Annotated in this window: 51 protein-coding genes and 4 tRNA genes (2 of these 55 only partly in view); 39 read left to right on the forward strand and 16 right to left on the reverse strand. The window is 70.6% G+C overall.

The features are described from left to right. The 4 genes from ACFYOV_RS11810 to ACFYOV_RS11825 all read right to left on the reverse strand — a co-directional run. Positions 1-495, reverse strand: partial view of a 2-oxoacid:acceptor oxidoreductase subunit alpha gene (locus ACFYOV_RS11810; RefSeq protein ID WP_389086005.1) — the start only. The gene continues 1,434 nt to the left of window position 1, outside the view; the window shows 495 of its 1,929 coding nt (coding positions 1-495); its start codon is at positions 493-495; its stop codon lies off the left edge, out of view. 233 nt (positions 496-728) lie between these two features. After that, positions 729-1,388, reverse strand: a complete 660-nt coding sequence (locus ACFYOV_RS11815) for a LuxR C-terminal-related transcriptional regulator (protein ID WP_389087058.1) — start codon at positions 1,386-1,388, stop codon at positions 729-731. 220 nt (positions 1,389-1,608) lie between these two features. After that, positions 1,609-2,976, reverse strand: coding sequence for a sensor histidine kinase (locus tag ACFYOV_RS11820; RefSeq protein WP_389086007.1), 1,368 nt, complete (start codon positions 2,974-2,976; stop codon positions 1,609-1,611). A gap of 385 nt (positions 2,977-3,361) precedes the next feature. Further along, complete coding sequence (locus ACFYOV_RS11825) at positions 3,362-4,615, reverse strand: sensor histidine kinase (RefSeq protein WP_389086010.1); 1,254 nt, start codon at positions 4,613-4,615, stop codon at positions 3,362-3,364. A 200-nt stretch (positions 4,616-4,815) separates the two neighbouring features. On the opposite strand from ACFYOV_RS11825, the gene ACFYOV_RS11830 reads away from it, so the two are divergent. From ACFYOV_RS11830 to ACFYOV_RS11890, 13 genes are all read left to right on the forward strand, one after another. Next, positions 4,816-5,247 carry an NADH-quinone oxidoreductase subunit A gene (locus ACFYOV_RS11830; RefSeq protein ID WP_389086012.1) on the forward strand — a complete coding sequence of 144 codons (432 nt, stop codon included), beginning with the start codon at positions 4,816-4,818 and terminating at the stop codon, positions 5,245-5,247. Further along, positions 5,238-5,900, forward strand: coding sequence for an NADH-quinone oxidoreductase subunit B (locus ACFYOV_RS11835; protein ID WP_389086015.1), 663 nt, complete (start codon positions 5,238-5,240; stop codon positions 5,898-5,900). Before ACFYOV_RS11830 ends, ACFYOV_RS11835 begins: the two co-directional genes overlap by 10 nt. Further along, the gene (locus ACFYOV_RS11840; RefSeq protein ID WP_389086017.1) at positions 5,897-7,342 is read left to right on the forward strand and encodes an NADH-quinone oxidoreductase subunit C; all 1,446 of its coding nucleotides are present in this window, start codon (positions 5,897-5,899) and stop codon (positions 7,340-7,342) included. Before ACFYOV_RS11835 ends, ACFYOV_RS11840 begins: the two co-directional genes overlap by 4 nt. After that, entirely contained in the window at positions 7,339-8,307 is a 969-nt protein-coding gene (locus ACFYOV_RS11845) for an NADH-quinone oxidoreductase subunit H (protein ID WP_389086020.1), read from the forward strand. Before ACFYOV_RS11840 ends, ACFYOV_RS11845 begins: the two co-directional genes overlap by 4 nt. Positions 8,308-8,309: 2 nt before the next feature. Continuing rightward, a complete protein-coding gene (locus ACFYOV_RS11850) occupies positions 8,310-9,146 on the forward strand; it encodes a NuoI/complex I 23 kDa subunit family protein (RefSeq protein WP_389086022.1) in 837 nt (278 codons plus the stop codon). Beyond that, on the forward strand, positions 9,143-9,859 hold the full coding sequence (locus ACFYOV_RS11855) for an NADH-quinone oxidoreductase subunit J (protein WP_389086025.1): 717 nt from the start codon (positions 9,143-9,145) through the stop codon (positions 9,857-9,859). Before ACFYOV_RS11850 ends, ACFYOV_RS11855 begins: the two co-directional genes overlap by 4 nt. Continuing rightward, the gene (gene nuoK, locus ACFYOV_RS11860) at positions 9,859-10,266 is read left to right on the forward strand and encodes an NADH-quinone oxidoreductase subunit NuoK (protein WP_389086027.1); all 408 of its coding nucleotides are present in this window, start codon (positions 9,859-9,861) and stop codon (positions 10,264-10,266) included. The genes ACFYOV_RS11855 and nuoK overlap by 1 nt, the downstream gene beginning before the upstream one ends. After that, a complete protein-coding gene (locus ACFYOV_RS11865; protein WP_389086030.1) occupies positions 10,263-12,257 on the forward strand; it encodes an NADH-quinone oxidoreductase subunit L in 1,995 nt (664 codons plus the stop codon). Before nuoK ends, ACFYOV_RS11865 begins: the two co-directional genes overlap by 4 nt. 6 nt (positions 12,258-12,263) lie before the next feature. After that, positions 12,264-13,838, forward strand: coding sequence for a NuoM family protein (locus tag ACFYOV_RS11870; RefSeq protein WP_389086032.1), 1,575 nt, complete (start codon positions 12,264-12,266; stop codon positions 13,836-13,838). Beyond that, complete coding sequence (locus ACFYOV_RS11875; protein WP_389086035.1) at positions 13,835-15,334, forward strand: NADH-quinone oxidoreductase subunit N; 1,500 nt, start codon at positions 13,835-13,837, stop codon at positions 15,332-15,334. Before ACFYOV_RS11870 ends, ACFYOV_RS11875 begins: the two co-directional genes overlap by 4 nt. A gap of 248 nt (positions 15,335-15,582) precedes the next feature. Then, entirely contained in the window at positions 15,583-16,446 is an 864-nt protein-coding gene (gene htpX / locus ACFYOV_RS11880; RefSeq protein ID WP_389086037.1) for a zinc metalloprotease HtpX, read from the forward strand. Continuing rightward, entirely contained in the window at positions 16,443-16,838 is a 396-nt protein-coding gene (locus tag ACFYOV_RS11885) for a YccF domain-containing protein (protein ID WP_389086039.1), read from the forward strand. The genes htpX and ACFYOV_RS11885 overlap by 4 nt, the downstream gene beginning before the upstream one ends. 184 nt (positions 16,839-17,022) lie before the next feature. Next, on the forward strand, positions 17,023-17,589 hold the full coding sequence (locus ACFYOV_RS11890; protein ID WP_389086041.1) for an SMI1/KNR4 family protein: 567 nt from the start codon (positions 17,023-17,025) through the stop codon (positions 17,587-17,589). 72 nt (positions 17,590-17,661) lie between these two features. On the opposite strand, the gene ACFYOV_RS11895 is transcribed toward ACFYOV_RS11890, so the two are convergent. Continuing rightward, complete coding sequence (locus tag ACFYOV_RS11895) at positions 17,662-18,909, reverse strand: APC family permease (RefSeq protein ID WP_389086044.1); 1,248 nt, start codon at positions 18,907-18,909, stop codon at positions 17,662-17,664. Positions 18,910-19,046: 137 nt separating this feature from the next. Further along, entirely contained in the window at positions 19,047-19,535 is a 489-nt protein-coding gene (locus ACFYOV_RS11900; protein WP_389086046.1) for a YajQ family cyclic di-GMP-binding protein, read from the reverse strand. A gap of 233 nt (positions 19,536-19,768) precedes the next feature. On the opposite strand from ACFYOV_RS11900, the gene ACFYOV_RS11905 reads away from it, so the two are divergent. Together ACFYOV_RS11905 and ACFYOV_RS11910 are read left to right on the forward strand one after the other, a co-directional pair. After that, positions 19,769-19,850: transfer RNA gene (locus ACFYOV_RS11905), tRNA-Tyr, on the forward strand. 91 nt (positions 19,851-19,941) lie between these two features. Beyond that, entirely contained in the window at positions 19,942-20,154 is a 213-nt protein-coding gene (locus tag ACFYOV_RS11910) for a hypothetical protein (protein WP_389086049.1), read from the forward strand. 152 nt (positions 20,155-20,306) lie between these two features. Here ACFYOV_RS11910 and ACFYOV_RS11915 read toward each other — a convergent pair whose 3' ends face one another. Then, positions 20,307-20,963, reverse strand: a complete 657-nt coding sequence (locus ACFYOV_RS11915) for an NAD(P)H-binding protein (protein WP_389086051.1) — start codon at positions 20,961-20,963, stop codon at positions 20,307-20,309. A 235-nt stretch (positions 20,964-21,198) separates the two neighbouring features. Further along, positions 21,199-22,467 carry an amidohydrolase family protein gene (locus ACFYOV_RS11920; RefSeq protein WP_389086053.1) on the reverse strand — a complete coding sequence of 423 codons (1,269 nt, stop codon included), beginning with the start codon at positions 22,465-22,467 and terminating at the stop codon, positions 21,199-21,201. A 498-nt stretch (positions 22,468-22,965) separates the two neighbouring features. Here ACFYOV_RS11920 and ACFYOV_RS11925 point away from each other — a divergent pair. The 9 genes from ACFYOV_RS11925 (at position 22,966) to ACFYOV_RS11965 (ending at position 28,557) form a co-directional block, all read left to right on the forward strand. Beyond that, positions 22,966-23,038: transfer RNA gene (locus tag ACFYOV_RS11925), tRNA-Thr, on the forward strand. A gap of 46 nt (positions 23,039-23,084) precedes the next feature. Beyond that, positions 23,085-23,157, forward strand: a tRNA-Met gene (locus ACFYOV_RS11930). Between the two features lie 88 nt (positions 23,158-23,245). Then, positions 23,246-23,410, forward strand: a complete 165-nt coding sequence (gene rpmG, locus ACFYOV_RS11935) for a 50S ribosomal protein L33 (RefSeq protein ID WP_003948671.1) — start codon at positions 23,246-23,248, stop codon at positions 23,408-23,410. Positions 23,411-23,532: 122 nt separating this feature from the next. Beyond that, the gene (locus ACFYOV_RS11940) at positions 23,533-23,985 is read left to right on the forward strand and encodes a MaoC family dehydratase N-terminal domain-containing protein (protein WP_389086056.1); all 453 of its coding nucleotides are present in this window, start codon (positions 23,533-23,535) and stop codon (positions 23,983-23,985) included. Between the two features lie 8 nt (positions 23,986-23,993). After that, complete coding sequence (locus ACFYOV_RS11945; protein ID WP_389087060.1) at positions 23,994-24,422, forward strand: MaoC family dehydratase; 429 nt, start codon at positions 23,994-23,996, stop codon at positions 24,420-24,422. 308 nt (positions 24,423-24,730) lie between these two features. Next, on the forward strand, positions 24,731-25,300 hold the full coding sequence (locus ACFYOV_RS11950) for a TetR/AcrR family transcriptional regulator (protein ID WP_389086058.1): 570 nt from the start codon (positions 24,731-24,733) through the stop codon (positions 25,298-25,300). A gap of 110 nt (positions 25,301-25,410) precedes the next feature. After that, the gene (locus ACFYOV_RS11955) at positions 25,411-26,853 is read left to right on the forward strand and encodes an MFS transporter (RefSeq protein WP_389086060.1); all 1,443 of its coding nucleotides are present in this window, start codon (positions 25,411-25,413) and stop codon (positions 26,851-26,853) included. A gap of 155 nt (positions 26,854-27,008) precedes the next feature. Further along, positions 27,009-27,389: a DUF3291 domain-containing protein gene (locus tag ACFYOV_RS11960; protein ID WP_389086062.1), complete on the forward strand. Its 381-nt coding sequence runs from the start codon at positions 27,009-27,011 to the stop codon at positions 27,387-27,389. Between the two features lie 112 nt (positions 27,390-27,501). Next, a complete protein-coding gene (locus ACFYOV_RS11965; protein WP_389086064.1) occupies positions 27,502-28,557 on the forward strand; it encodes a UDP-N-acetylmuramate dehydrogenase in 1,056 nt (351 codons plus the stop codon). Positions 28,558-28,719: 162 nt separating this feature from the next. Here ACFYOV_RS11965 and ACFYOV_RS11970 read toward each other — a convergent pair whose 3' ends face one another. Both ACFYOV_RS11970 and ACFYOV_RS11975 read right to left on the reverse strand, forming a co-directional pair. Continuing rightward, the gene (locus ACFYOV_RS11970; protein ID WP_389086067.1) at positions 28,720-29,760 is read right to left on the reverse strand and encodes an adenosine deaminase; all 1,041 of its coding nucleotides are present in this window, start codon (positions 29,758-29,760) and stop codon (positions 28,720-28,722) included. A gap of 135 nt (positions 29,761-29,895) precedes the next feature. Continuing rightward, a complete protein-coding gene (locus ACFYOV_RS11975) occupies positions 29,896-31,122 on the reverse strand; it encodes a pyridoxal phosphate-dependent aminotransferase (protein ID WP_389086069.1) in 1,227 nt (408 codons plus the stop codon). 274 nt (positions 31,123-31,396) lie between these two features. On the opposite strand from ACFYOV_RS11975, the gene ACFYOV_RS11980 reads away from it, so the two are divergent. The 12 genes from ACFYOV_RS11980 to ACFYOV_RS12035 all read left to right on the forward strand — a co-directional run bounded on the left by ACFYOV_RS11980 (position 31,397) and on the right by ACFYOV_RS12035 (position 46,453). Beyond that, positions 31,397-31,469 (forward strand) — tRNA-Trp (locus ACFYOV_RS11980). Positions 31,470-31,577: 108 nt separating this feature from the next. Then, on the forward strand, positions 31,578-31,862 hold the full coding sequence (gene secE, locus ACFYOV_RS11985; protein ID WP_389086072.1) for a preprotein translocase subunit SecE: 285 nt from the start codon (positions 31,578-31,580) through the stop codon (positions 31,860-31,862). Positions 31,863-31,943: 81 nt separating this feature from the next. Next, positions 31,944-32,837 carry a transcription termination/antitermination protein NusG gene (gene nusG, locus ACFYOV_RS11990; RefSeq protein ID WP_389086074.1) on the forward strand — a complete coding sequence of 298 codons (894 nt, stop codon included), beginning with the start codon at positions 31,944-31,946 and terminating at the stop codon, positions 32,835-32,837. A 181-nt stretch (positions 32,838-33,018) separates the two neighbouring features. After that, entirely contained in the window at positions 33,019-33,453 is a 435-nt protein-coding gene (rplK, locus tag ACFYOV_RS11995; protein WP_389086077.1) for a 50S ribosomal protein L11, read from the forward strand. A gap of 80 nt (positions 33,454-33,533) precedes the next feature. Then, positions 33,534-34,259 carry a 50S ribosomal protein L1 gene (rplA, locus tag ACFYOV_RS12000; protein ID WP_389086079.1) on the forward strand — a complete coding sequence of 242 codons (726 nt, stop codon included), beginning with the start codon at positions 33,534-33,536 and terminating at the stop codon, positions 34,257-34,259. A gap of 141 nt (positions 34,260-34,400) precedes the next feature. Then, positions 34,401-35,303, forward strand: coding sequence for a hypothetical protein (locus tag ACFYOV_RS12005; protein WP_389086082.1), 903 nt, complete (start codon positions 34,401-34,403; stop codon positions 35,301-35,303). 161 nt (positions 35,304-35,464) lie between these two features. Continuing rightward, entirely contained in the window at positions 35,465-36,304 is an 840-nt protein-coding gene (locus ACFYOV_RS12010; protein ID WP_389086084.1) for a DUF1396 domain-containing protein, read from the forward strand. A 307-nt stretch (positions 36,305-36,611) separates the two neighbouring features. Then, positions 36,612-37,142: a 50S ribosomal protein L10 gene (rplJ, locus tag ACFYOV_RS12015; protein ID WP_389086086.1), complete on the forward strand. Its 531-nt coding sequence runs from the start codon at positions 36,612-36,614 to the stop codon at positions 37,140-37,142. Between the two features lie 114 nt (positions 37,143-37,256). Beyond that, positions 37,257-37,643: a 50S ribosomal protein L7/L12 gene (rplL, locus tag ACFYOV_RS12020; protein ID WP_389086089.1), complete on the forward strand. Its 387-nt coding sequence runs from the start codon at positions 37,257-37,259 to the stop codon at positions 37,641-37,643. Positions 37,644-38,222: 579 nt separating this feature from the next. Further along, entirely contained in the window at positions 38,223-41,708 is a 3,486-nt protein-coding gene (gene rpoB, locus ACFYOV_RS12025; RefSeq protein ID WP_389086091.1) for a DNA-directed RNA polymerase subunit beta, read from the forward strand. 97 nt (positions 41,709-41,805) lie between these two features. Beyond that, entirely contained in the window at positions 41,806-45,705 is a 3,900-nt protein-coding gene (locus tag ACFYOV_RS12030; protein ID WP_389086095.1) for a DNA-directed RNA polymerase subunit beta', read from the forward strand. 217 nt (positions 45,706-45,922) lie between these two features. Next, positions 45,923-46,453 carry a DUF1707 and DUF4190 domain-containing protein gene (locus ACFYOV_RS12035; protein ID WP_389086097.1) on the forward strand — a complete coding sequence of 177 codons (531 nt, stop codon included), beginning with the start codon at positions 45,923-45,925 and terminating at the stop codon, positions 46,451-46,453. Between the two features lie 10 nt (positions 46,454-46,463). On the opposite strand, the gene ACFYOV_RS12040 is transcribed toward ACFYOV_RS12035, so the two are convergent. From ACFYOV_RS12040 to ACFYOV_RS12065, 6 genes are all read right to left on the reverse strand, one after another. After that, positions 46,464-47,660 carry a M48 family metalloprotease gene (locus ACFYOV_RS12040; RefSeq protein ID WP_389086100.1) on the reverse strand — a complete coding sequence of 399 codons (1,197 nt, stop codon included), beginning with the start codon at positions 47,658-47,660 and terminating at the stop codon, positions 46,464-46,466. Between the two features lie 44 nt (positions 47,661-47,704). Next, positions 47,705-48,244, reverse strand: coding sequence for a Pycsar system effector family protein (locus ACFYOV_RS12045; protein ID WP_389086102.1), 540 nt, complete (start codon positions 48,242-48,244; stop codon positions 47,705-47,707). Beyond that, entirely contained in the window at positions 48,241-49,893 is a 1,653-nt protein-coding gene (locus ACFYOV_RS12050) for a hypothetical protein (RefSeq protein ID WP_389086104.1), read from the reverse strand. The genes ACFYOV_RS12045 and ACFYOV_RS12050 overlap by 4 nt, the downstream gene beginning before the upstream one ends. Positions 49,894-49,930: 37 nt before the next feature. Further along, on the reverse strand, positions 49,931-52,150 hold the full coding sequence (locus ACFYOV_RS12055; RefSeq protein ID WP_389086106.1) for a hypothetical protein: 2,220 nt from the start codon (positions 52,148-52,150) through the stop codon (positions 49,931-49,933). Next, a complete protein-coding gene (locus tag ACFYOV_RS12060) occupies positions 52,147-52,974 on the reverse strand; it encodes a hypothetical protein (protein WP_389086108.1) in 828 nt (275 codons plus the stop codon). The genes ACFYOV_RS12055 and ACFYOV_RS12060 overlap by 4 nt, the downstream gene beginning before the upstream one ends. A 170-nt stretch (positions 52,975-53,144) precedes the next feature. Further along, positions 53,145-53,945, reverse strand: a complete 801-nt coding sequence (locus tag ACFYOV_RS12065) for a Crp/Fnr family transcriptional regulator (RefSeq protein WP_389086111.1) — start codon at positions 53,943-53,945, stop codon at positions 53,145-53,147. A gap of 447 nt (positions 53,946-54,392) precedes the next feature. Between ACFYOV_RS12065 and rpsL the strand changes: the two genes are divergently transcribed. The 3 genes in view from rpsL to fusA are tightly spaced (at most 39 nt apart) and all read left to right on the forward strand, a layout consistent with a single transcriptional unit that may run on beyond the window. Beyond that, positions 54,393-54,764: a 30S ribosomal protein S12 gene (gene rpsL, locus ACFYOV_RS12070; protein WP_003948652.1), complete on the forward strand. Its 372-nt coding sequence runs from the start codon at positions 54,393-54,395 to the stop codon at positions 54,762-54,764. 2 nt (positions 54,765-54,766) lie between these two features. Beyond that, entirely contained in the window at positions 54,767-55,237 is a 471-nt protein-coding gene (gene rpsG / locus ACFYOV_RS12075; protein ID WP_003998848.1) for a 30S ribosomal protein S7, read from the forward strand. Positions 55,238-55,276: 39 nt separating this feature from the next. Continuing rightward, positions 55,277-57,190, forward strand: partial view of an elongation factor G gene (gene fusA, locus ACFYOV_RS12080; RefSeq protein ID WP_389086114.1) — the 5' portion only. It continues 213 nt past the right edge of the window; only the first 1,914 of its 2,127 coding nucleotides appear in the window; it begins with the start codon at positions 55,277-55,279; its stop codon lies off the right edge, out of view.

A 57,190-nucleotide genomic window follows, 5' to 3' on the forward strand; every position in this document is an offset into this window, starting at 1 on the left:
CAGCGGCACCGGGTGGAGGCTGTAGCCGTCGAGTGAGCCGTCCTCCAGCGGGTTGCTGTCGTAGCCGACCTTCTGCATCGCGCGCTTGGTGAACTCGTCCGTGTTGACGATGATCTCCGCGCCCCGCGGCAGGTCGCCGACGTTCGCCTTCAGCGCGGCCGGGTTCATCGCCACCAGCACGTTGGGGGCGTCCCCGGGGGTGAGGATGTCGTGATCGGCGAAGTGGAGCTGGAAGGACGAGACACCGGGCAGGGTGCCGGCGGGAGCGCGGATCTCGGCCGGGAAGTTCGGCAGCGTCGACAGGTCGTTGCCGAAGGACGCGGTCTCCGAGGTGAAGCGGTCGCCGGTGAGCTGCATACCGTCGCCCGAGTCCCCCGCGAACCTGATGATCACCCGGTCCAGACGGCGGACGTGCTTGTCCGCCGTCGCTTGGCGCTGCTCTCCCACGACGGCTCCGTCGGCCTGCTCCGCTGGGCTGCTGACCTGGCTGGTCACTGAACTGGACCTCCCTCGAGGCGGCTGTCCGGGACGGCCTTCGCGCAGGCCCTCCCTGGATCAACCCTACGTCCGTAAGGGTGCCCTTCCTTGGGTGATTCGCATGTTGGACACGACTTCGAGACGTCCGGGCGCCCGATCCGCCCCGAAATCACCCCGGAACCGCCCTGGATTACCCCTGGTTACGGGCTCCCCGGCCTTTCCTTCGAAGACGCCGCCGTCACCGCCGCGGTTCAGGAGTTGAGATAGGTGAGCACGGCCAGCACCCGCCGGTGATCGCCCTCGCTGGGGGACAGCCCCAGCTTCAGGAAGATGTTGCTGACGTGCTTCTCCACGGCTCCGTCGCTCACCACCAGCTGCCGGGCGATCGCCGAGTTCGTCCGGCCCTCGGCCATCAGCCCCAGGACCTCCCGCTCGCGCGGGGTGAGTCCCGCGAGCACGTCCTGCTTGCGGCTGCGCCCGAGCAGCTGCGCGACCACCTCCGGGTCCAGGGCCGTACCGCCCTGGGCCACGCGTACCACCGCGTCCACGAACTCACGTACTTCGGCTACCCGGTCCTTGAGCAGATAGCCGACGCCGCGGCTGGAACCGGCGAGCAGTTCGGTGGCGTAGCGCTCCTCCACGTACTGCGACAGCACCAGCACGCCGAGCCCCGGGTGGGCCTTGCGCAGCTGCACCGCGGCCCGCACACCCTCGTCGGTGTGCGTCGGCGGCATCCGTACGTCGGCCACCACCACGTCCGGGAGCTCACCCTGGCCGTCCAGCCCGGTGATGGTCTTGATCAGCGCCTCGCCGTCACCGACCCCGGCCACGACCTCGTGCCCCCGGTCGGTCAGCAGCCGGGTCAGTCCCTCCCGCAGCAGCACCGAATCCTCGGCGATGACCACGCGCACCCTGTCCTCCACGATCTCGGACCCCCACAGCCCCGTCCGGACCCGCCCTCCTGGCGGGTCCGGTCATCGGGTCCAGCATTCCAGCATCCGGTCGGGGATGCCGCGGGGCAGCGTGATCAGGTGCCGGGTGCAACGGGTCGTACCGGGCTGCGACCGGTCGTCGGCGCCGCGACCGGTTGGCGTCCTCCGCCCGGTCGGTCCGGTACTCACCGGACGGGCCCTACGGCATCCGCGCCGTCCGCCAGGGCAGCTCCGCCGTGATCCGGGTCGGGCCCCCGGGCGGGGAGTCCACCACCAGGACGCCGTCCACCGCGTCCAGCCGTTCCGCCAGGCCGGCCAGGCCCGAGCCCCGGGACCCGTCGGCCCCGCCGACGCCGTCGTCCACGACCTGGAGCATCAGCCGGTTCCCCGCCCGCCACACCTCCACCGCCGCCCGGGTGGCGCGCGCGTGCTTGCTGACGTTCTGGAGCAGCTCCGAGACGCTGAAGTAGGCGATGCCCTCGATCGCCGGGGCGGGCCGCTCCGCCAGGTCCACCTCCACCTGCACCGGGACCGTGCAGCGCGAGGCGACGGCGGACAGTGCCGCGTCCAGGCCGCGGTCGGTGAGCACGGCCGGATGGATGCCCCGTGCCAGGTCCCGCAGCTCCTGGAGCGCCGTCTTCACCTCGCCGTGCGCCTCGTCCACCATCCGCGCCGCGGCCCGCGGATCTTCCTTCACCTTCTCCTTCGCCAGTCCCAGGTCCATCGCCAGCGCCACCAGCCGGGCCTGCGCCCCGTCGTGCAGGTCCCGCTCGATGCGCCGCAGGTCCGCCGCCGCCGTGTCGACCACGACACCCCGGTCCGACTCCAGCTCCACCACCCGCGTCGCCAGCCGCGACGGCCCGAGCAGGCCGTGCACCATCACCCGGTCCACCGTCGTCAGCGCCCGAACGATCCACGGCGTGGCGATGGTGAACAGCAGCCCCACCAGGGCCGTCACCGTGATCTCGAAGGGGTTGTCCACGTAGATCTGGTGCTGCTCGTCGCCGTACAGCTGGATCCCGCCCTGACCGCCGTACAGCGGGAACACCCAGAACCACAGCGGATACGTCAGCAGCGACCAGCCGACCGACCAGAAGGTCACCACGACGGGGAAGGAGAACACCGCCCACGGCAGCCGGAGCACCGCGTACAGCAGCGACCGCCACGAGGCGCCGCTCTTCAGCACCGCCCCGATCCACGCCGTGAACCCCTGCCGCCCCTGTGTGCGCAACGGCTCCGGCTCACCCACCTCCAGCCCCAGCAGCCCCCGGGCCCGCGCCCGCTCCACCGCCCCGGCACCACGGCACCCGGCCAGCGCCGCCGCCAGCACCGGCACGCCGAGGAACGTCACCAGGAGACCGGCCCCCAGCGCCACCATGGTGACCGCGTACACGAACAGCAGGATGCCGATCGGCAGGCTCAGCAGCACGTACGCCAGCTCCCGCCAGGTGCGCCCCTCCACCGGCGCCCGCAGCGCTGCCGGCAGCCGGTGCCGCCCCTCCCCGGCGCCGCCGGCGTAGCGGGATCCGCTGCCGAGCCCGTAACCCTGCTCGTACTCCGTGGCCATCGGCGTCGTCCTTCTCCTCGTCGGGCCGCCGCGCCGTCGCGTGGCTGTCGCCCGGCTCTGGCTGTGGCTGTGCTGTCGTACCTCCAGCGTGCTGTGCCGCGGGCGGGCGAACCATGGAGTCCGTCGCAGTCTCGGACGGGGGTTATCCCCACCTCTGCCGGGGGTGCGGCCGTTCTGAGCCAGCCCCTCGGTGGCCTGGGGCAACGCGGCTCCGGCTCGTCGGGCGGGGCGGAAGCGGCTTCTGGGCGGCAGACGCGGCTGCCGGCTTCCGGGCTCGGCGTACGTCGTCGGTACGGGCTGCCCGGTGTACGTCACGCGTACGCCGACGGGCGCCGGGCGGCCGGGCGTCCCAGCTCGTCCCGGCGAACGCCGCGCGCCCGGCGGCTCAGGCGAGCGCGCCCGAGCGGTCCCGCCACGGCAGTTCCGCCGTCACCGTCGTCGGACCTCCCTCCGGCGAGTCCACGACGAACAGACCGTCGACCGCGCCCAGCCGTTCGGAGAGCCCCCGCATGCCCGTACCGCCGTCCAGGCTCGCGCCCCCGCGCCCGTCGTCCCGCACCTGGATCAGCAGCCGGCCGTCCGCCCGCCACACGTCGACCGAGGCCGACCGTGCCGCACTGTGCTTGCTGACGTTCTGGAGCAGTTCCGAGACCGTGAAGTAGGCGATGCCCTCGATGGCCGCCGCAGGACGCTCGACGAGGTCCACCGTCACCTTCACCGGCACCGTGCAGCGTGAGGCGACCGAGGACAGTGCCGCGTCCAGGCCCCGGTCGGTGAGCACGGCCGGATGGATGCCCCGCGCCAGGTCCCGCAGCTCCTGCAGCGCCAGCTTGACCTCGCCGTGCGCCTCCTCGACCATCGCCGCCGCGACGTCGGGATCCTCCAGCAGCTTCTCCTTGGCCAGCCCCAGCCCCATGGCGAGATTCACCAGCCGGGCCTGTGCACCGTCGTGCAGATCCCGCTCGATGCGCCGCAGATCGGCGGCGGCCGTGTCGACCACCACACCCCGGTCCGACTCCAGCTCGGCGATGCGCCGCTCCAACTCGTCCGAGGGACACAGCAGCCCCCGCACCATCGCCCGGTCCGCGTTCGCCAGCCCCCGCGCGACGAACGGCAGCACCGGCCACAGCACGAACAGCGAGGTCAGCGTCACGGTGAAGGTGACCACGCCCCACGGCAGCCGGATCAGCTCGTACAGGACCGTGCGCCAGCCCACCGGGTCCTTCACCGCCAGCCACAGCCTCGGCCAGAACCCCCCACGGCGCCACGGCAGCGGAGTCGGCTCCTCCACCCGCACTCCGAGCAGCGCCCTGGCCCGCGCCCGCTCCAGCCGGCCCAGCTGCCGCGCGCCCAGCAGCCCCGCCGCGAGCAGCGGGAACCCGACCACTGTGACCGTGAGCCCGAGACCGGTGAACAGCATGACCACGACATAGGTGAAGCCGACCAGGGAGACCGGGAGGTTCGCCAGCAGATGGGCGATCTCCTTCCACGTGTGCCGGTCGTAGGCGAGGCGGGCCGGCGGCGGACGGTCGCCGGGAACGTCCGCGGCAGCGACGCCGGGCCTGCCCGAGGAGGTGCCCGAAGTGGTGCCCAGGGTGGTGCCCGGGGGCGTGTCGTGGGCCGGGAAGCGTTCGGTCATGGGGATCAGCGTGCCCTTCGACGGGCAGCGGCGCCATGAGGTGGACCGCCATGGCGGACTGAGGAAAACCCCACCCCTGCATGCCGAGCGGTGACGGGCTGCTTACCGTCTCTTTATCAGGGCCTAGACTCCCGTGCGTACAGATCTTTCCGGCAGCACGGAACGGACCAGGGACACCAGCCAGGGAGTGAGGGGCGGACGTGCGGAAACCGACCGGCGTCGATACGACCGCCGTCGCGGCGGACGTCGCGGCGGACGCTGCGGCAGAGTACTTCCAGTCCTACTCGGTCGTCGGACTGCTGGCCGTCGTCGGCGTGCTGTTCGTCGCGGTGGCCTTCGGCGCGGGACGCCTGCTGCGGCCCGTGGTCCCCACGCCCGAGAAACTTCTGACGTACGAGTGCGGAGTCGACCCCGTCGGCGAAGGCTGGGCCCACACCCAGGTCCGCTACTACGTCTACGCCTTCCTCTACGTGATCTTCGCCGTCGACTCGATCTTCCTCTTCCCCTGGGCGACCGTCTTCGCCGCCGACGGCTACGGCGCGACCACCCTCGTGGAGATGTTCATCTTCCTCGGCTTCCTCGCCGTGGGCCTGCTGTACGCATACAAGAAGGGCGTCCTGACATGGACGTGACCCCGTCGACCCCCGAACCGGTCCTGCTTCCGGAACCGAAGCGGCTGGGCGCGCTCTCCCGCCTCGCGCCCGAGCCGATGAAGGTGATCCTCAACTGGGGCCGCCGCTACTCGCTCTGGGTCTTCAACTTCGGCCTCGCCTGCTGCGCGATCGAGTTCATCGCCGCGTCGATGGCCCGGCACGACTTCATCCGCCTCGGCGTCATCCCGTTCGCACCGGGGCCCCGGCAGGCCGACCTGATGGTGGTCTCCGGCACGGTCACCGACAAGATGGCGCCCGCGGTGAAGCGCCTCTACGAGCAGATGCCCGAGCCGAAGTACGTCATCTCCTTCGGCGCGTGCAGCAACTGCGGAGGCCCGTACTGGGACTCCTACTCGGTCACCAAGGGCGTCGACCAGATCATCCCGGTCGACGTCTACGTCCCCGGCTGCCCGCCCCGGCCGGAGGCGCTGCTCCAGGGCATCCTGAAGCTCCAGGAGAAGATCGCCCGCGAGTCGCTGGGGGAGCGGTACGGATCCGGCCCGGGTGCGCACGCGTCCGTGGCGGCGCTGCAGAGCGGGCTGGTGAGTCCGCCGACGGCGGGCGGATCCGCTGCCGGCGCATCCGCTGCCGGCGGAGCCGGGGACGGGTCCGACGCGGGGGAGGGCCGATGACCGCGGTCGGCTGGCTGCCCGCCGAGGTGGAGGAACTGTTCGGTCCGGACGCCACGGCCGAGGAGTCGTACGACGTTCTGACCGTCGACGTACCCCCCACGGCCTGGATCCCCGCCCTGGAGGCCGCGCGCGACCGCCTGGGCTGCACCTACTTCGACTGGCTGAGCGCCGTCGACGAACCCGGCACGGGCTTTCGCGTCACCGCGCACGTCGCGGCCCTGTCCCCGGTGCGGCGCCTGCTGCTGCGCACGACCGTCCCGCACGAGGCGCCTGCGCTGCCGTCCGCCGTGGACGTGTACGCGGGCGCCGCCTGGCACGAACGCGAGACGCACGAGATGTTCGGCGTCGACTTCACGGGCCACCCCGCGCTGGACCACCTCCTCCTTCCGGAGGGCTTCGAGGGCCACCCCCTGCGCAAGGACTTCGTCCTCGCGGCCCGCGTCGCCAAGGCCTGGCCCGGTGCCAAGGAACCCGGCGAGTCCGAACACGGAGGCCCCAAGCGCCGCCAGATGCTGCCCCCCGGCGTCCCCGACCCGAACGAATGGGGCCCCCTGAAGGGCCAGCTTCCCCCGGCCCCCGCCCGCCCGGCCCGAGGAGCGGGCCGAGCGGCGGGCGCGGCCCGTACGGCGGCGGGCGCCGGCGCGGCCCGCACGGCGGGCGACCGCCCGGTGCGCCGCACCCGCACCGCCGCGGAGGGGTCGGCGAGCCAAACCCCTTCGACCACCGGGCCCACGGAGACCGAAGGGGCGACCACGCCCCGCCGCACCCGTACGGCGGCGGAGGGCTCGGCGAGCCAGACCCCCGCCATCGAGCCGGCAGCCCCGCGGCCCGCGTCGAGCGCGCCCTCGTCCACCGATGCCGCGTCCACCGATGCCGCGTCGACCGATGCCGCGTTGGCTGGGTCCCCCGTGAGCCCGCGCCGTGCTCGGAGCGCGAGCCAGGGCTCGGCGTCGCAGCGGGCCGATACCACGGGGGCCGCCGCGGGCCCGCGGCGGCAGCGCAGCACGGCGGAAGGGTCGGCGAGCCAACGGCCCACGCCGGACTCGCCGACCGCGCCGCCGCCCCCCGAGGCACCGGACGGCACATCCGTCCCGGCGCCCGCCGGACGCCCGCCCCGCAGGCCCGCAGCCGCTCCGCGCAGCCCCGACGCCCCCTGGCACCACGCCCGCCCGGCCTTCGAGGAACCGGAGCCCGAACCGTCGGCCGAGGCCGCGACCGGGCCCGAACCCCGGGGCACGACGCGACCCGCGACCGGCCGTGCATCCGGAGCCCAGGACGCCGCGGCGGCTGACAGCGCCGACGACACCCACCGCGCCGCCGACGACGACAGTGCCCACCGCGCCGACGACGCCGACAGTGCCCACAGCGCCGACGACGACGGAGCCCGCAGCGCCGACCCCGCACCCGAGAACCTCGAAGATCCCGCAGGAGGCCCGCAGTGAACGACGTGCTCGACGTCACCCTGCGACTCCTGATCGTCTTCGTGGTCTTCCTCACCCTCCCTCTGATCATCGGTCAGACCGAGCACAAGGTGATGGCCCACATGCAGGGCCGCCTCGGCCCCATGTACGCCGGCGGCTTCCACGGCTGGGCCCAGCTCATCGCCGACGGCGTGAAGTTCGCGCAGAAGGAGGACGTCGTCCCCGCGGGCGCGGACCGCCGTATCTTCCAGCTCGCCCCCGCCGTCGCCCTCCTGCCCTACCTCCTCGTCCTGCTCGCCATCCCCATCGGCCCCGGCGAGGGCGCCGTCGGCCAGGTACTGGACGCCGGTGTGTTCTTCGTCCTCGCCGTCATGGGCGTCGGCGTCCTCGGCTCGCTCATGGCCGGCTGGGCCTCCGCCAACAAGTTCTCCCTCCTCGGCGGCCTGCGCACCGCCGCCCAGCTCCTCGCCTACGAACTGCCGATGCTGCTCACCGCCGCCTCGGTGGCCATGGCGGCCGGCACGGTCTCCCTCGTCGGCATCCTGAACGCCTTCGAGTGGTGGTGGCTGCCGTGGCAGATCACCGGCGCACTGGTCTTCTTCGTCGCGGGCCTCGCCGAACTGCAGCGCCCGCCCTTCGACATGCCCGTCGCCGACTCGGAGATCATCTTCGGTGCCTACACCGAGTACACCGGCCTGCGCTTCGCTCTCTTCCTCCTGGCCGAGTACGCCGGGATCGTCGTCCTGTGCGGTCTGACCACCGTCCTCTTCCTGGGCGGCTGGCACGGTCCCTGGGGCGCCGACGGACTCGGCTGGGTGTGGACCCTGCTGAAGACCGCGGTCCTCGCCTTCCTGGTCATCTGGCTCCGCGTCACCTATCCCCGGCTGCGCGAGGACCAGCTCCAGAAGCTCTCCTGGACCCTCCTCGTCCCCCTCTCCCTCGCCCAGATCGCCCTCACCGGCATCGTCAAGGTGGTGATCCAGTAGCCATGGCCGAGTCCGTACCGCCCACCCGGCCCCGCATCCCCGGCTCCGGCCTGGCCAAGGGCCTGGCCGTCACCCTGCGGACGATGACGAAGAAGTCCGTCACCGACCAGTACCCGGACGTCCAGCCCGGCCTCCCGCCCCGCACCCGCGGCGTGATCGGCCTGTTCGAGGAGAACTGCACGGTCTGCATGCTGTGCGCCCGCGAGTGCCCGGACTGGTGTATCTACATCGACTCCCACAAGGAGACGCTCCCGGCGGCGACCCCCGGCGGCCGCGAACGCAGCCGCAACGTCCTCGACCGGTTCGCCATCGACTTCTCCCTGTGCATGTACTGCGGTATCTGCATCGAGGTGTGTCCTTTCGACGCGCTGTTCTGGTCCCCGGAGTTCGAGTACGCCGAGACCGACATCCGCGACCTCACCCACGAGCGCGACAAGCTCCGCGAGTGGATGTGGACCGTCCCGGCCCCGCCCGCCCTCGACCCCGGCGCGGAGGAACCGAAGGAACTCGTCGCCGCCCGCAAGACGGCGGAGAAGCTGGCGGCCCAGCAGGCCGCCCCAGGGGAAACCGCCGCGGAACCCGCCGCACCGTCCGCCGCACCCCGTGCCCGCACCGCCCCGGCGTCCGGCACCGTGCCGCACGCCGACGAGCAGACCAGCGCCGCCGAATCCCCCACCCGCCCGATGGGCGACTCCCAGCAGCAGACCGACCAGCCGACGGACCGTTCGGCGGACCGGTCGGCGGGCGGGCCCGCGGACCAGTCGCCCGGTCCGGCGTCGGGCGGGCCGGCGGACCAGCCACAGGACCGGCTGAGGCCGGAACAGGAGGGCAGGGAATGACCGTCGCAGCCACCGTGGGCGGCCTCGCGGTCGGCCCCCCGAACCTGGCCGGCGAGCCGTCCGGCTTCCTCTCCCCGACCGGTGTGGAGATCGCCTTCCTCCTCGTCGGCCTGGTCACCCTGGGCGCCGCCGTCGTCACCGTCACCACCCGGCAGCTGGTGCACGCCGCCCTGTGGCTGGTGGTGGCCCTCGGCGGCCTCGCCGTCGAGTACCTGCTGCTCACCGCCGAGTTCATCGCCTGGGTGCAGGTCCTCATCTACGTCGGTTCCGTCGTCGTCCTCCTCCTGTTCGGTCTGATGCTCACCCGGGCGCCGATCGGCCGCTCCCCGGACGCCGACTCCGGCAACCGGTGGGCCGCCCTCACCGTGGCCGTCGCCGCCGCGGGCGCCCTGGTGTGGGTGGTCGTGGACGCCTTCCGCACCACGTGGATCGACCTGGACGGCACGCCCGCCGGTTCCACCGACGTGACGGGCGCCAGCCTCTTCCAGCACTGGGTCCTGCCCTTCGAGGCCCTCTCCGTGCTCCTCCTCGCCGCCCTGGTCGGCGCGATCGTCCTGTCCCGCAAGGCGAAGGCCGACGCGACGGGCACGCCCGCGAACACCCCCACCCGTGCCGCCGGCACCCCCACCGGCCCTCGGCGCGGCACCCCGCGCGGCTCCGGCACCGACGCCGGCACCACGGACACCCGCCGCGACACGGAAGGGACCCGCTGATGCACCTCGCCTATCCCGCCGTGCTGTCCGCCCTCCTGTTCTGCACCGGCCTGTACGGAGTCCTCGCCCGGCGCAACGCGATCCTCGTCCTGATGTCGGTCGAGCTGATGCTCAACGCCGTCAACCTGAACCTGGTCGCCTTCGACGTCTGGCTCAGCAAGGCCGCCGAGGACACCTTGCACTCCGGTCAGGCCCTGACCCTGTTCACCATCGCCATCGCCGCCGCCGAGATCGGCATCGGCCTGGCGATCGTCCTCGCCGTCCACCGCAACCGGGGCACCGCGGACATCGACAGGCTCCGCGACACCGCCGAGGGCCACGAGCCGGACGGCCCCGACGGCGACGTATCCGACGGCGACGCCTCCGCGACCCGGGCGGCGGCCGAGAAGGCTGAGGCCACCGCGTGAGCACGACCACCCTCGCCGTCCTCGTCCCCCTCCTGCCGTTCCTGGGCGCTCTCACCGGCCTGCTCCTGGGCCGCACGGCCCCCGGATTCGTCCGTCCGCTCGCCGTCCTCCCGACCTTCGCCTCCCTCCTGCTCGCCGTACTGGTCGCCGCCCGCCAGAGCGGGGGCCAGGCCGTGGACTCCGCCACCGAGCTCACGCCGACCGGCTCCGTCCCGGTCGAGCTCGCCCTGCACATCGACGGCTTCGCCGCCCTCACCGCCGTGCTCGTCGGCGTCGTCGCCACCTGCGTGCAGATCTACTCCACCGGCTACCTGCGCGACGACTCGCGCTATCCGTCGTACGCCGCCCTCGTCTCCCTGTTCACCTCCGCGATGCTCCTCGTCGTCTATTCCGGCGACCTGATGGTGCTGCTGGTCGGCTGGGAGGTCATGGGCATCTGCTCCTACTTCCTCGTCGGCCACTACTGGGAGACCCCCGAGGCCCGCGCCGCCTCGCTCAAGGCCTTCCTCGTCACCAAGCTCGGCGACGTGCCGTTCCTCATCGGCCTGTTCGCCCTCGCCGGCGGCGCGGGGTCCTTCCGCATCACCCGGATCCTCGGCGCCGTCGCGAACGGCGGCATCGAGCACCCGACGCTGATCGCGCTGCTGCTCCTGGCCGGCGTGGCGGGCAAGTCGGCGCAGTTCCCGCTGCACACCTGGCTCCCCGACGCGATGGCGGGCCCGACCCCCGTCTCGGCGCTGATCCACGCCGCGACGATGGTCGCCGCCGGTGTCTACTTCGTCGCCCGTCTCCTTCCGCTCTTCGAGGCGTCCCGGGCCGCGATGGTCGTCCTCGCCGTCATGGCCGCGGTCACCATGACCGGCTCGGCGCTCGCCGCGCTCGCCCAGGACGACATCAAGCGCGTCCTCGCCTACTCGACGATCGGCCAGCTCGGCTACATGACCGGCGCCCTCGCGGTCGCCGACCGCGGCGCCGCCGTGTTCCACCTCCTGTCCCACGGCGCCTTCAAGGCGCTGCTGTTCCTCGCGGCCGGCGTGATCATCCATGCCGCCGGCACCAACTCCCTCGCCGCCATGTCCCGCATGAGCAACCTCCGTGACCGTGTCCCCGACGCCTACTGGACGATGACGGTGGCGCTCCTGGCGCTCGCCGCGATCCCGCCGTTCAGCGGCTTCTTCTCCAAGGAGGCCGTCCTCGGCGTCGCCGAGCACGTGGTCACCGGCCACACCGAGGGCGCCCCTGCCGCGGCGGGCTGGATCGTGCTCCTCGCCGGTTTGCTCACCGCCGTGCTCACCGCGGCCTACGCGACGCGCCTGTGGCTGCTGGCCTTCCGCGGCCACGGCACCGAGGCCCCGGACCACGGCAGGCAGCCCCTGGCCATGACCACGGTGCTGTGGGTGCTCGCGGTGCCCTCCCTCGCGGTGGGCGGCCTCGCCTTCCGCGCGCTGCCGGACTGGTTCGACGGGCACGACCTGACCCCGACCCTGACCACCTCCGTGCTCGGCACGGGCGTGGCGCTGGTCGGCGGCATCGTCACCTACGCCACATGGCGGCACACCACCGCGCTCGCCGGTCGTGTCCCCATGGGTGCCGTCGCCGCGCATCCCTCGGCGGACGCCGGTCAGGTCGAGGCCGAGGCCATCGCCACCCACGAACCCGCCTACGGAGACGTGGCCCACGCACCCGACCCGGCCGACCCGGGACGGCTGCTGCTCGGCCCGCTGCACCGCCACGCGGCCGTCGGCTTCCACCTCGACGCCGTGTACACGGCCCTCTTCGTCCGCCCGGTCCGGGCCGGCGCGAGTCTCGTCCGGTTCCTGGACCGCGAGGTCGTGGAGACCTACGTACGCGGTGCGGGAACACTGCCCCGCTGGCTCGGCGCCGCGGTGCGCCGGGCGCAGACCGGCAATGTGCAGACCTATGTGAGCGCGCTGCTCGCCGGCACCGTCGTCCTCGCGGTCGCCGCCGTCCTCGTCGCCACGGGAGCGTGAGCAGGCGTGATCGATATCAGCGAGTCCGTGATGCAGTTCCTTCTGGCGTTCCTCGTCGTCGGCCCGCTCCTCGGTGCGGCCGCCGCCCTCCTGCCGGCCCCGCCCGGACTGAAGGGGAAGTCACCCGAGCAGGCCGTGCTCCGGCACGGCGTGACCGTCACCGGGGCGATCCTCATCGCCGCGATCGTCCTGGCGCTCGGCTTCGACCACGACCAGCCGTCGAAGATGCAGGCCACGACCGATATCAGCTGGATCCCCGCACTCGACGTGCGCATCCACCTCGGCACCGACGGCATCTCCCTCCCCCTTCTGGTCCTGACCGCGCTGCTGACCTTCCTCTGCGCGCTCTACTCGTACTTCAAGCCACCCGCGGGCCCGTCCCCGCAGGCCTTCGTCGCCCTGCTGCTCGTCCTCGAGTCCGGCACCCTCGCGACCTTCGCCGTCCTCGACCTGATCCTGTTCTTCCTCGCCTTCGAGATGGTCCTCATCCCGATGTACTTCCTCATCGCCCGCTGGGGCGGCGAGGGCCGGGCCGAGGCCGCCTGGAAGTTCATCCTCTACACGCTGCTCGGCTCCGTGGTCATGCTGCTCGGCCTGCTCCTGATCGGTATCAAGGCGGGCACGTTCGACATGATGGCACTCGCCACTGACAACGGCCGGTCGCTGACCACGTCCGTGCAGGTCATCGCCGTGCTGGCGATCGGGATCGGGCTTGCGGTGAAGACGCCGATGTGGCCGCTGCACAGCTGGCTGCCCGACGCCCACACCGCCGCGCCGACCGTCGGCTCGGTCCTGCTGGCAGGTGTCCTGCTGAAGATGGGTACCTACGGATTCGTTCGGATTCTCCTCCCTGCCACGCCGGACGGCTTCCGCACCTACGCGCCCTACCTCGCCGCCTTCGCCGTCGTCGGCATCATCTACGGGTCCCTGGCCTGCCTGGCCCTCGCCAGGCAGGGCGCGAAGGGCGACCTCAAGCGCCTCATCGCCTACTCCTCCGTCGGCCACATGGGCTTCGTCCTCCTCGGCATCGCGACCATGACCCCGACGGGCGTCAACGGCGCCCTGTTCGCCAACATCGCCCACGGCCTGATCACCGGCCTGCTCTTCTTCCTGGTCGGCGCCCTGAAGGACCGCACCGGCAGCACCGACCTCGACACCCTCGCCGAGCAGACCGGCGCCGCTCTGTACGGCAGGGCACCGCGCCTCGGTGCCCTGCTCGCCTTCGGCGCCGTCGCCTCCCTCGGACTGCCCGGCCTCGCCGGGTTCTGGGGCGAGATGCTCGCGCTGTTCGGCGCGTTCGATCCCGCCGACGGCCTCAGCCGCCCCGCCTTCCTCACCTTCATGGCGATCGGCGCGTTCGGCACCCTGCTGACGGCCGCCTACCTGCTGATCGTGGTCCGCCGGGTCTGCATGGGCGCCGTATCGCAAGGAGCCCCGCAGCTCACCGACGTCCGGTCCTACGAGTTCGCGGCCTGGACCCCGCTCGTCGTCCTCACCGTCGTCGCCGGGCTGTGGCCGAAGGCCCTGCTCGGCCTCACCGACCCGGCCGTGCAGCAGCTCCTCGCAGGAGGCACCCGATGAGCTCCCTCGTCCAGTCCGTCGACTGGCTGGCGATCGCACCGCCCACCATCGCGGCGGTCGTCGGACTCGTCGTCCTCGTCGCGGACCTGTTCGTCGGCGAGGACAGGAAGCCGCTCCTCGGCTGGCTCTCGGTGGCCGGACTCGCCGCCGCCACGCTCATGCTGCTGCCCCTCCTGGACGCCGACCGCAGCACCTTCTGCCTGGTCGGCGACGCCGACGTGTGCAGCTACACCGCAGACCGCTTCACCCTCGTCATCCAGTTCCTGGTGCTCGGCGGGGCCCTCCTGGCGGCCCTGCTGTCGGTCACCGCGCTGAAGGACGAACACAAGCGGCTCCCCGAGGGCGAGTACTGGTTCCTGTTCCTGTCCTCCGCCGCCGGCGCCGCCCTCCTGCCCGCCTCCCGCGACCTCGCCACCCTGATCGTCGCCCTGGAGGTCGCCTCCCTTCCCGCCTTCGCCCTCGTCGGCCTCCGCCAGGGCGACCGGAAGTCCTCCGAGGCGGCCCTGAAGTTCTTCCTGTCCTCGGTCACCGCCACCGCAGTCGGCCTGATGGGCATCAGCCTGGTCTACGCCGCCACCGGCACCCTCCACCTCACCCTGGTCGCCGAGCGGATCCAGGACGTCGACGGGCAGCTCACCACCCTCGCCCAGACCGGCGTCGTCCTCACCCTCGTCGGCTTCGCCTTCAAGACCGCCGCCGTTCCCTTCCACTTCTGGGTGCCCGACACCTACGTGGGGGCCCCGCTGCCGATCGCCGCCTACCTGTCGGTCATCGGCAAGGCGGTCGGCTTCTCCGGCCTCATCCTGGTGACCGTCGTCGCCCTGCCGTCGTACGCCGGCGTCTGGGGACCGGCGCTCGCCGCGCTGGCCGCCCTCACCATGACCGTTGGCAACGTCGGGGCCCTCAGGCAGAACGCCACGCGCGCGTACAGCGCGGTACGCCTGCTCGCCTGGTCCTCCGTCGGCCAGGCCGGCTACCTCCTCGTACCGATCGCCGCCGCCGCGTACTCCGACGACGCCGAGAAGTCGATCGGCTCCACCCTCGCCTACGCCCTGATGTACGGCGCGGTGAACCTCGGCGCGTTCGCGATCGCCGCCCTGGTGGGTCGCGCCCGCCGCCTCAACCGCGTCAGCGACTACCGCGGCCTGTACGCCTCCAGCCCGCTCACCGCACTCCTGCTGGCCTTCTTCCTGCTGTGCCTCGCCGGTCTCCCGCCGGGCATCATCGGCCTGTTCGCCAAGGTCACCGTGTTCTCCGCGGCCGTCGACGCCGGACTCGGCTGGCTCGCCGTGGTGATGGCCGTCAACGTCGTCATCGCGCTGGTCTACTACCTCCAGTGGACGGCCCTGCTGTTCCGCGCCCCCGAGGGCACGCCCGCCGAGCACCGTGTCCCCGCTCCCCTCACCGCCGCGATCGCCCTGACCGGCGTCCTCGGCATCGCCCTGTCCGGAGCCCCCCAGCTGGTCCTGCGTTTCACCGACACCGCGCTGTTCTGAGCGCCCGGCGCATCGCACGCGCGCGTGGAGGCACCCGCACTCCACGCGCGCGTGCCGCGCACGGCTGCCGTCACCCGGACGGCCCACACCCGGCACCGGCACGCACAAGGGAACTAGAGCATCCCGCCTGGCGTTGACGAATACGGGAGGGTCCACTGGACGTGACACCGGACACCAGTGGCGATCGCAGGTCAGAAGAAGGATCAGCAAGCAAGGGTTCCCCTGCCGCACCACCTGGAGGGCGTACCGTGCACCGCCGGCACAACGGGCTCAGGACCGCAGTCCTCCTCGGGGGATTGTCCGCACTCATCATCGTCATCGGCAGTTTCTTCGGCCGCATGGGGCTCGTCGTCGCCGTCTTCGTCGCCCTCGGCACCAACGCGTACGCGTTCTGGAACAGCGACAAGCTGGCCCTGCGCGCGATGCGCGCCCGCCCGGTGAGCGAGTTCGAGGCCCCGGGGCTGTACCGGATGGTCCGCGAGCTCTCCACCCAGGCCCGCCAGCCCATGCCCCGCCTCTACATCTCCCCGACGGAGGCGCCCAACGCCTTCGCCACCGGCCGCAACCCGCGCAACGCCGCCGTGTGCTGCACCGAAGGCATCCTGCGCCTCCTGGACGAGCGGGAGCTGCGCGGCGTCATCGGCCACGAACTCAGCCACGTCTACAACCGCGACATCCTGATCTCCTCGGTGGCCGGCGCACTCGCCTCCGTGATCATGTTCCTGGTCAACTTCGCCTGGCTCATCCCCATCGGCCGTTCCGACGACGACGACGGCCCCGGCCTGCTCGGCATGCTGCTGATCTTGATCCTCGGCCCGCTGGCTGCCACCCTGATCCAACTGGCCATCAGCCGCTCCCGGGAGTACGAGGCCGACACCTCCGGCTCCCAGCTCACCGGGGACCCGCTCGCCCTGGCCAGTGCCCTGCGCAAGCTGGAGACGGGCACCAAGCAGCTCCCACTGCCGCCCGAGCCGCGCATCGAGACTGCCAGCCACATGATGATCGCGAACCCCTTCCGCCCGGGCCAGGGCCTGTCGAGGATGTTCTCCACCCACCCGCCGATGGCGGACCGCATCGCCCGGCTCGAGAAGATGGCAGGTCGCACCCAGTGAAGACCATCCTGAACGTCATATGGCTCGTGCTCAGCGGCTTCTGGCTGTTCCTCGCCTACCTGCTCGCAGGCGTGCTGCTGTGCATCACGATCATCGGCATACCCTTCGGCATCGCGGCCTTCCGCATCGGCGTCTACGCCCTGTGGCCCTTCGGGTACTCGGCCGTCGAGCGCCGCGACGCGGGCGCCCCCTCCTGCGTCGGCAACGTGCTGTGGCTCCTGCTCGCGGGCTGGTGGCTGGCCCTCGGCCACATCGTCACCGGCATCGCCCTGTGCGTCACGATCATCGGCATCCCGCTCGGCCTGGCCAACTTCAAGCTGATCCCGGTCTCACTTCTCCCGCTGGGCCGCGAAATCGTGCGCACGGACCAGCCGTTCACGTCTCGCTGGTAGGCGACCCCCGGCCGGCAGTGCCCGCCCGCCCGGCGGGGCAACGGCTTCCGCTCCTCCCGGCCCGTGATCGCGACTCGTGCGCTGTCCACAGCCCATGAGTCGTCCACGACCCACGCGTTGTCCACAACTCATGGGTTGTCCACAGCCCCGCCCGAGTGTCAGTGGCGGCCCGCATCATGAACCCATGACCGCGCACGAGCAGTTGCTGACACAGGTGGCGTCCAAGGCCCGCACCACCCGACCGTGGGGCTGGGCCTCGCTTCCCGACCCGGTCGACGAGGCCACCCTGGCCCGGGCGGAAGCCGCCCTGGGCTTCGCGCTGCCCCCCTTGCTCGCCGACCTCTACCTGCGGACAGCGGACGGCGGATTCGGCCCCGAGTACGGTCTGCTGCCCTTGCTCGACAGCACGCCCTCCGGAGAACCCGCAGCGGTCGTCCAGTACCTCACCAACCGGGAGAGCGGCCGAGAGGACCCCGACTGGGCCTGGCCCGAGGGCGTCCTGCCGATATCCCACTGGGGTTGCGGGATGTACGCGTGCGTCGACTGCCGCTCCCCGCAGTCCCCCGTGCTCCTCTTCGAACCCAACCCCGGTGACCCCGACCAGGCCTGGTTCATCGACGCCCCCAGCCTCGCCGACTGGCTGCGCTCCTGGGTCGAGGGCACGGGCTGGTACGAGGAGGAGAGCGACGACATGGACCTGGCCCCGTGGCCCGACCACCGCATACGCACGACACCGACGCGGGCAGGCTGACTCGAGGCAACCCGGCGCGGTACACCGTCAGTACCCCGAACAGCCGGGCGTGGCCGGCAGGACCCGGCGTGGCTACCGCCCCGCCGACCACCGCCGCACCCCGTACGCCCCCACGCCCACCGCCAGCACTCCGGCACCGACCGCCACGGACATCCCGGGCAGCGAGAACGCCAGCACCAGACACCCGGCGAGACCGACCGCCGGCACCACGCGCGCCGCCGGCCCCCGTCCGAGCGTCCAGGCCGAGGCATTGGCCACCGCGTAGTACACCAGCACCCCGAAGGAGGAGAAACCGATGGCCCCCCGCACGTCCACCGTCGCCGCCAGGACGGCGACCACCGCGCCCACGGCCAACTCCGCCCGGTGCGGCACCTGGAACCGCGGATGGACGGCCGCCAGGGCACCCGGCAGATGCCGGTCCCGGGCCATGGCCAGCGTCGTCCGTGAGACGCCCAGGATCAGCGCGAGCAGGGACCCCATGGCCGCCACGGCCGCCCCCACGCGCACCACCGGAGCCAGCTCCGGAACCCCGGCGGCCCGCACCGCGTCGGCCAGCGGCGCGGTGGCATCGCCCAGGGCATTCGACCCCAGCACGGACAGCACGGCCACCGCCACGGCCGCGTACACGACCAGCGCGATACCCAGAGCCACCGGGATCGCACGGGGGATCGTGCGCGCGGGATCGCGCACCTCCTCACCGAGGGTCGCGATCCGGGCGTACCCGGCGAACGCGAAGAACAGCAGACCTGCCGCCTGAAGCACCCCGCCGGCACCACCCGAGGCCCCGAGGTCGAGCCGCCCGGCATCGGCCTGCCCGGACGTCAGACAGGCCACGACCACGGCGGCGAGGACAGCCAGGACCACCGCCACGATGGCCCGGGTCAGCCACGCCGACTTCTGGATACCGCCGTAGTTCACCGCGGTCAGCGCCACGACGGCGGCGACCGCCACGACGTGTGCCTGCCCCGGCCACACGTACGCGCCCACGGTGAGGGCCATCGCCGCACAGGAGGCGGTCTTCCCGACGACGAACGCCCAGCCGGCGAGATAGCCCCAGAACTCCCCTAGCCGCTCGCGTCCGTACACGTACGTGCCGCCCGAGGCCGGATAGAGAGCGGCGAGCCGTGCCGACGAGGTGGCGTTGCAGTAGGCGATCACGGCGGCGAGCGCGAGCCCGAGCAGCAGCCCGGATCCCGCCGCGTGCGCGGCGGGCCCCAGCGCGGCGAAGATCCCGGCTCCCACCATCGAGCCGAGACCGATGACCACGGCATCGCCGACGCCGAGCGTCCGGCGCAGTTCGGAACCGGAGTGAGCAACCATGAGACGGCACCCTACTGACCACCGCAACCGCGGTGTGGACCGGTGACGTCATCCGCACCAAGACGACATGAACACCCGTGGACGACGGCACGAACGACGGAAAGGGCGGGCACCAGGGGTACCCGCCTTCCTCGGACCTACCGGTAGTTCACGAACTGGAGGGCGAAGTCGAAGTCCTGCCCCTTCAGCAGCGCGATGACGGCCTGCAGATCGTCACGGCTCTTGGAGCTCACCCGCAGCTCGTCGCCCTGGACCTGAGCCTTCACGCCCTTGGGGCCCTCATCGCGGATGATCTTCGCCACCTTCTTCGCGTTCTCCTGGGAGATGCCCTCCTGGATCGTGGCGAAGATCTTGTACTCCTTGCCCGAGAGCTGAGGCTCGCCCGCGTCCAGGGCCTTCAGAGAGATGCCGCGCTTGATCAGCTTGGACTGGAAGACGTCGAGGACGGCCTTCACCCGGTCCTCGGAGTTCGCCTCCATGAGGATCTTCTCCCCGGACCACGAGATCGAGGCACCCACGCCCTTGAAGTCGTAACGCTGCGAGATCTCCTTGGCGGCCTGGTTGAGGGCGTTGTCGACCTCCTGCCGCTCGACCTTCGAGACGATGTCGAAACTGGAGTCGGCCATGTCCTGTGGCTCCTTGTATCGGGGTGCGTATCGGGCTGCGAGCCGGATGCGTACCGGCGTTCGTGGGCGGCCGCTGAGCCCGCCGTCGGTCCCGGGCCGCATCCGGACAAGCCTAGCCATCCCGCGGCCTCCGGGCTGCGATCTATCGGGTGGCGAAGCACCCCTCCCCATCGGGTATTGTTTACGTCGTTGCCACGGAGCACCGCCGCAAGGCGGTCGAAGGCAGCAACCCCGGCGGTGTGCCCGAGCGGCCAAAGGGAGCAGACTGTAAATCTGCCGGCTCAGCCTTCCCAGGTTCGAATCCTGGCGCCGCCACACTGGGGAAGACCCCCTCCGAACTGCGGAAACGCAGAGCGGAGGGGGTTTTTCGTGTGGACGGCGGGAGGGTGCGGGGCACACTGGGCCCATGTTGTCGCGTCGTAGGCCCTGTCCCGAGTGCCGTCGCGAGATCGCCGTCGTAGCCGGGCGGTACGCGCGGCACGATCCGCCCGGCGCTCGCGGGAACGGTGGCCTCACCTCGTGCCCCGGGTCGCGACGGTTCGCGCAACTGGGGGCCGAGCAGCCCTCGTTGGACAGGCACGTCGTGCCGGAGTTCCCCGGTCAGATGGTGCTGTTCTAGGTTCCAGCGGGTGGCCGCGGTGCCGCTGCCGCCTTCTCCCAGCAGCGGCCACCACTCGGCAAACGGCCAGGACCCAGCAGGGGGCCACCACTGAGCAGCGGTCACCACCCTGCGAGCGGCGGCCACCATCCAGCAGCGGCCCCGACCCCCGCTCAGTTCCCCGCGACCGACTTCACCGCCACCGACACCGGTGCGTGGCCGCTGATCAGCTCCAGGGTCAGGCCGGCCGTCGCGGGGGTGTCCACCAATTCCGCCAGCACGGCGGCCACGTCATCGCGGGGGATCGGGCCGCGGCCCGTGTGGGCCTCGAGGCGGACCAGGCCGGTACCGGCGTCGTTGGTGAGCTGGCCGGGGCGCAGGACCGTCCAGTCCAAGGCGTCCAGACCGCGCACGTACGCGTCCGCCTCGCCCTTGGCGCGCAGGTAGACGTCGAAGACCTCGTCCCCCTCGTGCGCGGGGTCCGCGCCCATGGAGGAGACGATCAGGAAGCGCCGTACGCCCGCCCGGACCGCCGCGTCGGCGAAGAGGACCGCCGCGGCTTTGTCCACCGTCTCCTTGCGTCCGGCTCCGCTGCCCGGCCCGGCGCCCGCCGCGAACACCGCCGCGTCCGCGCCCCGCAGCCGTTCGGCGACCTCCTCCACCGACGCCGACTCCAGATCGAGGACGATCGGTTCGGCGCCCAGTTTCCGCAGTTCGTCGGCTTGTTCAGGCTTGCGGATGATGCCCGCCACCTCGTCCCCGCGCGCCGCGAGGAGCCGCTCCAGCCGCAGCGCGATCTGACCATGACCACCAGCGATGACAATGCGCATGCCTTCGACCGTACGCCGCGGCCACCGCATCCGCCGCCTCGCAACTCGGCTCACGGCTCCGGCATCTCCAGCGGTCTCGTCACCGCCTGAGCCGGAAATGACGCCCCACCCGGCAAACGACGCCCCACCCGGAAAAGCGACGCCCCGGACGGAGGCAGCGCATCGCGCCGACGCGGCGCCGTGCACCAAAACGATCCTCACGCTCGAGGCGCTGCCTCACGTCCGAGGCAGCGCCTCACGAGATCTCCCCCCGCCCCTGCCGCGGCAGCCCCGCCTCCGCCGTCATCGCCGAGCCGCAGTACTCGCGGACCGCGCTCGTCCGGGAGACCACGCGTCCCCGGTGCACCACGATCCGGCTGTAGGCCAGGGACAGCGCCCCGGACAGCCGGTCGCCGCGGACCGCCAGGAGTTCGGCCGGGAAGCCGGCCTCCACCCGCACCTCGGGCAGTCCCAGCGCGGCCCGGGCCGACGTGCTCACCGCCTCGTAGGCGCCCTCGGGGGTGAGGCCGTGGCGTGAAGCCAGCAGGTACGCCGCCTCCAGCGGGTCACCGCGGCCCACCGGATTCGACACGTCCCGCAGGGCACCGCTCCCGGCGGCCACCCGCACCCCCGCCGCGCGCAGCAGCCGCACCGGAGCCGTGCCCCGGCGCTCCGTGCCGGCGCAGCCGCCCTGGGGCAGGCAGACCACCGTCACCCCGGCCGCAGCCAGTTGATCCGCGGTCCGCGACGCCACGTCGTCCGGCAACCGGGCGAGGCCTCCGCACGGGCCGAGGGCCACCCCGGGCCGTAGACCGCCCGCCATCGCCGCCAGCCGGGACAGCCGGGCCGGATCGGTCGCGTCCGTGTGAAGGTCCACCGGGCAGCCGTGCTCGGAGGCGACCTCCAGCACCGCTTCCACGTAGCCCGTGGGGTCGGGGTCGAGATCCGGACAGCCGCCGACCACCGAGGCACCCATCTTCACGGCGTCCCGCAGCACCGCGAGCCCGTCCGCCCCGGCCACGCCGGTCAGCAACCGCGGCACCGCCACCGTCGTCAGCTCCGTGAGCCCGCGCAGCGTGCGACGTGCCCGCAGTACGGCGGTCAGCGCGCCGAGGCCGGCCACGTCACCCACGCGGACGTGGGCCCGCAGCGCCGTCGCCCCGTGGCCGAGCTGGAGCAGGGCGGCCTCCGTGGCCCGCCGCTGGACGTCCTCCGGGTCGTACGAGGCCGGTCCGCCGGCGTCGGCGGACAGGGCGGTGTCTGCGTGGAGATGCGGCTCGGACGGGGCGGGCAGGAGCAGGTAGCCGGACAGGTCGACCCGCTCGCCGCGTGCGCGCGGGCCGTCCGCCGCCAGGCTCCCGGCCGTGCCCACCGCCTCGATGCGCCCGCCGCCCAGCCGTACGTCCACGGTGCGCCCGTCGGTGAGCCGCGCTCCGCACAGCAGCAGCGGGGACGCGTCCGCCGGGCCCGAGAGGGGGCCCGGGGACGGTGACGACGGCGGTGGCTGCGGCTGGCTGTCGGGCATCGCGCTCCAGGGGCTCGGACTGTGCTCGGCGGACGCGTGGTTCGGAAGACGCAAGATCACGCAGAGTGAGACGAGCCTAGGGCGGCGCCGTGCCCCTCGCCGGAAGGAGCGCAATAGTCGTACCGGCGTGGTCCCGTGCTGCGCCCCGCGTGCGCCGGGCACGGCCCGCGGGGCTGATGGACAGGGCGCAGGGGCGCAGGGGCGCGGTCCGTGCGCTGGTGAGGGCGGGCGCACAGGGCCGGTTCACGGGCCGGTTCACGGGCCGGTATACGGGCCGGTTCGCGCCGGTTCCCGGGGCCGGTGGGCGTGGTGGGGTGAGGTCGGCCCGCGGGGCCTGCCGGAGCCGTCGCACGGGCCGGGGCCGGTAAGGAGCGGCCCTCGCCGCCCCTCCGGCGAGGCGTTGACGGCGTCCCGGGGAGAGCTGCGCCACAGGCCCCACAGGGGTCCGGAAACGGATTTGGGTGAACGGCGGCGAAGCGTGTAATGTCTTCATCGCTCGCCCCAATAGCTCAGTCGGCAGAGCGTCTCCATGGTAAGGAGAAGGTCAACGGTTCGATTCCGTTTTGGGGCTCTGGTGTGAGAGGTTCCCGCCGCGAGGCGGGGCCCGATCGCATCAAAGCGGTGTAGCTCAGTCGGTAGAGCAAGCGGCTCATAATCGCTGTGTCACCGGTTCAAGTCCGGTCACCGCTACTGACAGTAGCCGATTGCGGGGTCGGTCCTTCGATCGGCTACTCTTCTTGCGTTAATACAGTCCATCCGTTCGTCAAGGAGCACTCACGTGGCTGCCACCGACGTCCGCCCGAAGATCACGCTGGCCTGCGTGGAGTGCAAGGAGCGGAACTACATCACCAAGAAGAACCGGCGTAACAACCCGGACCGTCTTGAGATGAAGAAGCACTGCCCGCGTTGCAACGCGCACACCGCGCACCGCGAGACGCGATAAATCAGGCTCGTACGCGAGGCCGTCCCCGTAAGGCTGGGGGCGGCCTCGCGTCGTTTCGCGCACCGGCCGGGCCGGTTCGCGTGTTCCCAGCCAGCACAGCAGACACAGGAGGTGCCGCGCGCATGGCGCTCGACCAGTCCTTCGTGGGGCGGAGCTACCCGCCCACCGAACCCTATGAGGTGGGTCGGGAGAAGATCCGTGAGTTCGCCGAGGCTGTGGGGGACGCCAACCCGGCGTACAGGGACGCGGAGGCCGCCAAGGCGCTCGGTCACCCCGACGTGATCGCCCCGCCCACCTTCGTCTTCGCGATCACCTTCCGGGCCGCGGGGCAGGTCATCGCCGATCCTCGGCTGGGTCTGGACTACAGCCGGGTGGTGCACGGCGACCAGAAGTTCGCCTACACCCGCCCCGTCCGGGCCGGTGACCGGCTCACGGTCACCTCGACCATCGAGGGAATCAAGTCGCTGGCCGGCAACGACGTACTCGACATCCGGGGTGAGGTGCACGACGAGGCCGGCGAGCACGTCGTGACCGCCTGGACCAAGCTGGTGGCCCGCGCGGCCGAGGGGGCGTGAGCAACACCATGACGGCGAAGATTTCGTACGCCGACGTCGAGGTCGGCACCGAACTGCCCGCGCAGACCTTCTCCGTGACGAGGGACACACTCGTCCGGTACGCGGGGGCCTCGGGCGACTTCAACCCCATCCACTGGAACGAGAAGTTCGCCAAGGAGGTCGGTCTGCCCGACGTCATCGCGCACGGCATGTTCACCATGGCCGAGGCGATCCGCGTGGTGACCGACTGGACCGGAGACCCGGGAGCGGTCGTCGAGTACGGCGTCCGCTTCACCAAGCCGGTCGTCGTCCCCAACGACGAGCAGGGCGCCACCATCGAGGTCGGCGGCAAGGTCGCCGCCAAGCTCGACGACAACACGGTCCGCGTGGACCTCACGGCCATGAGTGCCGGGCAGAAGGTGCTGGGCATGTCCCGGGCCGTCGTGCGGCTGGCCTGAGCCCGCCCGCCGCTCACTGGTTCCGCTCAGCGGCCACGCACGTAAGGGGCGCTCTCCGGTGAGGCGCCCCTTACGCGTGCTTCCGCGCCCTTACGCGTGCTCCCGCGTGGGTGGCGCACGAGCGGCGGCGTGCACGGGCAGCACCGCCGGGCAGTGCACGCGGGTCGCGCACGCGGGCAGCGCGGGCCCGGTGCGCTCCGTCCGCCGGACCGCAGGAGGGAGTGCACCACGGAGTGCACCCAGGGGGCGGGAACCTGGCGGCCGCAGGACCCTTGACCTAGTTAGTGATTGAGTACTAACTTACTCGCATGGTCAGGATGAGCGCAGAAGAGCGACGCGAGAGCGTCATCCGCGCGGCGACCACCGAGTTCGCCCGCGGCGGCTATCACGGCACGTCGACCGAGGCGATCGCCAAGCGGGTCGGTGTGTCGCAGCCGTATCTCTTCCGGCTCTTCCCGGGCAAGCGGGCGATCTTCCTGGCGGCGGCGGAACGCTGCCTGGAGGACACCGTCCGCACATTTGCGAAGGCGTCCGAGGGGCTGCACGGCGAAGAGGCCCTGCATGCCATGGCCAACGCCTATACCGAGGTCATCGCGGAGCGGCCCGAGCGGCTGATGATGCAGATGCAGATGTACCTCGCCGTGGCCGCCGCCGAGCAGGAGGGCGACCACGAGTTCGGCGAGGCGGTGCGCGCCGGCTGGATGCGCCTGTGGGACACCGTCCATCTGCCCCTGGGCGCCGAGGTCGGCGAGACGACGACCTTCCTGGCGTACGGGATGCTCATCAACTGCCTGGTCGCCATGGGGTTCCCGGCCGACCACCGGGTCTGGGAGGGGGTCTATCCCTCGGCCCGGACCAAAGGCCGGCTGGAGCTGTAGGAGTTCGGAAACGGCTGGTCGTCCCGGCCCTTTTCTGTTCACGAAAGTTAGTCATCGATAACTAACCAGAAGATCAAGCACGAGAGATCGAGACCACTCCTGGGGGAGAGATGTCACAGCAGAAAGCGAGCCGTGGAACGGCCGCCTGGGCGCTCGTCATCACCGGCGTCGCCGGATTCATGGCCGCCCTGGACAACCTGGTCGTCACCACCGCGCTGCCCTCCATCCGCGACGACCTGGGCGGCGAACTCCACGACCTGGAATGGACCGTGAGCGCCTACACGCTCACCTTCGCCGTCCTGCTGATGTTCGGCGCCGCACTCGGCGACCGCTTCGGCCGCCGACGGCTCTTCATCGCCGGGCTCTCCGTCTTCACCGCGGCCTCCGCCGCCGCGGCCCTGGCGCCGGGCATCGACTCCCTCATCGCCGCCCGCGCGGTGCAGGGCGTCGGCGCCGCGGTCATGATGCCGCTCACGCTGACCCTGCTGACGGCCGCCGTGCCCGAGGCCAAGCGCGGCATGGCGTTCGGCATCTGGGGCGCTGTCAACGGACTGGCCGTGGCGTCCGGGCCGCTGGTCGGCGGCAGCCTCACCGAGCACGTCTCCTGGCAGTGGATCTTCTGGCTGAACGTCCCGCTGGGGCTGGCCCTCATCCCGCTCGCCCGGCTGCGCCTCGCCGAGTCCCACGGCAGCCGCTCCCCGCTCGACGTCCAGGGCACCCTGCTCGCCAGCGCCGGCCTCTTCGGCGTCGTCTACGGCCTGGTCCGCGGGCCCGTCGACGGCTGGACCGGGACCGTGGTCCTCACCGCCCTGTTCGCCGGGGCCGCGCTGCTCGCAGGATTCGTGATCTACAGCGCCAAGGCCCGCAACGCCATGCTGCCGATGCGGCTCTTCCGCTCCCGTGCGTTCGCCGGCATCAACGCGGCCAGTCTGCTGATGTTCCTCGGCATGTTCGGTTCGATCTTCCTGCTCAGCCAGTACCTCCAGGGCGTGCTCGGCTACTCGCCGACCGCGGCGGGCCTGCGCATGCTGCCCTGGACCGGTATGCCGATGCTCGTCGCCCCGATCGCCGGCATCCTCGCCGACCGGATCGGCGGCCGCCCGGTCGTCGCCGCCGGCCTCTTCCTCCAGGCCGTCGGGCTCGGGTATTTCGCCGTGATCGTCACGACCGACGTCTCCTACGCCGTCCAGTTGCCCGCCCTCGTCATCAGCGGCGTCGGCATGGCCCTGTTCTTCGCCCCGGCCTCCCACCTGGTGATGTCCAGCGTGCGGCCGCAGGAGCAGGGCGTCGCCTCGGGCGCCAACAACGCCCTGCGCGAGGTGGGTGGCGCGCTCGGCATCGCCGTCATGGCGTCGATCTTCGCGGCCCAGGGCGGCTACGAGTCCGGCCAGGCGTTCGTCGACGGGCTGCGGCCGGCCCTGATGGCCGGCTCCGCGGCGGTCGCGCTCGCGGTTCTCGCGGTCCTGGCCATACCCGCCCGCAGGCCCTCCGCGCCGAGCACGTCCCTGGCCAAGGCAGCCCCCGAGCAGGTCCTGGAAACGGCCTCCCGCTGATCCACCGGTCCGCACCCGCGACCCCCGGCCGACCCGCAGGCCCCGAGCAGCACGACCCGCACCGCACTCGCTGGAACGCCCCGCCCCGCACCGCCCAGCACCACCCAGCACCGCACCGACCCACTTCGTGACCCGCCGAGGAAAGGAACCCGCTCATGCCCACCCTGCCCTGGACCGTCCCGAACACGCCGCCGGCCCACACCGAGGTGCACGTCTTCGCCTCCCGCTTCGAAACCCGCAGCCTCTGGGGCGCCCTGCGGTTCTTCCTCCGGACACCCGGGGTCTGGCGGCAGGTGAGCAGGGCGCCCGGCGCGTACGGGGCGTCCCTGAAGGCCCAGCCGCTGCGGCGGACCTTCTGGACCCTGTCCGTCTGGGAGTCCCGCGAGGCCCTCGCCGCCTTCGCCCGCTCCGGTGCCCACGCGCCGACGTCCCGGAGCCTCGCCCCGCAGATGCGGGATGTGACGTTCGCCGACTGGACGGCGAAGAGCGACGACCTCCCCATCGACTGGTCCGAGGCCGGCCGCCGCCTCGGCTGAACGGCACGCGCGCGTGAGCTCGGCCGCCTCGGCACGCGCGCGTGCGGTACGCCACGGAGCGCGCGTCACGGCCCCCGCCGGCCCGTCCGGCGGGGGCCTTAGTCTTGAGCGCGTGCAGGAACTCCACGACGCTCCCCTCGCCCCGCTGACCACGTTCCGGCTGGGTGGCCCCGCGACCCGGCTGGTCACCGCGACGACCGACGAGGAGGTGATCGCCGTCGTGCGCGAGGCCGACGACAGCGGCACACCCCTGCTGGTCATCGGCGGCGGCTCCAACCTGGTGATCGGCGACAAGGGCTTCGACGGCACCGCGCTCGTCGTCGCCACCCAGGGCTTCGCCCTCGACGGGACGCGTCTGGAGCTGGCGGCCGGCGAGGTGTGGACCGACGCCGTCGCCCGCACCGTGGAGGCAGGTCTGGCCGGCGTCGAGTGCCTGGCCGGCATCCCGGGCTCGGCCGGCGCCACCCCGATCCAGAACGTCGGCGCGTACGGCCAGGAGGTCTCCGCCACCATCACCGAGGTCATCGCCTATGACCGCCGGGCCGGCGAGACGGTCACCCTCACCAACGAGGAGTGCGCCTTCTCGTACCGCCACAGCCGCTTCAAGGCCGACCCCGAGCGTTACGTCGTCCTGCGCGTCCGCTTCGCCCTCGAGGACGCCGACGGCCTGTCCGGCCCCGTGAAGTACGCCGAGACGGCCCGCGCCCTCGGGGTCGAGGCGGGCGACCGGGTGCCGCTGGCCACCGCCCGCGAGACGGTTCTCCGGCTCCGCGCGGGGAAGGGCATGGTGCTGGACCCCGACGACCACGACACCTGGTCGGCCGGGTCCTTCTTCACCAACCCGATCCTCCGGGACGAGGAGTTCGCGGCCTTCCGCGCCCGGGTGCGGGAGCGGCTCGGGGACGGCGTGGAGCCGCCCGCGTACCCGGCGGGGGAGGGGCGCACCAAGACCTCGGCGGCCTGGCTGATCGACCGGGCCGGCTTCACCAAGGGCTACGGCACCGGTCCGGCCCGCATCTCCACCAAGCACACCCTGGCCCTCACCAACCGGGGCGACGCGACCACCGAGGACCTGCTGGCGCTCGCCCGGGAGGTCGTCGCGGGGGTGCGCGAGGCGTTCGGCATCACGCTGGTCAACGAGCCGGTGACGGTCGGCGTCAGCCTCTGAGTGGCGTCAGCCTCTGTTGCGGCGTCGGCCGCCGAGCGGGACGGGGTTCACGCACGACCGCGTCGGCCGCTCGCTCACCCGTGCCCTCGTGGGCCGCGCCTCACGCGCCCCCCGGACGCCTCCCGCCGACGTCCGCGCCCGCGGCACCCCGCACCGGCGCCCTCACTCCACCGGTGCCGTCAGCCAGTCGTCCACGCCCGCCAGGAGCTTCGCCTTGACCTCCTCGGGTGCCGCCGAGCCCCGTACCGACTGCCGTGCGAGCTCCGCCAGTTCCGCGTCCGTGAAGCCGTGGAACCGGCGGGCGATCTCGTACTGCGCCGCCAGCCGGGAACCGAACAGCAGGGGGTCGTCCGCGCCCAGGGCCAGCGGCACGCCCGCCTCGAACAGGGGGCGCAGCGGCACGTCCTCGGGCTTCTCGTAGACGCCGAGCGCCACGTTCGACGCCGGGCACACCTCGCAGGTCACCTGGCGGTCCGCCAGCCGCTTCACCAGCCGCGGGTCCTCCGCCGCCCGCACCCCGTGCCCGATCCGGTGCGCCTCCAGGTCGTCCAGGCAGTCGCGCACCGACGCCGGCCCCGTCAGCTCGCCCCCGTGCGGGGCCGACAGCAGCCCGCCCTCCCGCGCGATGGCGAACGCCCGGTCGAAGTCCCGCGCCATGCCGCGCCGCTCGTCGTTCGACAGCCCGAAGCCGATGACGCCCTTGTCCGCGTACCGCACGGCCAGCCGGGCCAGTGTGCGCGCGTCCAGCGGGTGCTTCATGCGGTTCGCGGCCACCAGCACCCGCATCCCCAGCCCGGTGTCCCGCTGCGCCGACTCCACCGCGTCCAGGATGATCTCCAGTGCCGGGATCAGCCCGCCCAGCCGGGGCGCGTACGACGTGGGGTCCACCTGGATCTCCAGCCAGCCGGAGCCGTCCTTCAGCTCCTCCTCCGCCGCCTCCCGCACCAGGCGCCGGATGTCGTCCGCCTCCCTGAGGCACGAGCGCGCCGCGTCGTAGAGCCGCTGGAAACGGAACCAGCCGCGCTCGTCCGTGGCCCGCAGGCGCGGCGGCTCGCCGCTGGTCAGCGCCTCGGTCAGCGCGTCGGGCAGCCGCACGCCGTGCTTGTCGGCCAGTTCCAGCAGGGTGGTGGGCCGCATGGACCCGGTGAAGTGCAGGTGGAGATGGGCCTTCGGCAGCTCAGAGACATCACGTACACGCTCCATCCCAGGATCCTGCCGCACGTCACGGGCGTCCCGGTAGCGCTTTCCCCTTTCGTGGTCTTGCTCGCACAAACGTTGTGCGGACACGCGACAGGGGCGCCCGGGAGGAACCCGTGCGCCCCTGTCGGGGGAGGAACGTCAGTCCCGCGCCTCCGCCAGCAGCTTCTGGATCCGGCTCACGCCCTCGACCAGGTCCTCGTCGCCCAGCGCGTACGACAGCCGCAGGTACCCCGGCGTGCCGAACGCCTCGCCCGGCACCACCGCGACCTCGGCCTCCTCCAGGATGAGCGCGGCCAGCTCCACGGAGTTCTGCGGCCTCCGACCCCGGATCTCCTTGCCGATCAGCGCCTTCACCGACGGGTAGGCGTAGAAGGCGCCCTCGGGCTCGGGGCAGAGCACACCGTCGATCTCGTTCAGCATCCGCACGATGGTCTTGCGGCGGCGGTCGAACGCCTCGCGCATCCGTGCCACCGCGTCCAGGTCGCCGGAGACCGCGGCCAGCGCCGCCGCCTGCGCGACGTTCGACACGTTGGACGTGGCGTGGGACTGGAGGTTCGTCGCGGCCTTGACCACGTCCTTGGGGCCGATCAGCCACCCGACCCGCCAGCCGGTCATCGCGTACGTCTTCGCCACGCCGTTGACCACGATGCACTTGTCGCGCAGCTCGGGCAGGAGCGCCGGCAGCGAGGTGAACTCGGCGTCGCCGTACACCAGGTGCTCGTAGATCTCGTCGGTCAGCACCCAGAGGCCGTGCTCGACGGCCCAGCGGCCGATCGCCTCGGCGTCCTCGGCGCTGTAGACCGCGCCGGTCGGGTTCGAGGGCGAGACGAACAGGACGACCTTGGTCCGCTCGGTGCGTGCGGCCTCCAGCTGCTCCACGCTCACCCGGTAGCCGGTCGTCTCGTCGGCGACCACCTCGACCGGGACACCGCCGGCCAGCCGGATCGACTCCGGGTACGTGGTCCAGTACGGCGCCGGGACGATGACCTCGTCGCCCGGGTCGAGGATCGCGGCGAAGGCCTCGTAGATGGCCTGCTTGCCGCCGTTGGTGACGAGGATCTGGGCCGGGTCCACCTCGTAGCCGGAGTCGCGCAGCGTCTTCGCGGCGATCGCGGCCTTCAGCTCGGGCAGGCCGCCGGCCGGCGTGTAGCGGTGGAACTTGGGGTTCTTGCAGGCCTCGATCGCGGCCTCGACGATGTAGTCCGGGGTCGGAAAGTCCGGCTCACCGGCGCCGAAGCCGATCACCGGCCGCCCGGCGGCCTTGAGGGCCTTGGCCTTGGCGTCCACGGCGAGAGTGGCCGACTCGGAGATCGCGCCGACTCGGGCGGAGACCCGGCGCTCGGTGGGAGGGGTTGCAGCGCTCATGGCGCCCATCGTTCCAGACCGGAAACCCGGGCGGCACGGGGGTTTCACAGACTGAACATGAGCGGGCAAATCACTGAACACCAGTCCGGATCGACCCCCGCGTCGCCCCCCGTGCGCAGGCGATCTTCCGCCGACGAACCCCTTCACGGGCTCTTTCTGTTCGACGACCGGCCGCGGACCACGTACACTCACACCTCGTTGGCCCTCGGCGGCCCGCACGCATCCGGTGCACACCAAGCATCCGGCTGTATGCGGTACGTTGGGGGACGGACAAAGGGTCGTAGCTCAATTGGTAGAGCACTGGTCTCCAAAACCAGCGGTTGGGGGTTCAAGTCCCTCCGGCCCTGCTACACACTCCTTCGCCAGGATGTGTGCGCATGTACGTACAGCACTGCACCGCCGTGCGGCTCAGACCGGGCGCGGCACGGCCACGACCCGGAATCAGGTGAGGACGAGTGACGGACGCCGTGGGCTCCATCGACATGCCTGATGCCCAGGACGAAGCGCCGGACTCCAAGAAGACCCGGAAGGGCGGCAAGCGCGCCAAGAAGGGCCCGCTGAAGCGCCTCGCGCTCTTCTACCGCCAGATCGTCGCGGAGCTCCGCAAGGTCGTCTGGCCGACCCGGAACCAGCTGACGTCGTACACCACCGCCGTGATCATCTTCGTGCTCGTCATGATCGGCATGATCACTGTGATTGACTATGGGCTCAGCCACGCCGCCAAGTACGTCTTCGGCTGATCCGCAAGCGAAGAGCGCCGAGGTACCCGGCGCTCCTTTTCGCATGTTCCACCCCTATGTATCCAGGAAGAAGCAGCCACCGTGTCTGACCCGAACGTGAACGACGCCGTTGAGCCTCGCGGCGAAGGGGCCGAGTCCGTCGAGGACGAGCTCGACGCCGTCGAGGGCGCGGACCGCGAGGACACCGAGGCCCTCGAGGTCGAGGCTGCCGAAGCCGTCGCGGACGACGAGGCCGTCGCGGACGACGAGGCCGTCGCGGACGACGAGGCCGTCGCGGACGACGAGGCCGTCGCGGACGACGAGGCCGTCGAGGCGCGGGAAGAGAGCGCCGAAGAGGCCGAGGAGCCCGAGGACGACCGCGACCCCGTCGAGAAGCTCCGCGAGGAACTGCGGACGCTGCCCGGCGAGTGGTACGTCATCCACACGTACGCGGGCTACGAGAACCGGGTGAAGACCAACCTGGAGCAGCGCGCCGTCTCGCTGAACGTCGAGGACTACATCTTCCAGGCCGAGGTGCCGCAGGAAGAGGTCGTCCAGATCAAGAACGGCGACCGCAAGACGATCAAGCAGAACAAGCTCCCGGGCTACGTCCTGGTCCGCATGGACCTCACGAACGAGTCCTGGGGTGTCGTCCGCAACACGCCGGGCGTCACCGGCTTCGTGGGCAACGCCTACGACCCGTACCCGCTGACCCTGGACGAGATCGTCAAGATGCTCGCCCCGGAGGCCGAGGAGAAGGCCGCCCGCGAGGCCGCCGAGGCCGAGGGCAAGCCGGCGCCGCAGCGCAAGGTCGAGGTCCAGGTGCTCGACTTCGAGGTCGGCGACTCGGTCACCGTCACCGACGGCCCGTTCGCCACCCTCCAGGCGACCATCAACGAGATCAACCCCGACTCCAAGAAGGTCAAGGGCCTGGTGGAGATCTTCGGCCGCGAGACGCCGGTCGAGCTCTCCTTCGACCAGATCCAGAAGAACTGACCTTCCGGCCCAGTTTCTGGACCCAACGCTTCCGAGCAGGTCGGGCGGACACGAGAGCGTCCGCCTGACCTGCTCGGTTTTTGGCCGCGCATCTATACCCGTTATCGTTGTGCGGTATGCCTGCGTCCGGGTTGGTCCCCGTCGCGCGGGCAGGACCCGAATCGAAAGGACCCGGAGAGCCATGCCTCCCAAGAAGAAGAAGGTCACGGGGCTCATCAAGCTCCAGATCCAGGCCGGTGCCGCCAACCCGGCCCCGCCGGTCGGCCCCGCGCTGGGTCAGCACGGCGTGAACATCATGGAGTTCTGCAAGGCCTACAACGCCGCGACCGAGTCGCAGCGCGGTTGGGTCATCCCGGTGGAGATCACGGTCTACGAGGACCGTTCCTTCACCTTCATCACCAAGACCCCGCCGGCCGCCAAGATGATCCTCAAGGCCGCGGGTGTGGAGAAGGGCTCCGGCGAGCCGCACAAGACCAAGGTCGCGAAGATCACCGCTGCCCAGGTCCGCGAGATCGCCACCACGAAGATGCCCGACCTCAACGCCAACGACCTGGACGCCGCGTCGAAGATCATCGCCGGCACCGCCCGTTCCATGGGCATCACGGTCGAGGGCTGACCTCCACCCCCGTCACCAGCAGAAGTGGGAGGGCCTGCTCGGCCCGCACCACGACTCCTAAGAACCCACAGGAGCTTTAAGTGAGCAAGCGCAGCAAGTCTCTCCGCGCTGCGGACGCCAAGATCGACCGGGAGAAGCTGTACGCCCCGCTCGAGGCCGTCCGTCTCGCCAAGGAGACCTCCACGACCAAGTTCGACGGCACCGTCGAGGTCGCCTTCCGCCTGGGTGTCGACCCGCGCAAGGCCGACCAGATGGTCCGTGGCACCGTGAACCTCCCGCACGGCACCGGTAAGACCGCCCGGGTCCTGGTCTTCGCGACCGGTGACCGTGCCGAGGCCGCGCGTGCCGCGGGCGCCGACATCGTCGGCGCCGACGAGCTGATCGACGAGGTGTCGAAGGGCCGTCTGGACTTCGACGCCGTCGTCGCCACCCCGGACCTCATGGGCAAGGTCGGCCGCCTCGGCCGCGTGCTGGGTCCCCGTGGTCTGATGCCGAACCCGAAGACCGGCACCGTGACCCCCGACGTCGCCAAGGCCGTCACCGACATCAAGGGCGGCAAGATCGAGTTCCGTGTCGACAAGCACGCGAACCTGCACTTCATCATCGGCAAGACGTCGTTCGACGACACCAAGCTGGTGGAGAACTACGGCGCGGCCCTGGAGGAGATCCTCCGTCTGAAGCCGTCCGCCGCCAAGGGTCGTTACATCAAGAAGGCCGCCATCACCACCACGATCGGCCCCGGCGTTCCGGTCGACCCGAACCGCACCCGCAACCTCCTCGTCGAGGAGGACCCGGCCGCGGTCTGAGCCTTCAGGCTCACCCAGCCGGTCACGGGCCCCGCACCTGGCAAGGTGCGGGGCCCGTTCCCCTTTCCCGGTACGACCGCCGGTGGCCTGCGCTAACGTGCGGGCAGGGGGAGACGTACGGGGGAGAACCGGGGGCGCAGGGTGGGACCGACCAAGAGCACGACCGTGCGGCGCCTGTGGCTCGCCCTCGCGGCGGCGACCGCGCTGACCACGCTTCCCGCCTGCACCACCTCCTCCGACGAGCCGGACGGGACGGACCGCACGGCGCGCCGTGCGGCCGCCTCGCACGCCGCGTCCGTGGCGGCCCTGCGCACCGCCGAGCGCTCCACCGACGGCGCCGACTCGGTGCGCGTCGAGTCGGCCACGACCCTGGGCTCGATGATGTCCATGACGGCCGACGGCACCCTCGCCTGGGGCGACGGCCTCACCGGCACGCTGACCATCACGTACACCGGCGGCACCCTGGCCGACACCGTGCGCCGGCTCGGCAGCGCCTCCATGGAGGCGCGCTATCTGCCCGACGCCTACTACGCGCGGATGGGCGACCGGTTCGCTGCGCGGGCCGGCGGCAGGCACTGGATCCGTTACGGATACGAGGACCTGAAGGACCTCGCGGGGGGCTCCGCCGCCCATCTGGCGGACCACATGCGCAGCACCACGCCCCACCAGTCGGTGAAGCTGCTCCTGGCCTCGGGCGATGTGCGAAAGGTCGGCGAGGAGCGGATACGGGGCAGGCGCACCACGCACTACGCGGGCACGGTGGACGTCGCCGGGCTGGCCCCCCGTGACTCCGGACTCAGCGAGAGCCGGCTGGCCGAACTGAAGGAACAGCTCACCCGGGCCGGAGTCACCATCCAGACCGTGGACCTCTGGGTCGACGACCGGGACCTGCTGGTCAAGAAGGTCGAGAGGGCCGACACGGCGACGGGCCGGCTGACCCAGACCGCCCACTACGACGACTACGGCGTCGGGGTGTCCACCCAGGCGCCCCCGGCCGGTGACACCCAGGACTTCACCGAGCTGGTGGACGGGCAGCTTTCCTGAGTGCCCGTCATCTCTCTCGCACCCACCCCTTTCCGCCACTTGGGCACCGTCTGCCCCAGAAGAATTCGCAGGGCACTGTCATCTCCCTGGGATAGGCTCACAGACCTTGCTGAGAGTCAGCCGAGGTTCCTCGGGGGGAACCGATGACATGGGGGGATTCCATGCGAACTGCCGTACCTGCCGCCGGACTTGCCGCGCTCCTGCTCGCCGCGGGTGCGGTCGGATGCTCCAAGGGCGACGACAAGGGCGAGTCGCCCGAGATGACGCCGGCGGCCGCCGTGGCCAAGGCGGCGAAGAACGCCGATGACATCACGTCCTTCCGCTACACCATGACCGGCAAGGTGCCCGAGGACGGCCGCGTCGAGGCCGAGGCCTCCATGCGGGTCAAGCCCGACGTCGCCATGAGCATGAAGGTATCGGTGCCCGATCAGGGTCCCGACGGCAAGGTCGAGATCCGTCTCGTCGACAAGGCCATGTACATGGGCGGCGGCGCCGAGATGGCCAAGGAGATGGACGGCAAGAGCTGGATGAAGTTCGACCTGTCGGCCATGGGCGCCGACAAGGACCTCAACGAGCTCGGCGCCGCCAGCCAGGCCGAGCAGAACCCGGCCACCGAGTCCACCTTCCTCACCGGCGCCAAGGATGTGAAGAAGGTCGGCACCGAGAAGGTCGACGGCGTCGAGACCACCCACTACTCGGGCACCCTCACCCTCGACGACCTGCGCAAGTCCCTCAAGGAGAAGGACGCGGCGGCGCAGAAGCGCGCCGAGAAGAGCATCGAGCAGTACGAGAAGATGGGCGTCGAGACGCTCACCATGGACATGTGGATCGACGGCGAGGACCACACCAAGCAGTTCCGGATGCGCGGCGATGCCGACAAGGGCCCGCTCGACATGACCATCAAGTTCCTCGACGTGAACAAGCCGGTCACCGTCGAGGCGCCGCCCGCCGCGGACACCGTGGACCTGGCCGAGATGATGCAGGGTCTCGAGGAGAGCTGATCCCCGTCGGCCCGTCCCGGGGGCGGATTTGCTTCGCGGCGATTCGTTCCCGTACTCTCCTACAGAAGCCAAAGACCGCTGGTCGTTGCCGTGCGCTCGCGAGAGGGTGCGGTGGCCGAAGGATCCGCTGAACTGCGGACGACCCGCGCAGGTGACAGTGGAAGAGTTCCCGGAGTCCGCATGCCACGCGTATGCGCATGATCCGGTCGAGCTACGCCCCGTGCGCCTGTGCCCGGGGCGTTTCGTTTTCCCCAGTCCTCCTTCGGGTCCGCGCGGTCCGAATCACCCGGAAGGAGGCCGAGGCTCTATGGCGAGGCCCGACAAGGCTGCCGCGGTTGCCGAGCTGACGGATCAGTTCCGCAACTCGAACGCCGCCGTGCTGACCGAGTACCGCGGTCTCACCGTGGCCCAGCTCAAGCAGCTGCGCCGTTCGCTCGGTGAGAACGCCCAGTACGCCGTGGTGAAGAACACGCTGACCAAGATTGCGGCCAACGAGGCCGGGATCACGACGCTGGACGACCAGTTCACTGGTCCGACGGCTGTCGCCTTCATCACCGGTGACCCGGTGGAGTCGGCGAAGGGTCTTCGTGACTTCGCCAAGGACAACCCGAATCTCGTCATCAAGGGCGGTGTCCTTGACGGCAAGGCGCTGTCCGCCGACGAGATCAAGAAGCTTGCGGACCTCGAGTCCCGCGAGGTTCTGCTCGCCAAGCTGGCGGGCGCCATGAAGGGCAAGCAGTCTCAGGCTGCCGCGCTCTTCCAGGCGCTTCCCTCGAAGCTCGTCCGCACCGTCGACGCGCTTCGTGCCAAGCAGGCAGAGCAGGGCGGTGCCGAGTAATTCGGCTCGCTTTCCGATCCTCGCCGCGTGAGGTGAGGGTCGATGCGGGCCCGACGTACGCCCGCCGCACCCAGTACATCCGGCACCTGCCGATTTAGTGGAAGGACCGCCATCATGGCGAAGCTCAGCCAGGAAGACCTGCTCGCCCAGTTCGAGGAGATGACCCTCATCGAGCTCTCCGAGTTCGTGAAGGCCTTCGAGGAGAAGTTCGACGTCACCGCCGCCGCCCCGGTCGCCATGGCCGCCGCCGGCGTCCCGGGTGCCCCGGCCGCCGAGGCCGCCGAGGAGAAGGACGAGTTCGACGTCGTCCTCACCGGCGCCGGCGAGAAGAAGATCCAGGTCATCAAGGTTGTGCGCGAGCTCACCTCCCTGGGCCTCAAGGAGGCCAAGGACCTGGTCGACGGCACCCCGAAGCCGGTCCTCGAGAAGGTCAACAAGGAGCAGGCCGACAAGGCCGCCGAGGCCCTCAAGGGCGCCGGTGCCTCCGTCGAGGTCAAGTAAGACCTTCCGGGTCCGCCAGGATCCACCGCACGTCCCGACGGGCGTGTAACGCGCAAGCGTCCAGGAGCGATCATCCATCCGGGTGGTCGCTCCTTGGCGTATCGAGGGGTCCGGCGGCGGCTGCCTTGCACCCGGGACGGCGGGGGGTATGGTGATCTTCGTAGTGCCTCCGAGGGCCGCGAAGGATCGCCTGGTGGCAGGTGGTTCGGGCAAGGGGGGCCTTGACGAACCGCACGCAGCGCGCAATTCTCAGGACGCGTCGTCACAAGGATCCGAATCCGAGGCATGGATCGACGGCAAAGAGGGCAGTATCAACGTGCGTTGAGGGCAGCGCCTTGTCGCAGGAGTTGAGAACAACGAGGGCCTCCACTGGTCTCGAAAACCCGCACTGGACATCAGTGTGCCAACTGGCTACACTGACCCTTTGCGCTGCCTGTTAGCTGTCCCCTGCCCGTCACCAGGGGCATGCCCTCGCTCGAGCACACATGACCGACCATCTCTGACCTGGGATTCTGTCGTTGTGCACAGTGGGGGGCCGGTACGCGCGTAGTGAGTCCGAGCCCTCGGAAGGACCCCCTCTTGGCCGCCTCGCGCAACGCCTCGACCGCGAATACGAACAACGCTGCCAGCACCGCCCCGCTGCGCATCTCCTTTGCAAAGATCAAGGAGCCCCTCGAGGTTCCGAACCTTCTCGCGCTGCAGACCGAGAGCTTCGACTGGCTGCTCGGCAACGACGCGTGGAAGGCTCGCGTCGAGGAGGCTCTCGAGAACGGTCAGGACGTCCCCACCAAGTCCGGTCTGGAGGAGATCTTCGAGGAGATCTCCCCGATCGAGGACTTCTCCGGGTCGATGTCGCTGACCTTCCGCGACCACCGCTTCGAGCCGCCGAAGAACTCCATCGACGAGTGCAAGGAGCGCGACTTCACGTACGCGGCCCCGCTCTTCGTCACCGCCGAGTTCACGAACAACGAGACCGGCGAGATCAAGTCCCAGACGGTCTTCATGGGCGACTTCCCGCTCATGACGAACAAGGGCACCTTCGTCATCAACGGCACCGAGCGTGTCGTCGTGTCGCAGCTGGTCCGTTCGCCGGGTGTCTACTTCGACTCCTCCATCGACAAGACGTCCGACAAGGACATCTTCTCCGCCAAGATCATCCCGTCCCGGGGCGCCTGGCTGGAGATGGAGATCGACAAGCGCGACATGGTCGGCGTCCGCATCGACCGCAAGCGCAAGCAGTCCGTCACCGTCCTTCTGAAGGCCCTCGGCTGGACCACCGAGCAGATCCTCGAGGAGTTCGGCGAGTACGAGTCCATGCGCGCCACCCTGGAGAAGGACCACACCCAGGGCCAGGACGACGCGCTGCTCGACATCTACCGCAAGCTGCGTCCGGGCGAGCCCCCCACGCGCGAGGCCGCGCAGACGCTGCTCGAGAACCTCTACTTCAACCCCAAGCGCTACGACCTCGCCAAGGTCGGCCGCTACAAGGTCAACAAGAAGCTGGGTACGGACACCCCGCTGGACGCGGGCATCCTGACCGTCGAGGACATCATCGCGACGATCAAGTACCTGGTGAAGCTGCACGCCGGTGAGACCGAGACGGTCGGCGACAACGGCCAGCCGGTCGTCGTCGAGACCGACGACATCGACCACTTCGGCAACCGCCGCCTGCGCAGCGTCGGCGAGCTCATCCAGAACCAGGTCCGCACGGGTCTGGCCCGTATGGAGCGTGTCGTCCGTGAGCGGATGACGACCCAGGACGTCGAGGCGATCACGCCGCAGACCCTGATCAACATCCGGCCGGTCGTCGCCTCCATCAAGGAGTTCTTCGGCACCAGCCAGCTGTCGCAGTTCATGGACCAGAACAACCCGCTGTCGGGTCTCACCCACAAGCGTCGTCTGTCGGCGCTGGGTCCGGGTGGTCTCTCCCGTGAGCGGGCCGGCTTCGAGGTCCGTGACGTGCACCCCTCGCACTACGGCCGCATGTGCCCGATCGAGACGCCCGAAGGCCCGAACATCGGTCTGATCGGCTCGCTCGCCACCTACGGCCGGGTCAACGCGTTCGGTTTCGTCGAGACCCCGTACCGCAAGGTCATCGACGGCCAGGTCACCGACACCGTCGACTACCTCACCGCCGACGAGGAGGACCGCTTCGTCATCGCGCAGGCCAACGCGCCGCTCACCGACGACCTGCGGTTCGCCGAGGCCCGCGTGCTGGTCCGCCGCAAGGGCGGCGAGGTCGACTACGTCGGCCCCGAGGACGTGGACTACATGGACGTCTCGCCGCGCCAGATGGTGTCGGTCGCGACCGCCATGATCCCCTTCCTCGAGCACGACGACGCCAACCGTGCCCTCATGGGCGCGAACATGATGCGTCAGGCCGTGCCGCTGATTAAGTCCGAGTCCCCGCTCGTCGGCACCGGCATGGAGTACCGCTCCGCCGTCGACGCCGGCGACGTGGTCAAGGCCGAGAAGGCGGGTGTGGTCCAGGAGGTCTCCGCGGACTACATCACCACGGCCAACGACGACGGCACGTACATCACGTACCGCCTGGCCAAGTTCGCCCGCTCCAACCAGGGCACCTCGGTCAACCAGAAGGTCATCGTCAACGAGGGCGACCGCGTCATCGAGGGCCAGGTCCTCGCCGACGGTCCGGCCACCCAGAACGGCGAGATGGCGCTCGGCAAGAACCTGCTGGTCGCGTTCATGCCGTGGGAGGGTCACAACTACGAGGACGCGATCATCCTGTCGCAGCGCCTCGTGCAGGACGACGTCCTCTCCTCGATCCACATCGAGGAGCACGAGGTCGACGCCCGTGACACCAAGCTCGGCCCCGAGGAGATCACCCGGGACATCCCGAACGTCTCCGAGGAGGTCCTCGCCGACCTCGACGAGCGCGGCATCATCCGCATCGGTGCCGAGGTCATCGCCGGTGACATCCTCGTCGGCAAGGTCACGCCCAAGGGTGAGACCGAGCTGACGCCCGAGGAGCGCCTGCTGCGCGCGATCTTCGGTGAGAAGGCCCGTGAGGTCCGTGACACCTCGCTGAAGGTGCCGCACGGCGAGACCGGCAAGGTCATCGGCGTCCGCGTCTTCGACCGCGAGGAGGGCGACGAGCTTCCCCCCGGTGTGAACCAGCTGGTGCGCGTCTACGTCGCGCAGAAGCGCAAGATCACCGACGGTGACAAGCTCGCCGGCCGCCACGGCAACAAGGGTGTCATCTCCAAGATCCTGCCGATCGAGGACATGCCGTTCCTGGAGGACGGCACCCCGGTCGACATCATCCTGAACCCGCTGGGTGTGCCGTCCCGAATGAACCCGGGACAGGTCCTGGAGATCCACCTCGGCTGGCTCGCCAGCCAGGGCTGGGACGTCTCCGGCCTCGCGGACGAGTGGGCCCAGCGTCTCCAGGCCATCGGCGCCGACCAGGTCGAGCCGCGCACCAACGTGGCCACCCCGGTCTTCGACGGTGCCCGCGAGGACGAGCTCGCCGGTCTGCTCGAGCACACCATCCCGAACCGCGACGGCGACCGCATGGTCCTCCCGTCCGGCAAGGCGCGGCTGTTCGACGGCCGTTCGGGTGAGCCGTTCCCGGACCCGATCTCGGTCGGCTACATGTACATCCTGAAGCTGCACCACCTGGTCGACGACAAGCTGCACGCCCGCTCGACCGGCCCGTACTCGATGATCACCCAGCAGCCGCTGGGTGGTAAGGCCCAGTTCGGTGGCCAGCGGTTCGGTGAGATGGAGGTGTGGGCGCTCGAGGCGTACGGCGCCGCCTACGCGCTCCAGGAGCTGCTGACCATCAAGTCCGACGACGTCACCGGCCGCGTGAAGGTCTACGAGGCCATCGTCAAGGGCGAGAACATCCCCGAGCCCGGCATCCCCGAGTCCTTCAAGGTGCTCATCAAGGAGATGCAGTCGCTCTGCCTGAACGTGGAGGTGCTGTCCAGCGACGGTATGTCCATCGAGATGCGTGACACCGACGAGGACGTCTTCCGCGCTGCGGAGGAGCTCGGCATCGACCTGTCCCGGCGCGAGCCGAGCAGCGTCGAAGAGGTCTGACGGGAGTCCGGCGGACCTTGAACCACCAAGGTCCGCCGGCCCCAGGACCCCCGTATCAGACCCAAAGACTTACGACCCTGAGAGGGATTGACGCATAGTGCTCGACGTCAACTTCTTCGACGAGCTCCGGATCGGCCTGGCCACCGCTGACGACATCCGTCAGTGGAGCCACGGTGAGGTCAAGAAGCCCGAGACCATCAACTACCGCACCCTCAAGCCGGAAAAGGACGGGCTCTTCTGCGAGAAGATCTTCGGTCCGACCCGGGACTGGGAGTGCTACTGCGGCAAGTACAAGCGCGTCCGCTTCAAGGGCATCATCTGTGAGCGCTGTGGCGTCGAGGTCACGCGCGCCAAGGTGCGCCGTGAGCGGATGGGCCACATCGAGCTCGCCGCGCCCGTCACGCACATCTGGTACTTCAAGGGCGTCCCGTCGCGCCTCGGGTACCTGCTCGACCTCGCTCCGAAGGACCTGGAGAAGGTCATCTACTTCGCGGCGTACATGATCACGTACGTCGACGAGGAGCGCCGCACCCGCGACCTGCCCTCGCTGGAGGCCCACGTCTCCGTCGAGCGTCAGCAGGTCGAGAACCGCCGCGACGCCGACCTCGAGGCCCGCGCCAAGAAGCTCGAGTCCGACCTGGCCGAGCTCGAGGCCGAGGGCGCCAAGGCCGACGTGCGCCGCAAGGTGCGCGAGGGTGCCGAGCGCGAGATGAAGCAGCTGCGCGACCGTGCGCAGCGCGAGATCGACCGCCTCGACGAGGTGTGGAACCGGTTCAAGAACCTCAAGGTCCAGGACCTCGAGGGCGACGAGCTGCTCTACCGCGAGCTGCGCGACCGCTTCGGCACGTACTTCGACGGCTCGATGGGTGCCGCGGCGCTGCAGAAGCGCCTGGAGTCCTTCGACCTCGAGGAGGAGGCCGAGAAGCTCCGCGAGATCATCCGCACCGGCAAGGGTCAGAAGAAGACCCGTGCCCTGAAGCGGCTGAAGGTCGTCTCCGCGTTCCTGCAGACCTCCAACAGCCCCAAGGGCATGGTGCTGGACTGCGTGCCGGTCATCCCGCCGGACCTGCGTCCGATGGTGCAGCTGGACGGTGGCCGCTTCGCGACCTCCGACCTGAACGACCTGTACCGCCGTGTGATCAACCGCAACAACCGCCTGAAGCGGCTTCTCGACCTCGGCGCGCCCGAGATCATCGTGAACAACGAGAAGCGCATGCTCCAGGAGGCCGTCGACGCGCTCTTCGACAACGGCCGTCGTGGTCGCCCGGTCACGGGCCCCGGCAACCGTCCGCTGAAGTCGCTGTCCGACATGCTCAAGGGCAAGCAGGGCCGCTTCCGTCAGAACCTGCTCGGCAAGCGCGTCGACTACTCCGCGCGTTCCGTGATCGTCGTCGGTCCGCAGCTCAAGCTGCACCAGTGCGGTCTGCCGAAGGCGATGGCGCTGGAGCTGTTCAAGCCGTTCGTGATGAAGCGCCTGGTCGACCTGAACCACGCGCAGAACATCAAGAGCGCCAAGCGCATGGTCGAGCGCGGCCGCACGGTCGTGTACGACGTGCTGGAAGAGGTCATCGCGGAGCACCCGGTCCTGCTGAACCGCGCGCCCACGCTGCACCGCCTCGGCATCCAGGCCTTCGAGCCGCAGCTGGTCGAGGGCAAGGCCATCCAGATCCACCCGCTCGTGTGCACCGCGTTCAACGCGGACTTCGACGGTGACCAGATGGCCGTGCACCTGCCGCTGTCCGCGGAGGCGCAGGCCGAGGCCCGCATCCTGATGCTGTCCTCGAACAACATCCTCAAGCCGGCCGACGGCCGTCCGGTGACGATGCCGACCCAGGACATGGTCCTCGGTCTGTTCTTCCTCACCACCGACGCCGAGGGCCGCGACGTCAAGGGCGAGGGCCGTTCCTTCGCCTCCGTCGCCGAGGCGATCATGGCCTTCGACGCGGGCGAGCTGTCGCTCCAGTCGAAGATCGACGTCCGCTTCCCGGTCGGCACCATCCCGCCGCGCGGGTGGACCCCGCCGGCGCGCGAGGAGGGTGAGCCCGAGTGGCAGCAGGGTGACAGCTTCCGGCTGAACACCACGCTGGGCCGCGCGCTCTTCAACGAGCTGCTGCCCGAGGACTACCCGTTCGTCGACTACGAGGTCGGCAAGAAGCAGCTCTCCGAGATCGTCAACGACCTCGCCGAGCGCTACCCGAAGGTCATCGTGGCGGCGACGCTCGACAACCTGAAGGCGGCCGGCTTCTACTGGGCCACCCGTTCCGGCGTCACCGTCGCCATCTCCGACGTCGTCGTCCCCGAGGCGAAGAAGGAGATCGTCCGCGGATACGAGGCGCAGGACGAGAAGGTCCAGAAGCAGTACGAGCGCGGTCTGATCACCAAGGACGAGCGCACGCAGGAGCTCATCGCGATCTGGACCAAGGCGACCAACGAGGTCGCCGAGGCGATGAACGACAACTTCCCGAAGACCAACCCGATCTTCATGATGGTGAACTCGGGTGCACGAGGCAACATGATGCAGATGCGTCAGATCGCCGGTATGCGTGGTCTGGTGTCGAACGCGAAGAACGAGACGATCCCGCGTCCGATCAAGGCGTCGTTCCGTGAGGGTCTGTCCGTGCTGGAGTACTTCATCTCCACGCACGGTGCCCGTAAGGGTCTGGCGGACACCGCTCTGCGTACCGCCGACTCGGGTTACCTCACCCGTCGTCTGGTCGACGTCTCCCAGGACGTCATCATCCGCGAGGAGGACTGCGGCACCGACCGCGGTCTGCGTCTCAAGATCGCGAGCCGGGGCGCGGACGGCGTGCTGCTCAAGGAAGGCGACGTCGAGACGTCCGTGTACGCGCGCTGCCTCGCCGAGGACATCGTGGTCGACGGGCAGGTGCTCGCCCCGGCCGGCACCGACCTGGGCGACGTGCTCATCGAGGAGCTCGTGTCCCGCGGCGTCGAGGAGGTCAAGACCCGCTCGGTCCTGACCTGCGAGTCCGCCGTCGGCACCTGCGCGATGTGCTACGGCCGTTCGCTGGCCACCGGCAAGCTGGTCGACATCGGTGAGGCGGTCGGCATCATCGCCGCCCAGTCCATCGGTGAGCCCGGTACCCAGCTGACGATGCGTACCTTCCACACCGGTGGTGTGGCCGGTGACGACATCACCCAGGGTCTGCCGCGTGTCGTCGAGCTCTTCGAGGCCCGGACCCCGAAGGGTGTCGCCCCGATCTCCGAGGCCGCCGGCCGCGTGCGGATCGAGGAGACCGAGAAGACGAAGAAGATCGTCATCACGCCGGACGACGGCTCGGACGAGACCGCCTACCCGATCTCGAAGCGTGCGCGCGTCGAGGTCAGCGAGGGCGACCACGTCGAGGTGGGCCAGAAGCTCACCGCGGGTGCCACCAACCCGCACGACGTGCTGCGCATCCTGGGTCAGCGTGCCGTCCAGGTCCACCTGGTCGGCGAGGTCCAGAAGGTCTACAACTCGCAGGGTGTGTCGATCCACGACAAGCACATCGAGATCATCATCCGGCAGATGCTGCGCCGCGTGACGATCATCGAGTCCGGCGACGCCGAGCTGCTGCCCGGCGAGCTGGTCGAGCGCTCGAAGTTCGAGACCGAGAACCGTCGTGTGGTCCAGGAGGGCGGTCACCCGGCCTCCGGTCGTCCGCAGCTCATGGGTATCACCAAGGCCTCGCTGGCCACGGAGTCCTGGCTGTCGGCGGCGTCCTTCCAGGAGACGACCAGGGTCCTGACGGACGCGGCGATCAACGCCAAGTCCGACAGCCTGATCGGCCTCAAGGAGAACGTCATCATCGGTAAGCTCATCCCGGCCGGTACGGGCCTGTCCCGCTACCGCAACATCCGGGTCGAGCCGACCGAGGAGGCCAAGGCCGCGATGTACTCGGCCGTCGGCTACGACGACATCGACTACTCGCCGTTCGGCACGGGCTCCGGCCAGGCCGTTCCGCTGGAGGACTACGACTACGGTCCGTACAACCAGTAAGCGAGTCGCCCGAACCGAGGGGCGGTCACTCCGTACGGGGTGGCCGCCCCTCGGCGTTTCCCGGTGTGTTCTGCGTCCGGTCTCCCGCGCCGGTGTGTCCGCATCCCGTGACGGAGCCGTCACGAACGGACGGTTTCGCCCGGGTGGCCGGAACCGTACCGTGGTCATGGGTCGTTTCAGGTCCGTGGAGACCGTTCACCGAGCCCGGGAGGCAGCCGTGTCGTTCCCGACACCGTGGCAGGGCGGCCCGGCGCAGGGGCCGCAGACGCCGCCGATGCTGGCGTCGCACGCCGACCGGGAGCGCGCCGTAGACGTGCTCCGCGCCGGGTACGGGGAGGGGCGGCTGGACCACCCGGAGTTCGAGAAGCGCGTCGCCCGGGCGTACGCGGCCCGTACGGTCGCCGAGCTGGCCGTGCTGGTCGCCGACCTGCCGCAGGGGCCGCTGCCGCACTCCCTGGCGATGGCGGGGCCCGTGCCGCGGACGTTCCTGGCGGCCCCCCAGCCGAGGACGAACGGCAAGGCGATCGCCTCGATGGTCTGCGGGATACTCGGCGTGGCCACCGGCGGCCTCACCGGCCTGCCCGCGGTGATCCTGGGCCACATGGCGCAGTCCGAGATCCGCCGCACCGGAGAGGGCGGCGACGGCTTCGCGCTGACAGGCCTGATCCTGGGCTGGCTCTCGGTGGCGGGCTGGGCCGTTTTCCTGGGCCTGATCGGGCTGGCCGCGGTACTGGCCGGCTCGCCGTGACCCGCGGGGATCAGCGCTGGGACTGGAGATACGGCTGCAGGTGATGCAGGCGCGTGTAGTGGTCCGGGTGTGACGCCAGCAGCTTGTTGACCGGGCTCTCGGTGAGGGGCATCCCCCCGACGGCCGCGGCGGCCTGCTGCTGTTCCTGCTGGTGCAGCTTCTCCAGTACGGCCGCCAGCATCGGGGCGAAGCCGAGGGCGGCGGCGTGCCGGTCAGCGCGCAGTTCGGCGCGGCGGCCGACGGCGGCAAGGGCGTACGGCATCAGCAGAAGCAGCAGCGGCAGCCCGTACAGCGTGCTGATCGTGGCCAGGGCGACACCGATCGCGAACACGCCGAAGAAGATCACGCCGAAGCAGGAGAAGACGCGCGAAACACGGAACAGCACCGCGGTCACCACACGCAGTGCGCGCCAGGCGATCCGGCCGGGGAGCGCGTACCAGTAACCGAGCAGCGAGGACCAGGCGTGGCCGCCGACGTGGTGACCCAGCTCATGAGCCATGACGGCGGCCAGTTCGCCGTTGGGGAGCCGGTTCAGCGCGAAGCGGGTGACGCCGACGATGTGGCCGGCTGCGGCGACCGCGTTGAGGCTGTCGCTGTCCTCCACCCAGAGCTCGTAGTTCCGGCCTTCGATGCCTGCACGGGCGGTCACCTCGCGCCAGACCGGTTCGAGTTTGGCCCGTTCTTGCGGAGTGGGGTAGCGCAGGCGGAGCAGATGGCGCGCGAGGGCGCTTTCGGTGGGGCGGTGGAACACGAGTGCGCCGCTGGCGAGCCAGGCGATGACCACGAGGAAGCCAAGGTCGCCGAAGACGAGGGAGGCGAGGCCGACGACGAGCAGGCTGCACAGGAAGTGCGGCAGGTAGAGCAGCAGGTTGCCGACGGCGGTGGCGTCGGTGCGGCGCTGGTGGGCGGAGATGTGGACCCGGCCGACGCGGTCGGTGTCCATGTGATGGGGGTGGGTGATGTCCTCGGCGGTGGGTGCGGCCGCCGATGGCGGTGGTGTGTGCTGGGCCTGGTCCCCGGGATACAGGAGCGGGGGCTGAGGGTAGGGCGGGGGTGTCTGGGCCGTGGGGTCGGGGTAGGGCGGGGGTGCCGAGGACTGCGGGTACGGCGGCGGTACCTGCGGATTGTCCGGTGGGACAAAGGGTGGCGGAGTGGTTCGGGCGACCGGCTCCGGGTATTCCGGCGGTGTCGGCGGGGACTGGGTCATGGCGGTTCCTTCGTAGTGCGTGAGCGTGACCGACCCGTGGCAGGTCAGCCGATGAGCAGGGAGGCGGGCAGCAGGAGCGTGCCGGCGCAGAAGGCGATCAGGCCGGTGCGGATCCACTGGTGCTTGCGCCAGGCGATGCGGCTCGTGTCGGTGAGGGCCGCGACCAAACCGGTCACGGGGTCGGCTTCGGTGGCGGCCAGTGCGGTGTCCAGGTGACCGGTACTGGCGGCCCGTTGGATGTCGCCGAAGTACGTCAGGGGCTGGCCCTGCGTCCAGGAACCCGTCCGGTAGCGGGGCAGGACGGCAAGGAGCAGCGCGAGCAGGGAGAGGACGAGGGAGAGGACCCCGGCCCACCACGTCAGGGCACCCTGAGCGGAGAGGGTCTCCGGGGTCCAGCCGCGTCCGGCGAGCAGGCCGCTGTAAACGCCCGCGGTCATGCCGAGCGCGGCGACGAGGACGGCGGCCTTGCTGTCGGCGCGGGCGATCTCGGCCCGCTGATCGGTGAGCAGGCGTTCGCACAGGTGGATCCGGCCGGGGCCGGTGGCGGCGGGGCCCGGGCTGGGGGCGGGGTCGGTCGTCGTCATGAACCGGCGTCCTCCTCGGAGCCGTCACCGCTCGGCGGGGGCTCGTCGGCCTGCGGGGTGTTCGCGGCTGCGGGACCTCCCTGTGGTTCCGTCGGCCTGTGCGAGGCGGGGGCGGGCTGAGGCGGCATGCTCGGTGTGCTGCCGTAACCGGGGGCCGGCTGAGGCGGCATGCTCGGTGTGCTGCCGTAACCGGGGGGCGGCTGCCAGGCGGTGGACGGTGCTGCGGGAACCGGCGGCGGCGGTGCGTGGGGCCTCGGCGGTGGCGCGTACGGGGCCTGAGGGTGTGCGCGCGGTCCCTGTGGCGGCAGGTAGGGAACCTGCGGAGGCGTGTAGGGCGCTGAAGGCGGCCGGCCCGGGGTGGTCACCGCTCCTGCGGGCGTCCCCGGCCCCGCGTGGTGCTGCCGGCTGCCGGGACCGGCTGCGGTGGGCGGGGTCGGGGCACCGGTGCCGTTGGTCTCCGGTGCGGTCGGGGCGGCAGTGACGGCTTCAGGCGGCGCCGTCGGCCACTGCGGAGCCGAGGGGTCGCTGTCGTGCCCCACGCCCTCCGGTGAGGGAAGGAGGGGCGGGGTCTGGGGGACCCCCGGCAGGCGTTGGTTGAGGATGTCGCTGACTGTGCGCAGGGCCAGCTGCTTGGGGCCCTCCAGTTCGAACTTCTCCGCGTTCTCGCCACTCAGCAGCTCCTTCACGAGGTCCATCTGCGCCTGGATCATGCGAAGTTGGTCCTCGCGCATGCTGTCCATGACGAGCCGCGAGTCCTCGGGGTGCTGGGCGAGGTGCAACGCCCAGGCGTGCACGCCGCCCTGCGCCAGATGCCACTGGTAGAACTCGATCTTCTGCGCCTCGAGTTGCTGCAGTTCCAGCGCTTGTTGCCCCTGGAGCAGCGCCCGCTCGTGCTGCCAGTGCTGGTGCTGGAGGGCGAGTTCCTGCTCTCTGCGGCCGTACTCCATGGCCCGGTTGAGCTGGAGGGCGTCCTGCTGCCGGTACCGGTGGTCCATCTCCGCGTCGACCTGCATGCCCTGCTGCGCCGCGCGGATCTGCTCGGCGGCGGAGTGGTCGATGGCCTGAAGGCGCTGCTGGTGCTCGACGTTCGCCTGGTCGCGGCGTAACCGCAGCGTCCAGGTGGCCTGGAGACCTGCGGGTGCACCGAGCGGCCCCATAACGGTGACCTCGCGCAGCAGTTCCTGCTCGGCCGCCGCACTGTCGGCGATCGTGAAGCGGCGCGTCACCGGCCGGGAAGCGCGCTGGAGCTCTCCGAGCAGCATCGCCGGGACGTCGCGGATGCCGCTCGCGACGAACCGGACCGGGTCGAGGACCTGCCAGGACACGTCCACCTCGGCGGTGAACTCGAACGCGTCGTTGTCGCTCGGCAGGGGGAGCGTGTCGGTGAAGGGGTGCACGCCCATGTCCACCTCGTACACGGCGGTGTAGCGGCGCCCCGCGATCTCGCCGCGGGTAGGGCGCTTGGGCGGCAGATAGGCCTCGTATCCACCCTTGGGTGTCGAGAAGACGAGGGCGTGGTCGATGCGGACCACGTGCTTGAGGGACATCTCGAAACGAGACAGCTGCCGCACGGTGAGCACCGGGTCGATCAACCGGGTGTGCCGGTCCGCGGGCTGCTGCCACTCGGGCGGGCGGTGGAAGCCGGGCATGATGGGTGTCTTTCCTCGGGGACGGGCGAGCCGCCGTTCAGTGGGTCGGAAGGGTGGTGAGCAGCCGGGCGGCGACGTCGGGCGGGGGGTTGCCGTCCTCGCCCGGCATGGTGCGCAGCAGATGGCTGAGGCGCGCGTGTTCGGTCGGGGTGGTGACGAGCTGCGGCAGCAGTGCGGCGAGCGACCACTCGGCGGCGGTCGAGCGGTCGGAGATCAGGACCCAGTCGCGCAGGGCCGCGAGGGCGTGCCGGGTGGTGTGAGGGTCGCCGAGCGCCTCGCGCCACAGGTGAGCGATGCCGTGAGCAGACGGCAGGTCCTCGGTGCTCGCACGGGTGTACCAGTCGAGGACGAGCGGGGTGCCGTGACGTTCGTCGTCCTCGGTCCGGCGGCACGCATTGACGAAGCCGGCGAGGGTCAGATCGCGCACGGGCCGGTCGTCGTCGAGGTGGGCGCGCAGTTCGGCGAGGACCTCGGCGGCGGCGGTCGACAGCAGGAGCAGTTCGACGGCCTCGGCGAGCTCTTCGGCCATCTGCCGGTCGAAGTCGTCCGGGGCCGCTGTGTCCGTGTACAGGCGGCGGGCGGCGCCGCGCAGTGCGGTGAGGGCCTGCTCGGGCCGCTCCGGCCCGATCAGCGCGTACGCCCGCGTCCCCACCCAGCGCAGCCGCCGGTCGTCGTGACGGGTCCAGTCGCCGAGGATGCGCGGGACGTTGGGCGTGCCGACGGCATGGGCGAACGCGAGTGAGTTGACGGCGACGAGCCGGTGCCGGAACCGCTTGGACCGTGCCCACGGCTCGATCACGAGGGCCATCGCGGACGGCAGATCGGTGCGGGCGAGGACGGCGACCGTGGACGCGGCACGGGTGCGGACCAGAGGACGCCCGTCGTCGGCGAGGCGGCGCAGCCACTCGACGAGCGCGGGCCGTGCGGAGGGGTGGCCGGTCCACACCTCGCGCAGCAGGACCAGCGAGACCCGCTCGTCGAGGAACGCCGCCTTGGTCTGGGTGACCGGCCCCCACTCGGTGTTCTCGTCCTCCTGGTACCGCTCGGCCCGGGCGAGCTGGAGGCGTTTGCCGATGTGCGTGCCGAATACGGGGACCTCGGGGGCGCGGGAGGGGTTCTCGGTCTTCTGCAGGAAGTGGTAGAGTAGATCCCCTAGTTCGGCGGTGAGCGCGTACGGGCCGCCGTCGAACGCGGCGAGCGCCACGAGGAACGCCTTGTCCCGCAGGTGGACGGTGTGCTCGTCCTCCTCGAACCATTCCTGGACCTGGTTCTCCAGCGACACCAGGGAGAACTGGGCGACCGCCTCCTCGGTGATCTCCCCTGCGGCGTGCCGGACGAGCAACCGGGCGTACGCGGCGATCTCCCGCAGTTGGTGGCCGCGGCCCAGGAACTCCTTGACGTCCGGCAGGCCGAGCAGGCGTGCCTTCGTCGCCTCGTCGGTGCGGGCGCGCAGGTGCGCGGCGAGTACGTCCTCGGCGGCGGGCGGTTGCCAGTGGACGGGCTGCACGTCCTCCAGTGCGGCAGTGGGGCCGACGGTGACCACGAGGTAGGCGTCCTGCTCGGCGAGCCGGTCCCGGGCGGCCAGCAGGTGCGGTTCGCGCAGTGGGTTACCCCGGCGGGTCACGAGGTCGCACACCACGTACCCGCGGGGCCGCGGGGTGTCGGCGGCGGTGCCGGTGGATCTCTCGGCGAGAGCGCCTGGTGCGGTGTCACGGTCCAGGGCGTGCACAGAGGCGACACCGAGCCGGTGCAGCAGCATCAGGGCGGTGGTGCGGCGGCCGGTGAAGCGGGCCCCGGACAGCACCAGGACGCGTTCGCGGCGCAGGCGGTCCTCGAGGCCGCCGATCACCGTGGGGTCGGCGACGAAGGAGTCGGCCAGCCGGTCCAGTGTGGTCTGCGGGATCTCGCCGGAGACGGAGGCGGCGGTGGAGAACCCGGAAAAGGTCCAGTTGTGGACCGTCTTGCTGCCCATGATGACGTCACCGGTGACGTGGGCGCGGTTCGCCACGCTCGTGTCGCCGCCGCCGAAGCTGCCGCCGAAGTCGACGGAGCCGCCGCTGACGTCCATGGTGCGTGGGCTGTGGTCGAAGAGGTCGCGCCGCGCCGACCACGCGTTCTGTGCCTGGTCGGGCTCCTCCGACTCCTCGGCACCGCCCTTCCTGGTGTCGTCGGGGGCGGCGTCGCCCGGCTCCGTTGTGGATCCGGCGCCGCCGGGCGGTGCCGCCGGGACCGCGGCCTGTGGCTCCTGGACGGTCACGGACGCTCACCCCTGTCACGGCGTCGGTCGCCCATGACGATGTTGGTGTCACCGCCGCCGAAGCTGCCGCCGAAGCCGACCGACCCCCCGCTGACGTTCAGGACATGGCCCGACGCCGGGGCTCCCCCCGGTCCGGCCGGCGCCGGGCCGCTCGCGGGGAGGTCGTCGGCCCCCTGCGGTGCCGGACGGCCCCCCGATCCGTCCGGCACGTATCCCGCCCCCGCACCACGGGGCACCTCTTCCGCTGCGGCGGCCGGCACGGGGCCGTGCAGCCATGCCCGCAGCGGGCCGTTCTTGCTGTCCACCGTCACCGGGTGGAAGTCGGACGCCGGGATTCCCGGGTGATCGTGCCGCACCACACCCGCGTACAGGGCGTCCGAGACGCACAGCACGAAGTCGTCGGGGCGCTCCCGCAGGGCCTCGCGCAGCAGCCCCGCGTCCAGCAGGCGACAGGCGTGGTTGAGGTCGGAGCCGACCCAGCCGTCGTGCCGGTCGACGGCGACCCAACCGGTGGCGACAACACCGCGCAGCCGGATCTGCGCCGAACGGGAGGCCATGCGGTTGACGGCCCGGAGTTGTGTCGGAACCTCGGTGAGCAGGGCCCGCAGCAGCGCTGTGACCGGGGCGTTCGCGTCGATCAGCGCCATGACGGAGTCCCCGCGGTCGGCTCGCAGGCGCAGGGTCTCGTCGATGCCGGCGCTTTCCAGGGCGCGGTCGGTGATGTCGTAGAGCATGCGCCGCAGATAGGCCTGCTCGACGTCGTCGCGGTCGCTGAACCTCTCGATGTCCAGCAGCAGGATCGTGCGGCTCACGGGGTCGGTCATGGTCGCCCTTCGAACGGTGCGGGTGGCCGTGCAGGGCAGCAGAGTGGCGGCAGCGCGCGGTGGGGCGTGAGGGCGCATGACGCAGTCGAAGTGTGACCGTGTGCACAGAAGTGCGATACCGAGGCCCGCAGGGCCACCGGCACCGCACTGCCGTCGTACGCCGGTACCGGTCAGCCCCGTGGCCTGCTGGGAGGGGTCGACGACGTCGGTGTGCGCTGCCCGTCGGGTGAGCACGGCGGGGACGGAACGCCCGGCGCCGGCTGGTCCGTGGCCGCGATGCGGCGCAGCAGGTCGGGGCGGAGAACGACCAGGGCCCGGCGGCCGGTGGCCACGGCTTCCTTCTCGCGCAGTTCCCGCAGCAGGCGCTGCACCATCTCGCGGGATGCGCCCACCGAACCCGCCAGCTCCTGCTTGCTGAGCGGGACGGCCAGCTCGATGCCCTCGGGAGTGCGGCGACCGTGGCTGCGGGCCAGGTCGAGGAGGAGGACGGCGAAACGCTGCCGCACGTTCATCGAGGCGAACTCCAGGCGCCGCCGGTCCGCCGCGCGGGTGCGGTCCGCGGTGAGCCCCAGCAGTGCGAAGGACACGGCAGGGGAGCGGCCCAGGAAGTCCTTGAAGCGTTCGTGCTCCAGCGCCACCGCCCGCACCGGCTCCAGTGCCGTCACGGTCGCCGAGCGGGGGCGCCCGGTCAGCGCGGCCGACTCGCCGACGATGTCGCCGGGACCGCGCAGCGCGAGCAGCGCCTCGTAACCGCTGGCCGCCGAGGCCGTGACCTTGGTCCAGCCCTCCACCAGGAACAGCACGTGCGCCGACGGCTCGCTCTGGTGCAGCAGGGCCACGCGGGGCGCGAAGCGCAGCTCCCGGCCCAGCGACAGCAGCGCCGTGCGGTCCTGGCTCTCCAGACGCGCCAGGAACGGCACCCGGTCCTCCAGGCCCCCGTCCTCCGGGGAGTACACCGCCGGCTTCGTCACCTGAACCCCCGTTCGTCGCAGCGGACGGATCAAGGTACTGAACGGCCCGGTCGGCGGAGCGGTGAGGGACGTCATCCGGCCAGTCCGGGGCATGGTGTGGGCTTGGGGGCCGTGACCTGGTACGGACGGGCGGCGCAAGCGGGCTGAGCGGTCCCGGCGGCGGGGGAGGAGGGCCGGGACAGAGGTGAGAAGTCCGGCGTGTCGGGCCGCGTTCCATTTGTTTTGACCGAAGTCCGTGAGGTAGGTACGCTCAGACCTTGTGCCTGGGGTGTGCCCTGGCCCTCGTGCGTGCCATCACACCGCATCCGGGGGCCGCGTACGGCCACCGTAATCCGCGCTTCATCCTGCCTGGCGGCGGGGGTCCGCGGGATTCGACACACCCGACCGCGTGGGTCGGCGACGTTCCAGGTTAGCTGTACCCATCGGCACACAGAAACCGGAGAAGTAGTGCCTACGATCCAGCAGCTGGTCCGCAAGGGCCGGCAGGACAAGGTCGAGAAGAACAAGACGCCCGCACTCGAGGGTTCTCCTCAGCGCCGCGGCGTCTGCACGCGTGTGTTCACGACCACCCCGAAGAAGCCGAACTCGGCCCTGCGTAAGGTCGCGCGTGTGCGTCTGACCAGCGGGATCGAGGTCACCGCTTACATTCCGGGTGAGGGACACAACCTGCAGGAGCACTCCATCGTGCTCGTGCGCGGCGGCCGTGTGAAGGACCTGCCGGGTGTTCGCTACAAGATCATCCGCGGTTCGCTCGACACCCAGGGTGTCAAGAACCGCAAGCAGGCTCGCAGCCGTTACGGCGCCAAGAAGGAGAAGTAAGAATGCCTCGTAAGGGCCCCGCCCCGAAGCGTCCGGTCATCATCGACCCGGTCTACGGCTCTCCTCTGGTGACCTCCCTGATCAACAAGGTGCTGCTGAACGGCAAGCGCTCCACCGCCGAGCGCATCGTCTACGGCGCCATGGAGGGCCTGCGCGAGAAGACCGGCAACGACCCGGTCATCACGCTGAAGCGCGCTCTCGAGAACATCAAGCCGACCCTCGAGGTCAAGTCCCGCCGTGTCGGTGGTGCCACCTACCAGGTTCCGGTCGAGGTCAAGCCCGGCCGTGCCAACACGCTGGCCCTGCGCTGGCTGGTCGGTTACTCCCGCGCCCGTCGCGAGAAGACCATGACCGAGCGTCTGCTCAACGAGCTCCTCGACGCCAGCAACGGCCTGGGTGCCGCTGTGAAGAAGCGCGAGGACACGCACAAGATGGCCGAGTCCAACAAGGCCTTCGCGCACTACCGCTGGTAGTCGCAGACCCCATCGAGACCGAGAGAAGACTGAAGCCTTATGGCTACCACTTCGCTTGACCTGGCCAGGGTCCGCAACATCGGGATCATGGCCCACATCGACGCGGGCAAGACGACCACCACCGAGCGGATCCTGTTCTACACCGGCGTCTCCTACAAGATCGGTGAGGTCCACGACGGCGCTGCCACCATGGACTGGATGGAGCAGGAGCAGGAGCGTGGCATCACGATCACCTCTGCTGCCACCACCTGTCACTGGTCGCTGGAAGACGTCGACCACACCATCAACATCATCGACACGCCGGGCCACGTCGACTTCACCGTCGAGGTGGAGCGTTCCCTGCGCGTGCTCGACGGTGCGGTGACGGTGTTCGACGGCGTCGCCGGCGTTGAGCCCCAGTCCGAGACGGTTTGGCGTCAGGCGGACCGCTACGGCGTTCCGCGTATCTGCTTCGTCAACAAGCTGGACCGCACCGGTGCCGAGTTCCACCGCTGCGTCGACATGATCAGCGACCGCCTGGGTGCGCAGCCGCTGGTCATGCAGCTGCCGATCGGTGCCGAGGCCGACTTCAAGGGCGTCGTGGACCTGGTCCGCATGAAGGCGCTCGTGTGGTCCGCCGAGGCGGCCAAGGGCGAGATGTACGACGTCGTCGACATCCCGGCCACGCACACCGAGGCCGCCGAGGAGTGGCGCGGCAAGCTGGTCGAGGCCGTCGCGGAGAACGACGAGGAGCTGATGGAGCTGTACCTGGAGGGCGAGGAGCCCTCCGAGGAGCAGCTGTACGCGGCGATCCGCCGTATCACCATCGCCTCCGGCAAGGGCCAGGGCACCACGGTGACCCCGGTCTTCTGCGGCACCGCGTTCAAGAACAAGGGTGTCCAGCCGCTGCTCGACGCGGTCGTGCGCTACCTGCCCTCCCCGGTCGACATCGAGGCCATCGAGGGCCACGACGTCAAGGACCCGGAGCTGGCCGTCACGCGCAAGCCGTCCGACGAGGAGCCGCTGTCGGCGCTGGCGTTCAAGATCATGAGCGACCCGCACCTCGGCAAACTCACCTTCGTCCGCGTGTACTCCGGTCGCCTGGAGTCCGGCACCTCCGTGCTGAACTCCGTCAAGGGCCGCAAGGAGCGCATCGGCAAGATCTACCGCATGCACGCGAACAAGCGTGAGGAGATCGAGTCGGTGGGCGCCGGCGACATCGTCGCGGTCATGGGTCTGAAGCAGACCACGACCGGTGAGACGCTGTGCGACGAGAAGGCCCCGGTGATCCTGGAGTCCATGGACTTCCCGGCGCCGGTCATCCAGGTCGCCATCGAGCCCAAGTCGAAGGGCGACCAGGAAAAGCTCGGCGTCGCGATCCAGCGTCTGGCCGAGGAGGACCCGTCCTTCCAGGTTCACTCGGACGAGGAGACGGGCCAGACCATCATCGGTGGTATGGGAGAGCTGCACCTCGAGGTGCTGGTCGACCGTATGCGCCGTGAGTTCAAGGTCGAGGCCAACGTCGGCAAGCCTCAGGTCGCGTACCGTGAAACGATCCGCAAGTCGGTCGAGAAGGTCGAGTACACCCACAAGAAGCAGACGGGTGGTACCGGCCAGTTCGCTCGCGTCATCATCGCGATCGAGCCGATCGAGGGCGGCGACGCCAGCTACGAGTTCGTCAACAAGGTGACCGGTGGCCGCGTGCCGAAGGAGTACATCCCTTCGGTCGACGCCGGTGCGCAGGAGGCCATGCAGTTCGGCATCCTCGCCGGTTACGAGATGACCGGTGTCCGCGTGACGCTGCTCGACGGTGCCTACCACGAGGTGGACTCCTCCGAGCTGGCGTTCAAGATTGCCGGTTCGCAGGCCTTCAAGGAGGCCGCGCGGAAGGCGTCGCCGGTTCTCCTCGAGCCGATGATGGCCGTCGAGGTCACCACGCCCGAGGACTACATGGGTGAAGTCATCGGTGACATC

Source organism: Streptomyces sp. NPDC005931 (genome assembly GCF_042871235.1).
Classification (GTDB): Bacteria; Actinomycetota; Actinomycetes; order Streptomycetales; family Streptomycetaceae; genus Streptomyces.

What these genes read in the sequence shown, in the direction of transcription:
- ACFYOV_RS11820 (WP_389086007.1), bottom strand. Translation starts at nt 2,976, where the DNA reads ATGGCCACGGAGTACGAGCAGGGTTACGGGCTCGGCAGCGGATCCCGC.
- ACFYOV_RS11825 (WP_389086010.1), bottom strand. Translation starts at nt 4,615, where the DNA reads ATGACCGAACGCTTCCCGGCCCACGACACGCCCCCGGGCACCACCCTG.
- ACFYOV_RS11835 (WP_389086015.1), top strand. Translation starts at nt 5,238, where the DNA reads ATGGACGTGACCCCGTCGACCCCCGAACCGGTCCTGCTTCCGGAACCG.
- ACFYOV_RS11840 (WP_389086017.1), top strand. Translation starts at nt 5,897, where the DNA reads ATGACCGCGGTCGGCTGGCTGCCCGCCGAGGTGGAGGAACTGTTCGGT.
- ACFYOV_RS11850 (WP_389086022.1), top strand. Translation starts at nt 8,310, where the DNA reads ATGGCCGAGTCCGTACCGCCCACCCGGCCCCGCATCCCCGGCTCCGGC.
- ACFYOV_RS11855 (WP_389086025.1), top strand. Translation starts at nt 9,143, where the DNA reads ATGACCGTCGCAGCCACCGTGGGCGGCCTCGCGGTCGGCCCCCCGAAC.
- nuoK (WP_389086027.1), top strand. Translation starts at nt 9,859, where the DNA reads ATGCACCTCGCCTATCCCGCCGTGCTGTCCGCCCTCCTGTTCTGCACC.
- ACFYOV_RS11875 (WP_389086035.1), top strand. Translation starts at nt 13,835, where the DNA reads ATGAGCTCCCTCGTCCAGTCCGTCGACTGGCTGGCGATCGCACCGCCC.
- ACFYOV_RS11890 (WP_389086041.1), top strand. Translation starts at nt 17,023, where the DNA reads ATGACCGCGCACGAGCAGTTGCTGACACAGGTGGCGTCCAAGGCCCGC.
- ACFYOV_RS11895 (WP_389086044.1), bottom strand. Translation starts at nt 18,909, where the DNA reads ATGGTTGCTCACTCCGGTTCCGAACTGCGCCGGACGCTCGGCGTCGGC.
- ACFYOV_RS11900 (WP_389086046.1), bottom strand. Translation starts at nt 19,535, where the DNA reads ATGGCCGACTCCAGTTTCGACATCGTCTCGAAGGTCGAGCGGCAGGAG.
- ACFYOV_RS11910 (WP_389086049.1), top strand. Translation starts at nt 19,942, where the DNA reads ATGTTGTCGCGTCGTAGGCCCTGTCCCGAGTGCCGTCGCGAGATCGCC.
- ACFYOV_RS11915 (WP_389086051.1), bottom strand. Translation starts at nt 20,963, where the DNA reads ATGCGCATTGTCATCGCTGGTGGTCATGGTCAGATCGCGCTGCGGCTG.
- ACFYOV_RS11920 (WP_389086053.1), bottom strand. Translation starts at nt 22,467, where the DNA reads ATGCCCGACAGCCAGCCGCAGCCACCGCCGTCGTCACCGTCCCCGGGC.
- ACFYOV_RS11940 (WP_389086056.1), top strand. Translation starts at nt 23,533, where the DNA reads ATGGCGCTCGACCAGTCCTTCGTGGGGCGGAGCTACCCGCCCACCGAA.
- ACFYOV_RS11945 (WP_389087060.1), top strand. Translation starts at nt 23,994, where the DNA reads ATGACGGCGAAGATTTCGTACGCCGACGTCGAGGTCGGCACCGAACTG.
- ACFYOV_RS11950 (WP_389086058.1), top strand. Translation starts at nt 24,731, where the DNA reads ATGGTCAGGATGAGCGCAGAAGAGCGACGCGAGAGCGTCATCCGCGCG.
- ACFYOV_RS11955 (WP_389086060.1), top strand. Translation starts at nt 25,411, where the DNA reads ATGTCACAGCAGAAAGCGAGCCGTGGAACGGCCGCCTGGGCGCTCGTC.
- ACFYOV_RS11960 (WP_389086062.1), top strand. Translation starts at nt 27,009, where the DNA reads ATGCCCACCCTGCCCTGGACCGTCCCGAACACGCCGCCGGCCCACACC.
- ACFYOV_RS11970 (WP_389086067.1), bottom strand. Translation starts at nt 29,760, where the DNA reads ATGGAGCGTGTACGTGATGTCTCTGAGCTGCCGAAGGCCCATCTCCAC.
- ACFYOV_RS11975 (WP_389086069.1), bottom strand. Translation starts at nt 31,122, where the DNA reads ATGAGCGCTGCAACCCCTCCCACCGAGCGCCGGGTCTCCGCCCGAGTC.
- rplK (WP_389086077.1), top strand. Translation starts at nt 33,019, where the DNA reads ATGCCTCCCAAGAAGAAGAAGGTCACGGGGCTCATCAAGCTCCAGATC.
- ACFYOV_RS12010 (WP_389086084.1), top strand. Translation starts at nt 35,465, where the DNA reads ATGCGAACTGCCGTACCTGCCGCCGGACTTGCCGCGCTCCTGCTCGCC.
- rplJ (WP_389086086.1), top strand. Translation starts at nt 36,612, where the DNA reads ATGGCGAGGCCCGACAAGGCTGCCGCGGTTGCCGAGCTGACGGATCAG.
- rplL (WP_389086089.1), top strand. Translation starts at nt 37,257, where the DNA reads ATGGCGAAGCTCAGCCAGGAAGACCTGCTCGCCCAGTTCGAGGAGATG.
- ACFYOV_RS12040 (WP_389086100.1), bottom strand. Translation starts at nt 47,660, where the DNA reads ATGACCCAGTCCCCGCCGACACCGCCGGAATACCCGGAGCCGGTCGCC.
- ACFYOV_RS12045 (WP_389086102.1), bottom strand. Translation starts at nt 48,244, where the DNA reads ATGACGACGACCGACCCCGCCCCCAGCCCGGGCCCCGCCGCCACCGGC.
- ACFYOV_RS12050 (WP_389086104.1), bottom strand. Translation starts at nt 49,893, where the DNA reads ATGCCCGGCTTCCACCGCCCGCCCGAGTGGCAGCAGCCCGCGGACCGG.
- ACFYOV_RS12060 (WP_389086108.1), bottom strand. Translation starts at nt 52,974, where the DNA reads ATGACCGACCCCGTGAGCCGCACGATCCTGCTGCTGGACATCGAGAGG.
- rpsG (WP_003998848.1), top strand. Translation starts at nt 54,767, where the DNA reads ATGCCTCGTAAGGGCCCCGCCCCGAAGCGTCCGGTCATCATCGACCCG.